The sequence below is a fragment of the Streptomyces sp. NPDC026538 genome, from assembly GCF_055567535.1.
The window spans coordinates 113,535-171,205 of record NZ_JBVHQG010000011.1 but is presented as its reverse complement, the minus strand read 5'-3'; the positions used below and the strand labels follow the sequence as shown (position 1 = coordinate 171,205).

Annotated in this window: 52 protein-coding genes (1 of these 52 only partly in view); 42 read left to right on the top strand and 10 right to left on the bottom strand. The window is 70.8% G+C overall.

The genetic code is table 11. The annotated features are described in order from the left end of the window. Positions 1–844, top strand: partial view of a DAK2 domain-containing protein gene (locus ACZ4N4_RS35910; protein WP_467596767.1) — the 3' portion only. Its footprint begins 830 nt before the window's first position; 844 of the gene's 1,674 nt are visible here — the last part of the coding sequence; its start codon lies beyond the left edge, outside the window; the stop codon is at positions 842–844. 19 nt (positions 845–863) lie between these two features. On the opposite strand, the gene ACZ4N4_RS35905 is transcribed toward ACZ4N4_RS35910, so the two are convergent. After that, positions 864–3,782 (bottom strand): tetratricopeptide repeat protein, encoded by a 2,919-nt coding sequence (locus ACZ4N4_RS35905; protein ID WP_467596765.1) that lies wholly within the window; start codon positions 3,780–3,782, stop codon positions 864–866. Then, positions 3,782–5,608, bottom strand: coding sequence for an HSP90 family protein (locus tag ACZ4N4_RS35900; protein ID WP_467596763.1), 1,827 nt, complete (start codon positions 5,606–5,608; stop codon positions 3,782–3,784). The genes ACZ4N4_RS35905 and ACZ4N4_RS35900 overlap by 1 nt, the downstream gene beginning before the upstream one ends. Before the next feature lie 169 nt (positions 5,609–5,777). Between ACZ4N4_RS35900 and recG the strand changes: the two genes are divergently transcribed. From recG to mutM, 8 genes are all read left to right on the top strand, one after another. After that, positions 5,778–7,982: an ATP-dependent DNA helicase RecG gene (recG, locus tag ACZ4N4_RS35895; RefSeq protein WP_467596760.1), complete on the top strand. Its 2,205-nt coding sequence runs from the start codon at positions 5,778–5,780 to the stop codon at positions 7,980–7,982. Between the two features lie 164 nt (positions 7,983–8,146). Next, on the top strand, positions 8,147–8,734 hold the full coding sequence (rsmD, locus tag ACZ4N4_RS35890) for a 16S rRNA (guanine(966)-N(2))-methyltransferase RsmD (protein ID WP_467596757.1): 588 nt from the start codon (positions 8,147–8,149) through the stop codon (positions 8,732–8,734). Positions 8,735–8,760: 26 nt separating this feature from the next. Further along, a complete protein-coding gene (gene coaD, locus ACZ4N4_RS35885; RefSeq protein WP_450766085.1) occupies positions 8,761–9,240 on the top strand; it encodes a pantetheine-phosphate adenylyltransferase in 480 nt (159 codons plus the stop codon). Positions 9,241–9,298: 58 nt separating this feature from the next. After that, complete coding sequence (locus ACZ4N4_RS35880) at positions 9,299–10,387, top strand: ATP synthase F0 subunit B (RefSeq protein ID WP_453573516.1); 1,089 nt, start codon at positions 9,299–9,301, stop codon at positions 10,385–10,387. A gap of 144 nt (positions 10,388–10,531) precedes the next feature. Next, on the top strand, positions 10,532–11,182 hold the full coding sequence (locus ACZ4N4_RS35875; protein WP_365804029.1) for a YceD family protein: 651 nt from the start codon (positions 10,532–10,534) through the stop codon (positions 11,180–11,182). 2 nt (positions 11,183–11,184) lie between these two features. Continuing rightward, the gene (rpmF, locus tag ACZ4N4_RS35870; RefSeq protein WP_003951102.1) at positions 11,185–11,358 is read left to right on the top strand and encodes a 50S ribosomal protein L32; all 174 of its coding nucleotides are present in this window, start codon (positions 11,185–11,187) and stop codon (positions 11,356–11,358) included. An 8-nt stretch (positions 11,359–11,366) separates the two neighbouring features. Beyond that, positions 11,367–12,224, top strand: coding sequence for a ribonuclease III (gene rnc, locus ACZ4N4_RS35865; RefSeq protein ID WP_453573518.1), 858 nt, complete (start codon positions 11,367–11,369; stop codon positions 12,222–12,224). An 82-nt stretch (positions 12,225–12,306) separates the two neighbouring features. Continuing rightward, entirely contained in the window at positions 12,307–13,167 is an 861-nt protein-coding gene (gene mutM / locus ACZ4N4_RS35860) for a bifunctional DNA-formamidopyrimidine glycosylase/DNA-(apurinic or apyrimidinic site) lyase (protein ID WP_467596751.1), read from the top strand. Here the strand turns inward: mutM and ACZ4N4_RS35855 are convergent. Beyond that, on the bottom strand, positions 13,140–13,544 hold the full coding sequence (locus tag ACZ4N4_RS35855) for a winged helix-turn-helix transcriptional regulator (protein ID WP_467596748.1): 405 nt from the start codon (positions 13,542–13,544) through the stop codon (positions 13,140–13,142). The two genes, mutM and ACZ4N4_RS35855, sit on opposite strands and share 28 nt — an antisense overlap. A gap of 82 nt (positions 13,545–13,626) precedes the next feature. After that, positions 13,627–14,826 (bottom strand): CAP domain-containing protein, encoded by a 1,200-nt coding sequence (locus tag ACZ4N4_RS35850; protein WP_467596745.1) that lies wholly within the window; start codon positions 14,824–14,826, stop codon positions 13,627–13,629. A gap of 190 nt (positions 14,827–15,016) precedes the next feature. Between ACZ4N4_RS35850 and ACZ4N4_RS35845 the strand changes: the two genes are divergently transcribed. The 4 genes from ACZ4N4_RS35845 (at position 15,017) to ACZ4N4_RS35830 (ending at position 21,594) form a co-directional block, all read left to right on the top strand. Next, the gene (locus ACZ4N4_RS35845) at positions 15,017–15,298 is read left to right on the top strand and encodes an acylphosphatase (protein ID WP_089098517.1); all 282 of its coding nucleotides are present in this window, start codon (positions 15,017–15,019) and stop codon (positions 15,296–15,298) included. Between the two features lie 380 nt (positions 15,299–15,678). Continuing rightward, a complete protein-coding gene (locus tag ACZ4N4_RS35840; protein WP_360484835.1) occupies positions 15,679–15,882 on the top strand; it encodes a hypothetical protein in 204 nt (67 codons plus the stop codon). A gap of 270 nt (positions 15,883–16,152) precedes the next feature. Further along, positions 16,153–19,878: an AAA family ATPase gene (locus ACZ4N4_RS35835; protein ID WP_467596742.1), complete on the top strand. Its 3,726-nt coding sequence runs from the start codon at positions 16,153–16,155 to the stop codon at positions 19,876–19,878. A gap of 297 nt (positions 19,879–20,175) precedes the next feature. Further along, positions 20,176–21,594 (top strand): sugar porter family MFS transporter, encoded by a 1,419-nt coding sequence (locus tag ACZ4N4_RS35830; RefSeq protein WP_467596739.1) that lies wholly within the window; start codon positions 20,176–20,178, stop codon positions 21,592–21,594. A gap of 151 nt (positions 21,595–21,745) precedes the next feature. Here ACZ4N4_RS35830 and ACZ4N4_RS35825 read toward each other — a convergent pair whose 3' ends face one another. Together ACZ4N4_RS35825 and ACZ4N4_RS35820 are read right to left on the bottom strand one after the other, a co-directional pair. Then, positions 21,746–22,717: an LLM class flavin-dependent oxidoreductase gene (locus ACZ4N4_RS35825; protein ID WP_467596736.1), complete on the bottom strand. Its 972-nt coding sequence runs from the start codon at positions 22,715–22,717 to the stop codon at positions 21,746–21,748. 57 nt (positions 22,718–22,774) lie between these two features. Beyond that, positions 22,775–24,247 carry a cytosine permease gene (locus ACZ4N4_RS35820; protein ID WP_467596734.1) on the bottom strand — a complete coding sequence of 491 codons (1,473 nt, stop codon included), beginning with the start codon at positions 24,245–24,247 and terminating at the stop codon, positions 22,775–22,777. A gap of 128 nt (positions 24,248–24,375) precedes the next feature. Here ACZ4N4_RS35820 and ftsY point away from each other — a divergent pair, with 128 nt between their 5' ends. Continuing rightward, positions 24,376–25,569, top strand: coding sequence for a signal recognition particle-docking protein FtsY (gene ftsY / locus ACZ4N4_RS35815; protein WP_453573541.1), 1,194 nt, complete (start codon positions 24,376–24,378; stop codon positions 25,567–25,569). A gap of 228 nt (positions 25,570–25,797) precedes the next feature. On the opposite strand, the gene ACZ4N4_RS35810 is transcribed toward ftsY, so the two are convergent. Beyond that, positions 25,798–26,454, bottom strand: a complete 657-nt coding sequence (locus ACZ4N4_RS35810) for a bifunctional DNA primase/polymerase (RefSeq protein WP_453573544.1) — start codon at positions 26,452–26,454, stop codon at positions 25,798–25,800. Between the two features lie 457 nt (positions 26,455–26,911). Between ACZ4N4_RS35810 and nsdA the strand changes: the two genes are divergently transcribed. The 6 genes from nsdA (at position 26,912) to ftsH (ending at position 36,598) form a co-directional block, all read left to right on the top strand. Continuing rightward, on the top strand, positions 26,912–28,396 hold the full coding sequence (nsdA, locus tag ACZ4N4_RS35805) for a transcriptional repressor NsdA (protein WP_453573667.1): 1,485 nt from the start codon (positions 26,912–26,914) through the stop codon (positions 28,394–28,396). 334 nt (positions 28,397–28,730) lie between these two features. Beyond that, the gene (locus ACZ4N4_RS35800) at positions 28,731–30,068 is read left to right on the top strand and encodes an ammonium transporter (RefSeq protein ID WP_450766022.1); all 1,338 of its coding nucleotides are present in this window, start codon (positions 28,731–28,733) and stop codon (positions 30,066–30,068) included. After that, positions 30,065–30,403, top strand: coding sequence for a P-II family nitrogen regulator (locus tag ACZ4N4_RS35795; protein WP_093498850.1), 339 nt, complete (start codon positions 30,065–30,067; stop codon positions 30,401–30,403). Before ACZ4N4_RS35800 ends, ACZ4N4_RS35795 begins: the two co-directional genes overlap by 4 nt. A 35-nt stretch (positions 30,404–30,438) precedes the next feature. Then, positions 30,439–32,892 (top strand): [protein-PII] uridylyltransferase, encoded by a 2,454-nt coding sequence (locus tag ACZ4N4_RS35790; RefSeq protein WP_453573548.1) that lies wholly within the window; start codon positions 30,439–30,441, stop codon positions 32,890–32,892. Between the two features lie 93 nt (positions 32,893–32,985). Beyond that, on the top strand, positions 32,986–34,536 hold the full coding sequence (gene ffh, locus ACZ4N4_RS35785) for a signal recognition particle protein (RefSeq protein WP_467596729.1): 1,551 nt from the start codon (positions 32,986–32,988) through the stop codon (positions 34,534–34,536). A gap of 118 nt (positions 34,537–34,654) precedes the next feature. Continuing rightward, complete coding sequence (ftsH, locus tag ACZ4N4_RS35780; RefSeq protein ID WP_467596726.1) at positions 34,655–36,598, top strand: ATP-dependent zinc metalloprotease FtsH; 1,944 nt, start codon at positions 34,655–34,657, stop codon at positions 36,596–36,598. A 136-nt stretch (positions 36,599–36,734) separates the two neighbouring features. On the opposite strand, the gene ACZ4N4_RS35775 is transcribed toward ftsH, so the two are convergent. Next, entirely contained in the window at positions 36,735–37,595 is an 861-nt protein-coding gene (locus ACZ4N4_RS35775) for an SAM-dependent methyltransferase (protein WP_467596724.1), read from the bottom strand. 587 nt (positions 37,596–38,182) lie between these two features. Between ACZ4N4_RS35775 and ACZ4N4_RS35770 the strand changes: the two genes are divergently transcribed. From ACZ4N4_RS35770 to ACZ4N4_RS35690, 17 genes are all read left to right on the top strand, one after another. Beyond that, on the top strand, positions 38,183–38,785 hold the full coding sequence (locus ACZ4N4_RS35770; protein ID WP_450766032.1) for a hypothetical protein: 603 nt from the start codon (positions 38,183–38,185) through the stop codon (positions 38,783–38,785). 301 nt (positions 38,786–39,086) lie between these two features. Beyond that, complete coding sequence (gene rpsP, locus ACZ4N4_RS35765) at positions 39,087–39,506, top strand: 30S ribosomal protein S16 (protein WP_360484878.1); 420 nt, start codon at positions 39,087–39,089, stop codon at positions 39,504–39,506. 5 nt (positions 39,507–39,511) lie between these two features. Then, positions 39,512–39,751: an RNA-binding protein gene (locus tag ACZ4N4_RS35760; RefSeq protein ID WP_003973401.1), complete on the top strand. Its 240-nt coding sequence runs from the start codon at positions 39,512–39,514 to the stop codon at positions 39,749–39,751. A 104-nt stretch (positions 39,752–39,855) separates the two neighbouring features. Next, positions 39,856–40,419: a ribosome maturation factor RimM gene (gene rimM, locus ACZ4N4_RS35755; protein WP_467596719.1), complete on the top strand. Its 564-nt coding sequence runs from the start codon at positions 39,856–39,858 to the stop codon at positions 40,417–40,419. Continuing rightward, positions 40,419–41,252, top strand: a complete 834-nt coding sequence (gene trmD / locus ACZ4N4_RS35750) for a tRNA (guanosine(37)-N1)-methyltransferase TrmD (protein WP_453573558.1) — start codon at positions 40,419–40,421, stop codon at positions 41,250–41,252. Before rimM ends, trmD begins: the two co-directional genes overlap by 1 nt. 142 nt (positions 41,253–41,394) lie before the next feature. Then, positions 41,395–41,745 carry a 50S ribosomal protein L19 gene (gene rplS / locus ACZ4N4_RS35745; protein WP_351323547.1) on the top strand — a complete coding sequence of 117 codons (351 nt, stop codon included), beginning with the start codon at positions 41,395–41,397 and terminating at the stop codon, positions 41,743–41,745. Positions 41,746–41,828: 83 nt separating this feature from the next. Beyond that, a complete protein-coding gene (lepB, locus tag ACZ4N4_RS35740; RefSeq protein WP_467596716.1) occupies positions 41,829–42,542 on the top strand; it encodes a signal peptidase I in 714 nt (237 codons plus the stop codon). Then, a complete protein-coding gene (gene lepB / locus ACZ4N4_RS35735; RefSeq protein ID WP_467596713.1) occupies positions 42,535–43,623 on the top strand; it encodes a signal peptidase I in 1,089 nt (362 codons plus the stop codon). The genes lepB (ACZ4N4_RS35740) and lepB (ACZ4N4_RS35735) overlap by 8 nt, the downstream gene beginning before the upstream one ends. Next, the gene (lepB, locus tag ACZ4N4_RS35730; RefSeq protein WP_467596711.1) at positions 43,514–44,542 is read left to right on the top strand and encodes a signal peptidase I; all 1,029 of its coding nucleotides are present in this window, start codon (positions 43,514–43,516) and stop codon (positions 44,540–44,542) included. Before lepB (ACZ4N4_RS35735) ends, lepB (ACZ4N4_RS35730) begins: the two co-directional genes overlap by 110 nt. Before the next feature lie 126 nt (positions 44,543–44,668). Beyond that, on the top strand, positions 44,669–45,454 hold the full coding sequence (gene lepB, locus ACZ4N4_RS35725) for a signal peptidase I (RefSeq protein ID WP_467596709.1): 786 nt from the start codon (positions 44,669–44,671) through the stop codon (positions 45,452–45,454). Next, entirely contained in the window at positions 45,444–45,968 is a 525-nt protein-coding gene (locus ACZ4N4_RS35720) for an NUDIX hydrolase (RefSeq protein ID WP_453573572.1), read from the top strand. The genes lepB (ACZ4N4_RS35725) and ACZ4N4_RS35720 overlap by 11 nt, the downstream gene beginning before the upstream one ends. Before the next feature lie 56 nt (positions 45,969–46,024). Then, positions 46,025–46,333, top strand: a complete 309-nt coding sequence (locus ACZ4N4_RS35715; RefSeq protein WP_008745401.1) for a DUF2469 domain-containing protein — start codon at positions 46,025–46,027, stop codon at positions 46,331–46,333. Between the two features lie 128 nt (positions 46,334–46,461). After that, on the top strand, positions 46,462–46,833 hold the full coding sequence (locus ACZ4N4_RS35710) for a YraN family protein (RefSeq protein WP_453573575.1): 372 nt from the start codon (positions 46,462–46,464) through the stop codon (positions 46,831–46,833). A 1-nt stretch (position 46,834) separates the two neighbouring features. Then, positions 46,835–48,445: a YifB family Mg chelatase-like AAA ATPase gene (locus ACZ4N4_RS35705; protein WP_467596705.1), complete on the top strand. Its 1,611-nt coding sequence runs from the start codon at positions 46,835–46,837 to the stop codon at positions 48,443–48,445. After that, entirely contained in the window at positions 48,442–49,590 is a 1,149-nt protein-coding gene (gene dprA, locus ACZ4N4_RS35700; protein ID WP_467596701.1) for a DNA-processing protein DprA, read from the top strand. Before ACZ4N4_RS35705 ends, dprA begins: the two co-directional genes overlap by 4 nt. A gap of 321 nt (positions 49,591–49,911) precedes the next feature. Next, positions 49,912–50,754, top strand: coding sequence for an RNA polymerase sigma factor WhiG (whiG, locus tag ACZ4N4_RS35695; RefSeq protein WP_089098491.1), 843 nt, complete (start codon positions 49,912–49,914; stop codon positions 50,752–50,754). A gap of 137 nt (positions 50,755–50,891) precedes the next feature. Continuing rightward, positions 50,892–51,458 carry a TetR/AcrR family transcriptional regulator gene (locus ACZ4N4_RS35690; RefSeq protein WP_467597056.1) on the top strand — a complete coding sequence of 189 codons (567 nt, stop codon included), beginning with the start codon at positions 50,892–50,894 and terminating at the stop codon, positions 51,456–51,458. 239 nt (positions 51,459–51,697) lie between these two features. Here ACZ4N4_RS35690 and ACZ4N4_RS35685 read toward each other — a convergent pair whose 3' ends face one another. After that, positions 51,698–52,300, bottom strand: a complete 603-nt coding sequence (locus tag ACZ4N4_RS35685; RefSeq protein ID WP_467596698.1) for a murein hydrolase activator EnvC family protein — start codon at positions 52,298–52,300, stop codon at positions 51,698–51,700. A gap of 281 nt (positions 52,301–52,581) precedes the next feature. On the opposite strand from ACZ4N4_RS35685, the gene rpsB reads away from it, so the two are divergent. From rpsB to frr, 4 genes are all read left to right on the top strand, one after another. After that, positions 52,582–53,514, top strand: coding sequence for a 30S ribosomal protein S2 (rpsB, locus tag ACZ4N4_RS35680; protein ID WP_467596695.1), 933 nt, complete (start codon positions 52,582–52,584; stop codon positions 53,512–53,514). Positions 53,515–53,647: 133 nt separating this feature from the next. Beyond that, positions 53,648–54,484, top strand: a complete 837-nt coding sequence (gene tsf / locus ACZ4N4_RS35675) for a translation elongation factor Ts (RefSeq protein ID WP_453029771.1) — start codon at positions 53,648–53,650, stop codon at positions 54,482–54,484. 208 nt (positions 54,485–54,692) lie between these two features. After that, positions 54,693–55,451 (top strand): UMP kinase, encoded by a 759-nt coding sequence (gene pyrH / locus ACZ4N4_RS35670; protein WP_450766862.1) that lies wholly within the window; start codon positions 54,693–54,695, stop codon positions 55,449–55,451. Between the two features lie 145 nt (positions 55,452–55,596). Next, complete coding sequence (frr, locus tag ACZ4N4_RS35665; protein ID WP_351712500.1) at positions 55,597–56,154, top strand: ribosome recycling factor; 558 nt, start codon at positions 55,597–55,599, stop codon at positions 56,152–56,154. A 50-nt stretch (positions 56,155–56,204) separates the two neighbouring features. Here the strand turns inward: frr and ACZ4N4_RS35660 are convergent, their stop codons facing one another. Next, on the bottom strand, positions 56,205–56,477 hold the full coding sequence (locus ACZ4N4_RS35660; protein ID WP_467596691.1) for a hypothetical protein: 273 nt from the start codon (positions 56,475–56,477) through the stop codon (positions 56,205–56,207). 21 nt (positions 56,478–56,498) lie between these two features. Here ACZ4N4_RS35660 and ACZ4N4_RS35655 point away from each other — a divergent pair, with 21 nt between their 5' ends. Beyond that, a complete protein-coding gene (locus ACZ4N4_RS35655; RefSeq protein WP_453573593.1) occupies positions 56,499–57,548 on the top strand; it encodes a phosphatidate cytidylyltransferase in 1,050 nt (349 codons plus the stop codon). Positions 57,549–57,671 lie beyond the last annotated feature (123 nt).

Here is a 57,671-nt window from a genome sequence, read left to right as displayed (position 1 = left end):
CGTCCTCGGCGACTCCCTGGTGGTGGTCGGCGGCGACGGCCTGTGGAACGTCCATGTGCACGTCGACGACGCCGGCGCCGCCGTGGAGGCGGGCGTCGAGGCGGGGCGGCCGTACCGGATCCGGATCACGCACTTCGGCGCGGGGGACGTGCACACCGGCGCGGAGCCGCCGCGCGAGCGGGTGCAGCGGGCCGTGGTGGCCGTCGTGCCGGGGGAGGGGCTGGTCGGGCTGTACAGCGAGTCCGGCGCGACCACCGTGCTCGCCCGCCCCGGGGAGCCGCCCGCCAGCGGGGAGCTGGTGGACGCCGTACGCCGGGCCCACGCGCGCGAGGTGGTGCTGCTGCCCAACGACGCCGACCTGCGGCACACGGCGGCCGCGGCGGCCGAGCAGGTCCGCGCGGAGGGCATCCGGGTCGCCCTCATCCCGACCCGCTCGGCGGTCCAGGGCATCGCCGCGCTCGCGGTGCACCAGCCCGACCGCCGCTTCGACGAGGACGTCGTCCAGATGACCTCGGCGGCCGGCGCCACCCGCTACGCCGAGGTCGTGGTCGCGGAACGACAGTCCTGGACCATGGCCGGCATCTGCCAGGCCGGCGACGTGCTGGGCCTCATCGACGGTGACGTGGCGGTGATCGGCTCGGACGTGACGGCCACCGCCGAGACCGTCCTCGACCGCATGCTCCAGGCCGGCGGCGAGCTGGTCACCCTCGTCCTCGGCGACGAGGCGCCCGAGGGCGTCACCGAACGCCTGGAGGCACGGGTGCGCGAGGCGTACCTCGCCGTCGACACGGTGGTCTACAACGGCGGCCGGCAGGGGGCCCCGCTCCTCATCGGCGTCGAGTGAGCCCCCTGCGCACGCCCCTTCACGCCTCCGTGGGCTCCAGCAGCTGCCGTGCCTCCGCCCGCCGGGCCCGGACCGTCTCGTCGTCCGGGTCGGCGCCCTCGTAGGCGTCCAGCACGGCACGCGCGCGTGCCGCCGCGTCGGCCGGCCGGCTCAGGTCGGCCTCCAGCCAGCCCGCCGCGAGCTCGGCGCCGGTACGGCTGTGCAGCCCGTCCTCGCCCAGCTCGGCGAAGACGGCGATCGCGGCCGTCATCTCGGCCAGCGCCGCCTCGAACGCGTCCTGGATCGTCGCGTCCTCCGCGTCGTCGGGCACGGACCGGGCCAGCAGATCCCCGAACTGCCGGTGGGTGTGGCCGAGTTCGCCGGTGAGCCGCTCCCGGGCGGCCGGGTCGGCGGCCGTGGGGAGCCCGGCCAGCGCCGCCTCGCACTCCGCCACCGCGGCCGCCATCAGCCGCCGCGCGCCCGCCATCCCGGCCTCGGTACGCAGCGCCAGCCACGCGCGGGCCCGCAGCGAGCGGACCAGGAAGTGCACATTGCCCATCGCCCGCCACAACTCGCCCGCGCGCGTGTACGCCCGGTCCGCCTCGGCGGCCAGCCCCGCGTGGCCCAGCGACTCCGCGGCCAGGTGCGCGAGGGTGGCGTGGTCGTGCTGCTCGGGCCAGTGCCGGGCGATCTCGGCCGCCTGGAGCCGCCGTTCGGCCGCCGCGTGGTGCTCGCCGAGCTCGCTCAGACAGTCCCCGAGCCACCACTGGGTCTGGACGACCGCGCCGTCGCCGTGCGTCTCGGCGCTCAGGTCGGCCAGCGCCGACTCCAGCACCTCGGCGGCCTCCGCGAACCGCCCCTGCCGCAGCAGGAAGCCGCCCAGCTGGTGCCGCGCCCAGGCGCCCAGGGTGCCGCTCTCCCCGGCCTCGTCGGCCCAGTGCGCGGCCTCCAGGGCGTGCTCGGCGGCCTCCTCGGCCGCGCCCCGGCCGCCGAGCACCTCGGCCAGCTGGAGATGCAGCTGGGCCCGCCCGACCGGCTCCACATACGGCCCGCCGTGCTCCAGGGCCGCCCGCAGCGCCCGCTCCGCCTCGGCCAGGTCGCCCTGCTCATGGGCGAGCGCGGCCACCCGCACCTCGTACTCCACCGCGAACCACGGCAGCTCCGCGCCGACGAACTGCGCCGACGCCTGCCGGAACAGCTCGCCCGCCCGCTTCTCGTCGCCGGCGTGCTCGGCCAGTTCGGCGAGCATCGCCCGCCCCTCGGCCGCCCGGGACACCAGCCGCACGTCGGACCCACCGCGCCCGCCGACGAGCGCCAGCAGCTCCCGTACGGCCTGCTCGGCGTCGGCGGCGCCCTCCGACCGCTCGTGCACCCACCGCATCAGGATCCGCGCCCGGCTCATCAGCACGGACGCCGTCTGCCGTACGCCGGTGGCGTCGTCGGCGTACAGCGCGAGGATCCGGTCGTACGGCTCGCCGATCGCCGCCGTCGCCTCGTCCAGTTCCCCGGACAGCGCGCGGACGTAGGCCGCACGCGCGCGTGCCGCGATCGCCTCGCCCTCGTCGCCGGCCTCCGCGTACAGCTCGGCCGCCCGCTCGAACAGCTCGACGCCCTCCGGGCCGCGGCCCATCGCCGTGTGGTCGGCGATCTCCGCGCGGACGTAGGTGTCCACCTCGGTGCTCTCGGCGGCCTCCGCGACCGCCGCCCAGGCCTCCAGGGCGTGCGGCTGGAGCGCGTCCGACAGCCGGCGCGCCTCGGCGAGCAGCGCGGGCAGCGACGGCCGCTCCGGCGCGGGCGCCCGCACAACCGGCGCGACCGGCCCGGCGGGCGCCGTCCGCACCGCCCGCACGCCCAGCGGCAGCCGGTCCACCAGCGGCCGCTGGGCCATGCGCTCGCGCAACTGGTCGCCGACATAGGAGGTGCCGTTGCGCGCGTCGAACCGCGCGGCCAGCTCCAGGGCCTCCGCGCGCGCGTGCCCGGCGAGTTCCCCGGCGCTCCACGGCCGCCCGGCGGGGCCCGGCACCCGCTGCTCACCGAGGCCCAGCTCGGTCAGCCGCTCCATCAGCAGCGTCACCACCGACAGGAAGTCCATCCGGCTGCGCGGCTGCCCGCTGTCCGTGAAGTAGGCGGGACGTTCCGCCAGCAGTTCGAGACCGCGCGCCTCGTTCCCGGTCAGCGCGCAGAACTCCACATGGTCCGCGTACGCGCCGCGCATGCTCTCCATGGGGCGGACCAGCCGGAAGCCGCGCAGATGGTGGGCGCGGGCCTCGTCGACCCGGCCGAGCCGCAGCAGCGGGGTCAGGGAGGAGGCGAGGACCGTGTGCGGCTCGTGGGCGCAGCTGTACTCGCCCTCCAGGACCGGCCGCCACAGCTCCAGGGCCTCGGCGTCCCGGCCGTTGCGCAGCTGCCAGGCGCCCTGCCCGTGCAGCTCGCACGCGTGGCAGTCGGCCATCCGGTCCCGGTCCGCCGCCAGCCACGCCGAGTACGCCCGCTCCGCGCGCGTGAAGTCACCGATGTGCCCGGCGACACTGAACTCGGCGCTGCGCACCGCCCGCTCGGAGTGCCCGGCGAGCCGGTAGCGGTGCTCCATCTCGCCCAGCCACTTCTCGATCGAGGCGAGCGGGACGTGCGGCTGGTCGAGCATGCCGGCCGACATCCACTTGAAGACCCAGTGCAGGGAATGCGTCTCGTACTCGTCGAAGTCCCCGGGCCGCTCGTCCCACAGGCGCAGCAGCCGCGCGAAGGGGACGAACATCTTGTCCTTCTCGGAGCTGTAGTTGTAGACCTTCAGCTGGTGCCCGAGCGCCTCGATCACGGCGAGCGGGATGTTCAGCTTCTCGGCCTCAGCCAGCAGCTGCTCCGCGCGCGCGTTGCGGGCGGGACCCTCCGGCTCCTCGGAGTTCTCGGCCATCGCGCGGCGCAGCGAGTCGAAGTCCGCGATCCCGCCGGTTTCGGCCATCAGCGGTCACCCTCCCCATGAGTGGCCCACTCCAGGAGGCCGATGAACGAGCGGTTGATCAGCGCCGAGTCGGCGGGCCGCAGCGGGCGCTGGGCCATCAGCAGCGCCTGCCCGTAGAGCGATTCGCTCGCGGTGCCGATCAGCTCCGGGTCCGTCAGGGAACTGATCCGCCGGATCAGCGGGTTGAGATGGTTGAGCACCAGACGCGCCCGGGGTGCGCTGCCGCGCAGCGAGCCCAGGATGCCCGCCCACAGGTCGTCGGCCTGTTCCTCGGCCTGAGCGCGGGCCTGCTCGTGCCGCGCGGCCCGGTCGTCCAGGTGCAGCGCGGGCACGGAGAGCGGGTGGAAGGCGCGCAGGACGACATCACAGCCCAGCGGGTCCAGCTTCGCCCGCGCGGCCGCGAGGAAGCCCGCCAGCGCCAGCTCCTCCGCCGGATCCACCGCGTCCAGGTGCGCGGTCACGGTGTCCGCGTCCAGCTCCGCGACCACCGTCCCGGGCCGCACCGACGGCAGCGCCTCGACCAGCTCGCTGTCGTACGTGTAACCGCCGTTGATCACCCCGATGCCCTGGGCGGAGGCGATCGGCGCGACCTGCCGGTACTCCTCGACCGTCCGCGTGAAGTGCACCACCGGGTGGCGCTGCGCGAACTCCTCCAGGGACAGCTGCCCGTCGGTGGTCTCGAAGGGGAGCCACGGCAGCATCGTGCGCAGCATCTCCCGGTCGTGCCGGGCCAGCGACTTCACACCCAGGTGGTGCACGGACAGGAACGCCGAAAGCCGTTCCGGATCACCGGCGGCCAGCCCGGTCAGCCAGGACCGAATCCTTTCGCCGAGCGCCTCCCGTACGGCGGCCAGCGTCTCGTCCTCGTACAGCGACTCGCGCGAGGCGGTCGGCCGCAGACTGTCCGTGTCCAGGACACAGCGCACGAAGAACGCCCAGTCCGGCAGCAGCTGTTCGGCCCGCTCGGTGAGCAGCATGCCCTTGAGGTGCACGCGATGGGTCGCCCGCTGGGCGGGACTCACCGCCGACGGCAGCACGTACGCCACCCCCCGGATCCCGGCCACCGGCACGTCGAGGGCGATCGAGTCCAGCGGCGCGAACCCGAACAGCTCCTGACAGTGCCGGGCCAGCGCCACCCGGCGGGTGCCGGGGGAGGGGTACGGCCGGTCCCAGGGCGCGGGCAGGTCGGTGACCGCCTCGTCGCCCACCCGGACGTCGTAGGGCAGCAGCGAACCGAAGTCCCGCGCCAGCGCGAGCACCCGCCGCTCGTCCAGCCACTCCGCCGCCCCCGCCCGCGCCACCAGATGCACGGTGGTGCCGGGTTCGGGCCGCTCCTCGGGCGCCAACGTCCGCACGGTGTACGACCCGTCGTCGCGGGCCGTCCACTCCACGGGCGGCGCGTCCGGCGTGCGGGCACTGCGGCTGACCACCCGGATCCGCTCGGCGACCACGAAGCAGGCCAGCAGTCCGATGCCGAACTGGCCCAGGAAGTCCGAGCGGGCCTCCTGCAGCCCGTCCGCCCGCTTGGAGCTGCGCCCGATGGTCGCGAGCAGGCTGTGCACGTCCGACTCGGTGAGCCCGACGCCGCTGTCCTCCACCCGGAGGGCACTGCCGTCGGCGTACAGCCGCACCCGCGCCGGGGCGTCGGGCTGCTCGGCCCGTCTGGCGGTGATGGCGTCCACCGCGTTCTGCAACAGCTCGCGCAGGTAGACCTTGGGGCTGGAGTAGAGGTGATGGGAGAGCAGGTCCACCAGACCACGCAGGTCGACCTGGAACGTATGTGGTGACTGTGATGCCTGGGATGACTGTGAGGTCTGGGAGTCCATCGTCGCTACGCCGGAGGGGGGAAGACGAGGTCGGCGCGGGGTCGGGCGGTCCCTGGTGGGGTGGTGACCGCGGAAGGATGGCCGGAGCGCGCCATCCTATGACTCAAAACGGCCGTCTGACCAGGGGTTTCCCGAGACATATACGGCATTGTCAGTGGCGTGGTGTGCAATGGATCTCGTGCCCGCACTGGAAGAACCACTGAAGAAGGTGCTCGGCCCAGCCACCGCGAAGGTGATGGCCGAGCATCTCGGCCTGCACACGGTCGGCGATCTCCTGCACCACTACCCCCGCAGATACGAGGAGCGCGGCCAGCTCACCCACCTCGCCGACCTGCCCATGGACGAACACGTGACCGTGGTCGCCATGGTGGCCGACGCCCGCCTGCACACGTTCGCATCCTCCAAGGCACCGCGCGGCAAGGGGCAGCGGCTGGAGGTCACGATCACCGACGGCAGCGGCCGGCTCCAACTGGTCTTCTTCGGCAACGGTGTGCACAAGCCCCACAAGGAACTCCTGCCGGGCACGCGCGCGATGTTCGCCGGCAAGGCCTCGGTCTTCAACCGCCGCCTCCAACTGGCCCACCCGGCCTACGAACTGCTCCGCGGCGACGACCCGGCCGAATCGGTGGAGACCTGGGCCGGAGCCCTGATCCCGCTCTATCCGGCCACCGCCAAGCTGGAGTCCTGGAAGATCGGCAAGGCGATCCAGACGGTGCTGCCGAGCGTCCAGGAGGCCCTGGACCCCCTTCCGCCGGCCCTCCGCGAGGGCCGCGGTCTGGTCTCCCTCCCCGAGGCCCTGCTCAAGATCCACCGCCCGCACACCAAGGCGGACATCGCGCAGGCCCGCGACCGCCTCAAGTGGGACGAGGCCTTCGTCCTCCAGGTCGCCCTGGCCCGTCGCCGCCACACCGACGCCCAACTCCCGGCGGTGGCCCGCAGACCCAGCCCCGACGGCCTCCTCACGGCCTTCGACGACCGTCTCCCGTTCACCCTCACGGACGGCCAGCAGAAGGTCTCGAAGGAGATCTTCGACGACCTGGCCACCGAACACCCGATGCACCGCCTCCTGCAGGGCGAGGTCGGCAGCGGCAAGACACTGGTGGCGCTGCGTGCCATGCTCGCGGTGGTCGACGCGGGCGGCCAGGCGGCCATGCTCGCTCCCACCGAGGTGCTGGCCCAGCAGCACCACCGCTCGATCACCGAGATGATGGGGGAGCTGGCGGAAGGCGGCATGCTGGGCGGCGCCGAGCACGCCACCAAGGTCGTCCTGCTCACCGGCTCGATGGGCACGGCCGCCCGCCGCCAGGCCATGCTCGACCTCGTCACCGGGGACGCCGGTCTGGTGATCGGCACCCATGCGCTGATCGAGGACAAGGTCCAGTTCCACGACCTGGGCCTGGTGGTGGTCGACGAACAGCACCGCTTCGGCGTGGAACAGCGCGACGCCCTGCGCGGCAAGGGCACCCAACCCCCGCACCTCCTGGTCATGACGGCGACCCCCATCCCGCGCACGGTCGCCATGACGGTCTTCGGCGACCTGGAGACCTCGGTCCTGGACCAGCTGCCGGCCGGCCGCTCCCCGATCGCCACGCATGTCGTCCCCGCCGCCGACAAGCCCCACTTCCTGGCCCGCGCCTGGGAACGGGTCCGCGAGGAAGTCGGCAACGGCCACCAGGCGTACGTCGTCTGCCCCCGCATCGGAGACGAGGAGGAGGACCCCAAGAAGGCGAGGAGGACGGCCGAGGACGAAGCCGAGAAGCGCCCTCCGCTGGCCGTCCTGGACGTCGCCGACCACCTCGCCAAGGGCCCGCTCAGCGGCCTGCGGGTGGAGGTCCTGCACGGCAGGATGCACCCGGACGACAAGGACGCGGTGATGCGCCGCTTCGCGGCCGGCGACACGGACGTCCTGGTCGCCACGACGGTCATCGAGGTCGGCGTGAACGTCCCCAACGCCACCGCCATGGTGATCATGGACGCCGACCGTTTCGGCGTCTCCCAGCTGCACCAGCTGCGCGGCCGGGTCGGGCGCGGCTCCGCCGCCGGCCTCTGCCTCCTGGTCACGGAGATGCCCGAGGCGAGCCCGGCCCGCCAGCGGCTGACGGCCGTCGCCTCGACCCTGGACGGCTTCGAGCTCTCCCGCATCGACCTCGAACAGCGCAGAGAGGGCGATGTGCTGGGCCAGGCCCAGTCCGGAGTCCGCTCCAGCCTGAGGGTCCTGGCGGTGATCGAGGACGAGGAGATCATCGCGGAGGCGAGAGAGGAGGCCACGGCCTTGGTGGCGAAGGACCCCGAGCTGACCGGTCTCGCGGGGTTGCGGACGGCTCTGGACGCCCTGTTGGACGAGGAGAGAGAGCAGTTCCTGGAAAAGGGCTAGGAGGCGGCCACCTCAGGGACTCGGGACTGTGGTCGACATGCGGCCCCGCCGCGGGGCGCGACGAGCCACCGTGGACCCGTAGCCGCCGTCGCAGACCAGGCACACACCCCCGTGGGCCTGCCAAACTGAATCCGTAAAGCCGCCCTCGAAGAAGGACCCCCCCCATGACCCGCGTGATCGCCGGCCAGGCAGGCGGACGGCGCCTCTCCGTGCCGCCCGGCACAGGAACCCGGCCCACTTCGGATCGCGCACGCGAAGGCCTCTTCTCCACCTGGCAGTCCCTCCTCGGCGGCCCCCTGGACGGCGAACGCGTCCTGGACCTGTACGCCGGTTCGGGAGCCGTAGGCCTGGAGGCCCTCTCCCGGGGCGCCGGCCACACCCTCCTCGTGGAGGCCGACCCCAGGGCCGCCCGCGTCGTCCGGGAGAACGTGAAGAATTTGGGCCTGCCCGGCGCCGAGGTGCGGGCGGCCAAAGCGGAACAGATCGTCCAGTCACCGGCGCCCGGGCAGCCGTACGACCTCGTCTTCCTGGACCCCCCGTACGCCGTCTCGGACGACGATCTTCGGGAGATTCTCCTCACACTCCACTCGGGGGGCTGGCTAGCGCCGGAGGCGCTCGTCACCGTGGAGCGCAGCACCAGAGGCGGCGACTTCCATTGGCCGACCGGCTTCGAGGCCCTCCGGTCCCGTCGCTACGGCGAGGGAACGTTTTGGTACGGTCGCGCCGCCTCTACGTGCGAAGACGCACGATGACCGGACCGGAGAGCGAGGGATCACAAGTGCGCCGCGCCGTCTGTCCCGGGTCATTCGACCCGATCACCAACGGACACCTCGACATCATTGCCCGTGCGTCCCGTCTCTACGACGAGGTCTACGTCGCAGTGATGATCAACAAGTCCAAGAAGGGCCTGTTCGAGATCGACGAGCGGATCGACCTGATCCGCCAGGTCACCGCCGACTACGGGAACGTCCGCGTCGAGGCGTTCCACGGCCTCCTCGTCGACTTCTGCAAGCAGCGCGAGATCCCCGCCATCGTCAAGGGCCTGCGAGCCGTCAGCGACTTCGACTACGAGCTGCAGATGGCCCAGATGAACATCGGTCTCTCGGGCGTGGAGACGCTCTTCGTGCCGACCAACCCGACCTACAGCTTCCTCTCGTCCTCCCTGGTCAAGGAGGTGGCCCAATGGGGCGGGGACGTGTCGCACCTGGTTCCGGCGGCCGTTATCGAGGCCCTCAACAAGCGTATTCACCGGGACTGATGGGGCTACAGTCGTCCCGTCCGTCTCCAACACGGCTGTAGAGAGTGGCGAGCGCAGGGTGGACGTACAGAACAAGCTCGATGAGATCGTGGCCACGGTCTCCGGCGCCCGGGCCATGCCCATGTCGGCATCGTGCGTGGTCAACCGGGCCGACCTGCTCGCGATGCTCGAGGAGCTGCGCCAGGCGCTGCCCGGCTCCCTCGCCCAGGCCCAGGAGCTGATCGGCGACCGTGAACAGATGGTCGAGCAGGCGCGCATGGAGGCCGAGCGGATCATCGAGACCGCGCACGCCGAGCGTGGCTCGCTGATCTCCGACACCGAGGTGGCCCGCCGCTCCCAGGCGGAGGCCGACCGTATCCTCGGCGAGGCCCGCCGGGAGGCGGAGGAGATCCGCGCCGACGCCGACGACTACGTCGACTCCAAGCTCGCCAACTTCGAGGTCGTCCTCACCAAGACCCTCGGCTCGGTCGGCCGTGGCCGCGAGAAGCTCCTCGGCACCGGACCCGGCCTGGACGAGCAGGGCTACGAGGACGAGGACGCCCCCGAGCGCAGCCACGACCCCGAGACCCTGCGCCGGGACGCGGACGCCTACGTCGACGTCAAGCTCGGCGCCTTCGAGGCGGTCCTCGCCAAGACCCTGGAGGCCGTCGGCAAGGGCCGCGCCAAGCTGCACGGCCGGATCGCCTCCGACGCCCTCGGTGCCCTGGCCGACGACAACACGACCTTCCAGCACTCCAGCGACGCCGACTACCTCGCCGACCTCGCGGCCCTCGCCGACCAGGACGCCCAGGCCGCGCAGGCGGCACAGGCCGAGCAGCCCGCCGCCGCCCAGCAGCAGCCGCAGTACGACCAGCAGCCGGTGCAGCAGCCCGTGGCGCAGGATCCGTACGGCTACCCGCAGCAGCAGGACCCCTACGGCGGCTACCCCCAGCAGCAGCCCGCCTACGCCCAGCAGGACCCCTACGGCTACCAGCAGGCCGACCCCTACGCCTACCAGGGCTACGACACCGGTCAGCAGCCCGTCTACGACCCCCAGCAGCAGCCGGTCCAGCACCAGTCGTACGCTCTGGACGAGACCAGCCTCTTCGACACCGGCATGATCACGCCGGAGCAGCTGAGGGCGTACGAGCAGGGCCGGGGACTGTAGCCAACGGGCCGAAGGCCAGCGGATTGGGCCGACAGCGAAAGGTCCAGTATCCTGGCTCTTCGGTCGCGTCTACGTTCGCGATCACCGCTGCCCGGAGCAGTCTTCCGGACGGCGTTCCTCTGAACTCGAAGATCGAAAGCAGGAATGGCTCCTCACGCACGCCTCGACCACCGCAACCCGTTCGTGTTCGACACACACGAGCTGGGGCGGCGTCCTGGCGCGCTGCAGCGCCTGACCCGCACGATCGACGCCCCCGAGGACTTCGGTATCAAGGGGGTCATCGGAGTGCCGGAAGGCGCCCCGGTGGAGCTCGACCTCCGGCTCGAGTCGGTCATGGAAGGTGTGCTCGTCACAGGCACCGCCCGTGCACAGGCCGAGGGGGAGTGCGTAAGGTGTCTGGAGCCGGTCGAGCAGGAGCTCGAAGCGGACTTCCAGGAACTGTTCTCGTACCCTGACGCCGACGACCGGGGCCGCGTGATCGCGGAACCGGGCGACGACGCCGAGGACGACGAGGACAGGTACTTCATCGAGGACGGCTTGTTCGACCTCGAACCCGTGCTGCGTGATGCGGTGGTGCTCGCACTGCCGATGCAGCCGGTGTGCCAGGACGACTGCGCAGGGCTGTGCTCCGAGTGCGGAGCCCGCCTCGCGGACGACCCGGACCACCACCACGACGCCGTCGACATCCGTTGGGCGGCTTTGCAGGGACTCGCCGGTTCCACGAAGGACGGCGAGAAGGACGAGATGAGCGGCGCTGACGCGGAAGCGGGCGTCGACGAGAAGCAGGAGAAGTAGCCGTGGCTGTTCCGAAGCGGAAGATGTCGCGCAGCAACACGCGCCACCGCCGGTCGCAGTGGAAGGCTGCGGTCCCCACCCTGGTTGCGTGCGAGCGCTGCCACGAGCCCAAGCAGCAGCACATCGCGTGCCCGTCTTGCGGCACCTACAACAAGCGCCAGGTCCTCGAAGTCTGAGCGGCCAGGTGAGAGGCACTGTGTCCAGTCCCAAGAAGGCGGAAGACGCCAAGGCGGACCCAACCGCCAAGAAGAAAACGGACAACACGGCCTCGTCCCACACGCTTCTGGAAGGGCGGCTCGGCTACAAGCTCGAGTCCGCCCTTCTGGTGCGTGCGCTGACCCACCGTTCCTACGCGTACGAGAACGGCGGCCTGCCGACGAACGAGCGGCTGGAGTTCCTCGGTGACTCCGTCCTCGGTCTCGTCGTCACGGACACGCTGTACAAGACCCACCCGGACCTGCCCGAGGGCCAGCTGGCCAAGCTCCGGGCAGCGGTGGTGAACTCGCGTGCGCTCGCGGAAGTGGGTCGCGGTCTCGACCTGGGTTCCTTCATCCGGCTCGGCCGCGGTGAAGAGGGCACGGGCGGCCGGGACAAGGCGTCCATCCTCGCCGACACCCTGGAAGCGGTGATCGGCGCGGTCTATCTCGACCAGGGCCTCGACTCGGCGTCCGAGCTGGTGCACCGGCTCTTCGACCCGCTGATCGACAGGTCCTCGAACCTCGGAGCCGGCCTGGACTGGAAGACCAGTCTCCAGGAGCTCACCGCGACGGAGGGCCTCGGCGTGCCCGAGTACCTGGTCACGGAGACCGGCCCCGATCACGAGAAGACCTTCACTGCTGCCGCCCGCGTCGGAGGCGTCTCGTACGGCACCGGCACCGGCCGCAGCAAGAAGGAGGCGGAACAGCAGGCCGCCGAGTCCGCCTGGCGCGCCATCCGCGCCGCCGCGGACGAGCGGGCCAAGGCAGCCAAGGCGGCAGCGGCCGCCGAGCAGGCCGCCCTGGCCGAGGAGGACGACGACTCGTCGTCCGCCGCCTCCGCCTGAAGAACAGCGCGACGATCCGAGCGCCCGGTCCCTTCCCAGGGCCGGGCGCTCGCATCGTCCAGGGTCCTGCACGGGAGACGCGATGCCCGAATTGCCCGAGGTCGAGGTCGTACGGCGTGGCCTGGAGCGATGGGTCGCCCATCGTGTCGTGGCCGAGACCGAAGTGCTGCATCCGCGTGCCGTACGACGGCACCTGGCCGGCGCCGACGACTTCACGCACCGGCTCAAGGGCCACCGCGTCGGCACCCCCAGCCGGCGGGGCAAGTACCTGTGGCTGCCGCTGGAGGACACCAACCAGTCGATCCTCGCCCACCTCGGCATGAGCGGTCAGTTGCTGGTGCAGCCGCACGAGACCCCGGACGAGAAGCACCTCAGGATCCGCGTGAGGTTCGCCGACGGCCTTGGCACCGAACTCCGGTTCGTCGACCAACGCACCTTCGGTGGCCTGTCGTTGCACGAAAACACCCTCGACGGGCTGCCGGACGTCATCGCGCACATCGCCCGCGACCCCCTCGACCCGCTGTTCGACGACGAAGCCTTCCACCAGGCGCTGCGCCGGAAGCGATCCACCATCAAGAGGGCGCTGCTCGACCAGTCGTTGATCAGCGGGGTCGGCAACATCTACGCGGACGAGGCCCTTTGGCGGGCCCGTCTCCACTACGAGCGCCCCACCGCCGGTTTCACCCGCCCGCGCACCGCCGAACTCCTCGGCCATGTACGGGATGTGATGAACGCGGCCCTGGCCGTCGGCGGCACCAGCTTCGACAGCCTCTATGTCAACGTCAACGGCGAGTCGGGTTACTTCGACCGCTCACTGGACGCGTACGGCAGGGAGGGGCTGCCCTGCCGGCGGTGCGGCACGCCGATGCGCAGGCGCCCCTGGATGAACCGGTCCAGCTACTTCTGCCCGAAGTGTCAGCGGGTGCCGCGCGTCGCGTCGTAGCGTTCGCGGGCGGCCAGCACCTCGTCCATCCGGCTCTCCACGAAGTGGACGACGGACAGCAGGCGCTCGGCGACCTCGCGGCCGAGCGGGGTGAGTTCGTAGTCGACCCGCGGCGGGTTGGTCGGCTGGGCCTCGCGGTGCACCAGGCCGTCGCGCTCCAGCGCCTGGAGGGTCTGGGAGAGCATCTTCTCGCTGACGCCGTCCACGCGCCGGCGCAGCTCGTTGAACCGGAACGACCCCTCGTGCAGCGCGCTCAGCGTCAGCCCGCCCCAGCGGCCCATGACGTGTTCGAGCGTGGTGCGCGAGGGACAGGCCCGGGCGAAGGCGTCGTACGGAGGCCGCGTCTCCCCGGGACGGTCCTGGGTGCTGATGGTCATGCGTCAAGCGTAAGCGAGCACAGCGCTAACCAACAGGGTGCGCTAACTGTCGGTTAGCGCACCCTTCAGCGGTCGGGACGTGTCAGTAGCCGAAGTCCTGCGTCCACCAGGGGCCGCCCGAACCGAAGTGCACGCCGACCCCGAGGGTCTTGAAGTCGCAGTTCAGTATGTTGGCGCGGTGGCCCTCGCTGTTCATCCAGGCGTCCATGACGGCCTGGGCGGTGGCCTGGCCCCGGGCTATGTTCTCGCCGCCCAGGTTGGCTATGCCGGCGGCCGCGGCCCGGTCCCACGGCGTCTTGCCGTCCGGGTCGGTGTGGTCGAAGAAGTCCCGCGCGGCCATGTCCTCGCTGAACGTCTCGGCCAGCTTGGTCAGGGACGAGTTCACGGACAGCGCGCTGCAGCCGACCTTGGCCCGCTCCTCGTTCACCAGTTTGAGTACCTCGGCCTCGGCGGCGGCCGCCTCGGACACGGTGACCGGCGCGGCGGTCTTCACCGGCGCCTTGGTGGCCGACCTGGTGGGCGTGGCCGTCGCCTTCTTGGACGGCGTGGCGCTGGGCGCCGGCTTCTCGGACGCCGTCTTCGTCGGCGCGGGCGACGAGGAGGCGGAGGCCGGGGCCGAGGCGGACGCGGCGGCCGTCTCCGTGGGCGAGCCGGAGCGCTGGGTGTCCCGGCTGGTCGAGGAACCGGTGTCCCGGCTCTCGGCGCTGCCGGAGGTGCCGCCCTGCTCGGCGGCCGTGTTGCTGGGAGCCCCGTCGGCCTGCACCCGGTCGCCGCCGGTGGTGCTGGTGTTGCCGCCGAGCTTGTAGTTCTCCAGGCCCGGTACCACGCCGGTGGCCACCGCGACGGTGCCGATGGCGACGGCGGCCGAGACGCCGAGCAGGCCCGTGCGCATGGGCCGTGCGGCCTTCTTCCTGCGCCGGTGCCCGCTGCCGCCCGCCGGGGAGCCGCCGATGACCGGGGCGAACTCCTCGCTGGAGAAGACGGCCGTGTCGTCGGCCCGGGCGTAGTCCTGTTCGTTCGCGTACAGGTAGGCGGAGCTACGCGCGTTGGCGTCGGCCCGGGTGTAGTCCTCTTCGTTCGCGTACAGGTAGGCGGAGCTACGCGCGTTGGCGTCGGCGTAGGCCTCCTGGTGCAGGTAGGCCGCGGTGCCCGTCCCGAAACGGAGGCCCGCGTACGAGTCCTGCGGCTCGTGGCCGCCTATGTAGGGGCCGTCGTTCTCCGTGACCCCCGTGGCGCGGCCCGTGGCGGCGCGGCCGGCGTCGGAGCGTCGGTGGCGTCCCATGTCCTTGCCTTCTTCCCTCGTCCTCGCGGTCGGCGTCGACCAGGGGCCGGTGTGGCCAATGACTCCTTCTGGTCAACCAGACTCACTCGATCGAGTGAGTTTCAGATGAGATTCATTGGGTGGGGACGGTACCGCATGGCGGGGAGGGCGGAAGTGCTCCGTGTGACATTGGCCGGTTAGGTTGCACTCTATGAGCGAGGATGTACGACTGGTCGCCTGGGTCCGTGGACGGGTGCAGGGGGTGGGATTCCGCTGGTTCACCCGGGCCAAGGCGCTGGAGATCGGCGGCCTGAGTGGTTTTGCTCTCAATTTGGGCGACGGTCGCGTGCAGGTGGTCGCGGAGGGCTCCCGGACGGGCTGCGAAGGCCTGCTCGACTGGCTCCAGGGCGATGACACGCCCGGGCGGGTGGAGGGTGTCACCGAGATCTGGGACACACCCCGCGGCGGTTACGACGGCTTCGCCATCCGCTGACCCGTCGTGCGAAGACCCGCAGGCACAAGCGGAGCGAACTGCCACCGGCATGTGCCCACAGCGGGAATGGCCTGGTGGTTGCCAATAATCGCTTGTCGTGGCAGGCTCCGCGCATAAGGATGATCGCCACACTCCGAGGGCCCCGCTGGAGACGCAGCGCCGCCGGTCCTGAGCCGCGCGCGCCCGGGTTCGCCCGCCAATACAGGCGTGATCGTGTTGACCGTCAAACTTTTTGGTGAGACGCTGAAAGCCCCGCGCACCTTAGCTGTTTGGCATGGAGCAACACGCGAGTAACACTCGGATGTGTCAAGCACCGCGGGTGCGATCCCTCACGACCCACACCGCTACGGTCGGTCACTCAGTGTGGAGGACCATCCATCATGGCAAAGGCGCTTCTCGGTTACGTCGGCGGCTCCGACCCGCGACTCCTCGCCGAGATGCGACGGCTCCAGCAGCGTGTCCAGGACCTCGAATCCGAGCTCGGACGGATTCAGGCCGAGAACGACGCGCTGACGGCTGCCGCTTCTCCCGACAGGATCATGGAGAGCATCGACGCAAACCAGGCGGAGCCTGCGCTCACCTGATCGCTGCATCGCTCCACAACAGCACATGCGGCGGTCGGGCAGCCCTTTCAACCGCTAAGTTCTCAAGATCTGCAAGGGACGCCCCGGCGTCCCTTCTTTTCTTTCCTGTCCCTCTGGCCTGCCCCCGCGCCCCCGTGCCCGGCACCTTCCAGCCCCGCGCATCCTTTCACCTTCTTTAACGTCTGGTGTGCCCTGCATGTTCATGCGCGAAACCGCGCGGTTGCGAGGGGTCGTGGAGTGCGCTAGCGCCGCCGGGTAAAGTCCGACGGCGTGCATCTCAAGGCCCTGACCCTTCGCGGGTTCAAGTCGTTCGCCTCGGCGACCACGCTCCGGTTCGAGCCGGGGATCACGTGTGTCGTCGGTCCGAACGGCTCGGGCAAGTCCAACGTCGTGGACGCGCTCACCTGGGTCATGGGTGAGCACAGTGCCAAGTCGCTGCGCGGCGGCAAGATGGAGGACGTCATCTTCGCCGGCACCACCGGCCGCCCGCCGCTGGGCCGCGCCGAGGTGTCCCTGACCATCGACAACTCCGACGGCGCGCTGCCCATCGAATACGCCGAGGTCACCATCACGCGGATCATGTTCCGCAACGGCGGCAGCGAGTACCAGATCAACGGCGACACGTGTCGCCTCCTCGACATCCAGGAACTGCTCTCCGACTCCGGCATCGGCCGTGAGATGCACGTCATCGTCGGCCAGGGCCAGCTGGACTCCGTCCTGCACGCCGACCCGATGGGCCGCCGGGCCTTCATCGAAGAGGCGGCCGGTGTACTGAAACACCGCAAGCGCAAGGAGAAGGCCCTCCGCAAGCTGGACGCGATGCAGGCCAACCTCGCGCGCGTGCAGGACCTGACCGACGAGTTGCGGCGCCAGCTGAAGCCGCTGGGCCGCCAGGCGGCGGTGGCCCGCCGGGCCGCCGTCATCCAGGCGGACCTGCGCGACGCGCGCCTGCGCCTGCTCGCCGACGACCTCGTACGACTGCGCCAGGCGCTGCAGAGCGAGATCGCCGACGAGGCCGCCCTCAAGGAACGCAAGGAAGCCGCCGAGCAGGAGCTGAAGAAGGCACTCCAGCGCGAGGCGCTCCTGGAGGACGAGGTGCGCCGGCTCACGCCACGCCTGCAGCGCGCCCAGCAGACCTGGTACGAACTGTCCCAGCTCGCCGAACGTGTCCGCGGCACCATCTCGCTGGCCGACGCCCGGGTGAAGAGCGCCACCTCCACGCCCCCCGAGGAGCGGCGCGGCCGCGACCCCGAGGACATGGAGCGCGAGGCCCACCGCATCCGTGAGCAGGAGGCCGAGCTGGAGGCGGCCCTGGAGGCGGCCCAGCACGCCCTCGACGACACCGTCGCGCACCGTGCCGAACTGGAGCGCGAACTGGCCCAGGAGGAACGGCGCCTGAAGGACGTGGCCCGTTCCATCGCCGACCGCCGGGAGAGCCTGGCCCGGCTGAACGGCCAGGTCAACGCGGCCCGTTCACGTGCCGGCTCGGCCCAGGCGGAGATCGACCGGCTGGCCGCCGCCCGTGACGAGGCCCAGGAGCGGGCGGTCTCGGCGCAGGAGGAGTACGAGGCGCTCAAGGCGGAGGTCGACGGCCTCGACGCGGGTGACGAGGAACTGGCCGGCCGGCACGAGCAGGCCAGGCTGCGGCTCGCCGAGGCGGAGGCGGCCCTGACGGCGGCCCGCGAGGCGACCACCGCGGCGGAACGCAGTCGCGCCGCCACCCAGGCCCGCCGCGAGGCGCTGGCGCTTGGCCTGCGCCGCAAGGACGGCACCGGCATACTGCTCGGCGCCCGGGACCGCCTCACCGGAGTCCTGGGCCCGGCGGCGGAACTGCTGACGGTGACCCCGGGCCACGAGGTCGCCCTGGCCGCGGCCTTCGGCACGGCGGCCGACGCCGTCGCGGTGACGACCCCGACCTCGGCGGCCGACGCGATCCGCCTCCTCCGCAAACAGGACGGCGGCCGAGCAGCCCTCCTCCTGTCGGGTGCCCCTGAACCGTCCCTGGCTGGAGCGCCCCAAGGGGGCGCGGGCAACGGCGCGCCCGGCCACGACGGCGCGGCAGCCGACGGACGACCGCACTTCCCCTCGGGGGGGCCTGCCGAGGGAGCATCCCCCAGGGACACGGGGCCGCATCCCTACGCGGCTCCGCCGCAGGGCGTCCGAGACGACCGACGCCCCCTCCCGGCACCCCCGTCAGGGACCCCCGCCGCCGATCTCGTCCGTGGCCCCGCCGACCTGATGCCCGCCGTCCGCCGCCTCCTGCACGGCATCGTCGTGGTCGACACCCTCGAAGCCGCCGAGGAACTCGTCTACCGCAGGCCCCACCTCACCGCCGTCACCGCCGAAGGCGACCTCCTCGGCGCGCACTTCGCGCACGGCGGCTCCGCGGGCGCCCCCAGCCTCCTCGAAGTACAGGCCTCCGTCGACGAGGCCGCCGCCGAACTCGAGGAGCTGGCGGTCCGCTGCGAGGCACTGGCCGAGGCCCAGCAGGCCGCCCAGGAACACCGCAAGGCGTGCACCGCACAGGTCGAGGAGCTGGCCGAACGCCGCCGCGCCGCCGACCGGGAGAAGTCGGCCGTCGCCCAGCAGCTCGGCCGGCTCGCCGGACAGGCGCGCGGCGCGGCCGGTGAGGCGGAACGTTCCACGGCGGCGGCCGCCCGCGCCCAGGAGTCCCTCGACAAGGCCCTGGAAGAGGTCGAGGTACTGGCCGAGCGGCTCGCCGTGGCCGAGGAGATGCCGGTCGAGGAGGAGCCGGACACCTCGGTGCGCGATCGTCTCGCCGCCGACGGCGCCAACGCCCGTCAGACCGAGATGGAGGCCCGCCTCCAGGTCCGTACCCACGAGGAGCGGGTCAAGGGCCTCGCCGGCCGCGCCGACTCCCTCGACCGCGCGGCCCGCGCGGAACGCGAGGCACGCGCGCGTGCGGAACAGCGCCGGGCCCGGCTGCGCCACGAGGCCGCGGTCGCGGAGGCCGTCGCCGCCGGCGCCCGCCAACTGCTCGCGCATGTCGAGGTCTCGGTCGGCCGGGCCGACCGGGAACGGGACGCCGCCGAGGCCGCGAAGGCCCGCCGGGAGCAGGAGCTGACCGCCGCCCGCAGCACCGGCCGTGACCTCAAGGCGGAACTCGACAAACTCACGGATTCAGTTCACCGGGGCGAGGTACTCGGCGCCGAGAAGCGGCTGCGGATCGAGCAGCTGGAGACCAAGGCGCTGGAGGAGCTCGGTGTCGAACCGGCGGGACTCATCGAGGAGTACGGACCGCATCAGCCGGTGCCGCCCTCGCCCCCCGCCGAGGGCGAGGTGCTGCCGGACGACCCCGAGCACCCGCGCAACCAGCCCAAGTCCTTCCACCGGGCCGAACAGGAACGGCGCCTCAAAGCGGCCGAGCGGGCCTACCAGCAGCTCGGCAAGGTCAACCCGCTCGCCCTGGAGGAGTTCGCGGCTCTTGAGGAACGGCACAAGTTCCTCAGCGAGCAGCTGGAGGACCTGAAGAAGACCCGCGCCGACCTGCTTCAAGTGGTGAAGGAGGTCGACGAACGCGTCGAGCAGGTCTTCACGGAGGCGTTCCGGGACACGGCCCGCGAGTTCGAGGGCGTCTTCAGCCGTCTCTTCCCGGGCGGCGAGGGACGGCTGATCCTGACCGACCCCGACAACATGCTCACCACGGGCGTGGACGTCGAGGCCCGGCCGCCGGGCAAGAAGGTCAAGCGGCTCTCCCTGCTGTCGGGTGGCGAGCGTTCGCTGACCGCCGTGGCGATGCTGGTGTCGATCTTCAAGGCGCGGCCCAGCCCGTTCTACGTCATGGACGAGGTGGAGGCGGCCCTGGACGACACCAACCTCCAGCGGCTGATCCGGATCATGCAGGAGCTGCAGGAGTCGTCGCAGCTGATCGTGATCACGCACCAGAAGCGCACGATGGAGGTCGCCGACGCGCTCTACGGCGTCTCCATGCAGGGTGACGGTGTGTCGAAGGTCATCAGCCAGCGGTTGCGCTGACGCCGGGTCTTGGCCGACGGTTCCGGGTGCGGCGCCGTTGTGGCTGGTCGCGCAGTTCCCCGCGCCCCTTCGGGGCACGTCACCTTCGCCTTTTCTTCAAGAAGTGAACGCATCTTCCTTGCGTGGTATCTGCAACTTCACACCGTACCCGGTATTGACTTCGAAACTTGAAGGCATAGTCTCTGCAACGTTGCTTTTACCTTCAGGTGTGAGCGGTGTGAAGTTGTGCGCCACTTGAACCTGAAAGGGCTCACCCCCACCCCCGGCAGCGCTGCCGGGTGGCCCGAGGAGTTTTTTGTGACCAGCACTGCGCAGGCACCCAATTCAGGAGCCGGGACGGCTCACCCCGATCATCTCGGGCATGTCATCTTCATCGCGGCGGCCGCCGCGATGGGCGGGTTCCTCTTCGGCTACGACAGCTCCGTCATCAACGGTGCCGTCGAGGCCATCCGAAGCCGCTATGACATCGGGTCCGCCGCCCTGGCCCAGGTCATCGCCATCGCCCTGATCGGCTGTGCCATCGGTGCCGCGACCGCCGGGCGGATAGCCGACCGGATCGGCCGTATCCGCTGCATGCAGATCGCCGCCGTGCTGTTCACCATCAGTGCCGTCGGTTCGGCGCTGCCCTTCGCCCTGTGGGACCTCGCCTTCTGGCGGATCATCGGCGGCTTCGCCATCGGTATGGCCTCCGTGATCGGCCCCGCCTACATCGCCGAGGTCGCTCCGCCCGCCTACCGAGGCCGCCTCGGTTCCTTCCAGCAGGCCGCGATCGTCGTCGGCATCGCCATCTCGCAGCTGGTCAACTGGGGTCTGCTCAACGCCGCCGGCGGCAACCAGCGCGGCAAGCTGATGGGCCTGGAGGCCTGGCAGGTCATGCTGGGCGTCATGGTGATCCCGGCCGTCCTGTACGGCCTGCTCTCCTTCGCCATCCCCGAGTCCCCGCGCTTCCTGATCTCCGTCGGCAAGCGTGACCGTGCCCGCGAGATCCTCGAAGAGGTCGAGGGCGACAAGATCGACCTGGACGCCCGCGTCGCCGAGATCGAGCACGCGATGAAGAGCGAGCACAAGTCGACGTTCAAGGACCTGCTCGGCGGCTCCTTCTTCTTCAAGCCGATCGTCTGGGTCGGTATCGGTCTCTCGGTCTTCCAGCAGTTCGTCGGCATCAACGTCGCGTTCTACTACTCCTCGACGCTGTGGCAGTCGGTCGGTGTGGACCCGACGGACTCGTTCTTCTACTCCTTCACGACGTCGATCATCAACATCATCGGCACCGTGATCGCGATGATCTTCGTGGACCGGATCGGCCGCAAGCCGCTGGCCCTCATCGGCTCGGTCGGCATGGTCGTCGGCCTCGCCCTGGAGGCCTGGGCCTTCTCCTACCACCTGGTCGACGGCAAGCTCCCGGCCACGCAGGGCTGGACCGCGCTGGTCGCCGCGCACATCTTCGTCCTCTTCTTCGCCCTGTCCTGGGGCGTGGTCGTGTGGGTCTTCCTCGGCGAGATGTTCCCGAACCGGATCCGCGCCGCCGCGCTGGGCGTGGCCGCCTCCGCACAGTGGATCGCCAACTGGGCCATCACCGCGAGCTTCCCGTCGCTGGCCGACTGGAACCTCTCCGCGACCTACGTGATCTACACGGTCTTCGCGGCCCTCTCCATCCCGTTCGTCCTCAAGTACGTCAAGGAGACGAAGGGCAAGTCCCTGGAGGAGATGGGCTGACCCTCGTCACGAGGCCCCCGACTCGAGGAGAAGGGCCAAGTCCCCGCTGCCCCTCTCCTCGTACCCTCCGTCGCCCCGCCCGGTCACTGCCCGGGCGGGGCGGCGGTTCATGGTTCGCCTGTCACTCGATCCGCCGCACCCCTGTCTTCCGCTACGAGGTCAGCGCGGGAAGCACGGCCTCTCCGAAGAGGCGCAGGCTGCGCCAGCCCTCTTCCACCGGCATGCCGCCCGCCAGGGGGTGCAGGACGAGGTTGTCCAGGCCGGCCGCCACGCACTCCTCCGGCGTGAGGATGCGGTAGACGCCCTCCGCGCGGAGTTCCTCCACCGTCGTGGCCGACGAACGCACCGCCGAGTGGATGTCCCCCGACTGCCAGGACGCGTACGTCCGGGCCTCGTGCAGGAAGTGCTGCCCGTACCGCGCCCATGCCCGGTCCGGGTCCTCGGCGATGTGCAGCAGCGGCGTCTGGGCCGTCGGCATCATCGTCCAGCCCTCCGTGCCGTACTCGGTGAGCTTCTCCTTGTAGTACGCCTCCAGCTCCGGCAGATGCGCGCTGGGGAAGAACGGCAGGCCGAGCCGGGCGGCACGGCGGGCGGCGGCCTTGGAGGAGCCGCCGACCAGCAGCAGCGGGTGCGGATCGGTGAAGGGACGCGGTGTGACCCGTACCGTACGGCCCCGGTACGCGAACTCCTCCCCGGTCCACGCCTTGAGCACCGTCTCCAGCACCTCGTCCTGCAGCCGCCCCCGCCGCTTCCACTCCACGTCGAACAGGGCGTACTCCTCCGGCCGGTAGCCGATCCCGGCCACCGTCACCAGCCGCCCCCCGCTGAGCAGGTCGAGGACCGCGATGTCCTCCGCCAGCCGCAGTGGGTCGTGCAGCGGGCCGATCACCGCCGAGACGGTCACCGCGATGTTCCGCGTCGCCCCGAACACCGCGCCCGCGAAGGTGAACGGCGACGGCAGCCAGTTGTTGTCGACCCCGTGGTGTTCCTCGGTCTGGACCGTGGTGACCCCGTGCTCGTCGGCGTACCCGGTCATCTCCACGGCGGCCCGGTAACGGGCGCCCAGGGAGGCGGAGTCGGCCCCGGGCTCGACGAGGTTGAAGCGAACGACCGAGACGGGCATGGGAGTTCCCCTTCACCTTGGCCGGGCGGGTGTGCGGGGACAGTAGCTGACGGTACGTCAGACAGCCAGAGGCGTGCGCTCGCCGGCCCCGGCCGCCACCACCGCCGGCTTCGGCAGCACCGCGTACAGCAGACCCGAGACGACGATCGTCGCGATCCAGCCCAGCCCGTATCGGCCGACCGGGTTGTCCGCGGCGAACGGGCCGGTGAACCAGTCGGACCTGGTGAACAGGAGCCCGGCCAGCAGGCCGAGCGCCCAGGCCGTGACGGCGGCGGGGGAGAAGCCCGCCCGGTACCAGTAGGCACTGGTGCGGCTGGTGTCGAGGAGCGCCGTGGCGTCGTACTCCCGGCGCCGGAGCATGTCGATCCCGAACACGCCCACCCATGCCGAGAACGCCACCGCCAGCAGGGACAGGAAGGCGATGAACGAGCCCATGAACGAGGTCGCCGCCAGCATCAGCACCCCGCCGAGGACCAGCGAGATCACCGCGTTGACGGAGACCGCCCAGTGGCGGGGGAGCCGGAAGCCGAGCGTCTGCGCGGTGAAGCCCGCCGAGTACATCGACATCGCGTTGATCAGGAGCATGCCGACCAGGGCGATGAGCAGATAGGGGACCGCGAGCCACAGCGGGAGGATCTCGCCGAGGAAGGAGACCGGGTCGCTCGCCCTGGCGAGGTCCGGCGTGCCGGACGCCATCACCGCACCCATCAGGACCATGGGGAGGACGACGATCGCGGCGCCGCCGACCGTGTTGCGTACGATCGCCGCCGAGGGCGCCGTGCCCGGCAGGTACCGCGTGAAGTCCGGCGAGGCCGGCGCCCAGCTCATCCCGCCCGCCGCGATCAGCCCGACTCCGGTGACCATCGCCGCCGTGGGACCGGCGGGCTGCCCGAGCACCCTGCTCCAGTCCGTCACCGCGATCAGACGGCCGAGGACCAGCAGGGTGAAGGCGCCGAACAGCCAGGTCGCCCAGCGGTTGCACCGCCGCACCGCCCTGATGCCCATGCCCGAGATCACGAACGTGGTGATCACGAAGAGCAGCAGGGTGGCGATGATCAGGACGGTGTTGCTCCTGATCCCGAAGAGGACGTCCAGGACCGTCAGCAGCGCATAGGCGCCGGTCACCGCGTTGATCGTCTCCCAGCCCCAGCGTGCCACCCAGATCAGCGCGCCGGGCAGCAGATTGCCGCGCTGTCCGAAGACCGCGCGGGACAGGGCCATGCCCGGTGCGCCGCCCCGTTTGCCCGCGATGCCGACCAGCCCGACCAGGCCGTACGACACGATCGGCGCGGTGGCGCCGACCGTCAGGGCCTGCCAGAAATTCAGTCCGAACGAGACCGCCAGGCTCGCGCCCACGGTGAGCAGCAGGACGCTGATGTTGGCGGCGATCCAGGTGGGGAGCAGCCCGCGGGGTGTCGCGGTGCGCTCGGAGTCGGGGACCGGTTCGAGGCCCCGGGTTTCGAGGCCGTGCTGCTCCAGCGACTCTTCCAGATGTTCGAGGGCGCCATCGTGGTGGGCGGTGGTGCTCATGAGCAGTCATCGTACTTTAGTCCGACGAATACCCCCAAAGAGGGCACCGCGATTCGGAGGATCGTCCGGAAACTCCCTCGCGAGGGAACAAAGTCGTGCCCGGGGGAGGGATGGATACTGGACGGGTTATGGAAACCGTCATCCTTGCTGTAGTCATCGCCGTGGTCGTGCTCGGCGCGCTCGGCGGGCTGGTCATCGGCAGCCGGCGCAAGAAGTCGCTGCCCCCGCCGCCCCCCTCCGCGCCCGACATCACCGCCCCCCCGGCCGAGCCGCACGTCGGCGACGAGGCCGAGACGCCGCGCGACGAACCGCGCCGGACGATAGAGGAGGTCGACCTTCCCGACGGCTCGGCTCCCGTCGTCGTCGAAGAGCCCCCGGCTCCCGAGATCGAGATCCCCGAGCCCACGGCCGGCCGTCTGGTCCGGCTGCGCACCCGGCTCTCCCGATCCCAGAACGCGCTCGGCAAGGGGCTGCTCACGCTGCTCTCGCGCGAGCACCTCGACGACGACACCTGGGAGGAGATCGAGGACATCCTGCTCACCGCCGACGTCGGTGTGCAGCCCACCACCGAGCTGGTCGAACAACTGCGCGAGCGCGTCAAGGTGCTCGGTACCCGCACCCCCGAGGAGCTGCGCGGGCTGCTGCGCGAGGAGCTGCTCAAGCTGGTCGGCACCGATGCCGACCGCGTGGTGAAGACCGAGCCCGCCGACCGCAAGCCCGGCATCGTGATGGTCGTCGGCGTGAACGGCACCGGCAAGACCACCACCACCGGCAAGCTCGCGCGCGTGCTCGTCGCCGACGGCCGTACGGTCGTCCTCGGCGCCGCCGACACCTTCCGGGCCGCCGCCGCCGACCAGCTCCAGACCTGGGGCGAGCGGGTGGGCGCCTACACCGTGCGCGGGCCGGAGGGCGGGGACCCCGCCTCCGTCGCCTTCGACGCGGTGAAGGAGGGCAAGGAGATGGGGGTGGATGTCGTACTGATCGACACCGCCGGGCGTCTTCATACCAAGACCGGGCTCATGGACGAGCTCGGCAAGGTCAAGCGGGTCGTCGAGAAGCACGCCCCGCTGGACGAGGTGCTGCTCGTCCTGGACGCCACCACCGGACAGAACGGCCTGGTCCAGGCCCGGGTGTTCGCCGAGGTCGTCGACATCACCGGCATCGTGCTCACCAAGCTGGACGGCACCGCCAAGGGCGGCATCGTGATCGCGGTCCAGCGCGAACTGGGCGTACCCGTCAAGCTCATCGGCCTCGGCGAGGGCGCGGACGACCTGGCACCGTTCGAGCCGGAGGCGTTCGTTGACGCCCTTATCGGGGAGTAGCGGGCGGGTAGCGAATTCACCGGCCTGCGTGAGAGGCGCCCGTTCCCGACGTGTGGTCGGGGACGGGCGCTTCCGCACGGTGGGCCCGAGCCGCCGCTCGCGCGGACCTGGCCGCCCACCGTCGTGGCTCCCGGACGGAGGGCCGCGGTGGCCGGGCGGCGAGAAGAAGAGCCCCGCCGCATGGTGCAGATGCGACGGGGCTCTCCGCTGTCGGCCCGGCGAAGCCGGCTATGCCCGCGACCGGTGCGCCACGTACGCCAGTGTCCCCAGCAGCAGCCTCGCCGTCGGTGGCTTCGTCGCCGAGTCCAGGGCCGGCGGCCGCAGCCAGCGCACCGGGCCCAGGCCGCCCCGGTCGGACGGCGGCGCGGTGATGTGCGTCCCCGCGCCTAGACCGCGCAGGTCCAGGGAGGTCGGGTCGTCCCAGCCCATGCGGTAGAGCACTTCGGGGAGTTCGGCGGCGGCGCCGGGGGCGACGAAGAAGTGCGCGCGGCCCTCGGGGGTGGCGCTCACCGGGCCGAGCGGCAGCCCCATGCGCTCCAGGCGGACCAGGGCGCGGCGCCCGGCGGGTTCGGCGACCTCGATCACGTCGAACGCGCGGCCGACCGGCAGCATCACCGCCGCGCCCGGGAACTCGCCCCAGGCCTTGGTGACTTCGTCGAGCGTGGCCCCGGCGGACACCTGGGGCGCGAAGTCCAGCGGATGCGCTCCCGGCGCGGGACAGTCGGTGTGCCCGCACGAGCACGCGCCGGCCGCGGCCCGGGCCCCCGGGACCACGTCCCAGCCCCATAGGCCGGTGAACTCGGCGACGGTGGTGCAATCCGATGAACGACCGCGCCGACGTGTACCGGAGCGGATCTCGCGAATGCCGCCGATCGTGAAGCCCATGCCCCCTCCAACGGGTCCGGCGCGCCGGTGGTTACGACACGGAACGAGACGGAAACGGAACGTGACGCCAGAACTCCGCCTTCCCTCGTGCCCGCGAGGTCAAGGCGGCGCCTGGAAGTGCTACCGGTGGTGCACCTGGGACTGTGCGCCCCCGAGTGCACCGCTCCGCCTACTCCCGGCCGTCCTATGTCAAGTGAATCGCGCCGAGGCCATCGTGAGTTCATTCGATGGGGTGGCGAATGGTGGCGTTTCCGGGATCGCCATGGTTGGAGCAGTGATCGTAGGATTACTTTGAGTGCACGAGGCCTGGGGGCACATGCACTCGTGGGTATGCCGGAGGCAACTCGGTATCCCGTTCGAAGGGTGAGAACTGCGGGCGGACGGCCGTATTTACCGGCATTCTGATAGGGCTTGGCGCATCCGGCAACAAGTGGTCTCAGGGATGGGGGCGTTCCAAGTGGGCGGCAACGGCGGAAGCGGGACGACCGCGGCCAGTACGGACAAGCGCCCCAATGAGCTGCTCAACTCGTGGTTCGTGCGCAGCGGCTGGTCCAAGGGCGAGCTGGCGCGGCAAGTGAACCGCAGGGCACGCCAGTTGGGGGCCAACCACATCTCGACCGACACGTCGAGGGTGCGCCGCTGGCTCGACGGGGAGAACCCGCGCGAGCCGATCCCGAGGATCCTCTCCGAGCTGTTCTCCGAGCGCTTCGGCTGTGTCGTCTCGGTCGAGGACCTCGGTCTGCGGGCCGCCCGCCAGTCACCCTCGGCGACCGGCGTCGACCTGCCCTGGACGGGCCCGCAGGCGGTGGCCCTGCTCAGCGAGTTCTCGCGCAGCGACCTGATGCTGGCGCGGCGCGGCTTCCTCGGAACCTCGCTGATCCTGTCGGCGGGCCCGTCCCTCATCGAGCCCATGCAGCGCTGGCTCGTCCCCTCACCCACCGCCTTGTCGCAGGCCTCCGAGCCGGCGGCCGACTCCCGGCGCCAGGGCCGCCTCTCCCGGCCCGAGCTGGAGCTCCTGGAGTCCACCACGGTGATGTTCCGTCAGTGGGACGCCCAGTGCGGCGGCGGCCTGCGCCGCAAGGCGGTCGTCGGCCAGCTGCACGAGGTCACCGACCTGCTCCAGGAACCCCAGCCCGAGGCCACCACCCGCAAGCTCTTCCAAGTCGCCGCCGAACTGGCCGAACTGGCCGGCTGGATGTCGTACGACGTCGGGCTCCAGCCCACCGCCCAGAAGTACTTCGTGCTCGCCCTGCACGCGGCCAAGGAGGCCGGCGACAAGCCGCTGGGCTCGTACATCCTCTCCAGCATGAGCCGCCAGATGATCCACCTCGGCCGGCCCGACGACGCCCTGGAGCTGATCCACCTCGCCCAGTACGGCAGCCGGGACTGCGCGAGCCCGCGCACCCAGTCGATGCTGTATGCGATGGAGGCCCGCGCCTACGCCAACATGGGCCAGCCCGGTAAGTGCAAGCGCGCGGTCCGGATGGCCGAGGACACCTTCGCCGAGGCCGACGAGTGGGACGAGCCGGACCCGGACTGGATCCGCTTCTTCTCCGAGGCCGAGCTCTACGGCGAGAACAGCCACTCCTTCCGCGACCTGGCCTACGTCGCCGGCCGCAGTCCCACCTACGCCTCCTTGGCCGAGCCCCTGATGCAGCGGGCCGTGGAGCTGTTCGCCAAGGACTCCGAGCACCAGCGGTCGTACGCACTGAACCTCATCGGCATGGCCACCGTGCACCTGCTGCGGGGCGAGCCGGAGCAGAGCACGGTTCTGGCCTCCGAGGCCATGGGCATCGCCAGGAAGGTGCGCTCGGAGCGCGTGAACACTCGTATTCGAAAGACGGTGGACGCGGCCGTCCGTGACCACGGCGATCTCGCCGCGGTCGTCGACCTCACCGAACAGCTCGCCGTCGACCTGCCGGAGACCGCCGAGGCGGTCTGAACCCCGGCCCACCCCAGACCCCGGCCGCGGCCGGCCCTCCCGAACTGCCCGACTCGGCTCCCCCATGCCAGGTCATCGGAAGGCCGCCGCGGCCGGTTCTCTCCGTCCGGGAGAAGGTTGCGCCACGATAACGATCCCGCAGCCCGGCATCTCGCAGTTCATCGACGCGTAACACGCAGGGCGTCTTCGTCACTCCGGCGAAACAACGAGGGGCAACGACCGAAACGGCGCTGCGCCAATCTCATGGCGCATAACCGGCCCACCCCCCGCTTGACCGGACCGCTCTCAGGCATCGCCCGCACCCAGGGCCGTACCAATCGACGAGGAGACGCCGATGGCACCAGCCATCATGCTTGCCGCGGAGGCACCCAAGCTGTCCTCCGCGAACACAGGCTTCATGCTCATCTGTTCCGCCCTGGTGCTGCTCATGACGCCGGGACTCGCCTTCTTCTACGGAGGCATGGTCCGCGTCAAGAGCACGCTGAACATGCTGATGATGAGCTTCGTCAGCATCGGGATCGTCACCATCCTGTGGGTCCTCTACGGCTTCTCCCTTGCCTTCGGCTCCAGCAACGGCTTCATCGGCTTCAACTCCGACTGGCTGGGGATGAGCAACGTCGGCCTGACGGAGCTCTGGGACGGCTACACGATCCCGATCTTCGTCTTCATGGTCTTCCAGATGATGTTCGCGGTCATCACACCGGCCCTGATAAGCGGCGCCATCGCGGACCGCGTCAAGTTCTCGGCCTGGGCGCTCTTCGTCGCCCTGTGGCTCACGATCGTCTACGTCCCGGTCGCCCACTGGGTCTGGGGTGCCGACGGCTGGGCCTACAAGCTCGGTGTGATCGACTTCGCCGGTGGTACCGCGGTCCACATCAACGCCGGTGCCGGCGCCCTCGGCGTGATCCTGGTCATCGGTAAGCGGGTCGGCTTCAAGAAGGACCCGATGCGCCCGCACAGCCTTCCGCTGGTCATGCTCGGCGCCGGTCTGCTGTGGTTCGGCTGGTTCGGCTTCAACGCGGGCTCGTGGCTCGGCAACGACGACGGCGTCGGCGCGCTGATGTTCGTCAACACGCAGGTCGCCACCGCCGCCGCCATGCTGGCCTGGCTCGCCTACGAGAAGATCCGCCACGGCGCGTTCACCACGCTGGGCGCCGCCTCCGGCGCGGTCGCGGGTCTGGTCGCGATCACCCCGTCCGGTGGTGCGGTCTCCCCGCTCGGCGCGATCGCCGTCGGCGCCATCGCCGGTGTCGCCTGTGCAGCGGCCGTCGGACTGAAGTTCAAGTTCGGCTACGACGACTCCCTGGACGTCGTCGGCGTCCACATGGTCGGCGGCATCATCGGCTCCCTGCTCATCGGCTTCTTCGCCACCGGCAAGGGCCAGTCCGCCGCGACCGGCGTCTTCTACGGCGACCACTCCTTCACCCAGCTGTGGAAGCAGTTCGCCGGTGTCGGCGCGGTCCTCGCCTACTCCCTGGTGGCCTCCGCGGTCCTCGCCTTCCTCCTCGACAAGACCATCGGCATGCGGGTCTCCGAGGACGACGAGGTCTCCGGCATCGACCAGGCGGAGCACGCCGAGACTGCATACGACTTCAGCGGGGCGGGCGGCGGTGTCGTCGGCACCGTCTCCGCCGCGGCCCTGGCCGGCTCGAGCAAGAAGGTGGACGCATGAAGCTCATCACCGCCGTCGTGAAGCCCCACCGGCTCGACGAGATCAAGGAGGCCCTGCAGGCCTTCGGCGTCCACGGCCTCACGGTCACCGAGGCCAGCGGCTACGGTCGGCAGCGCGGACACACCGAGGTCTACCGTGGTGCCGAGTACACGGTCGACCTGGTGCCCAAGATCCGCATCGAGGTGCTGGCCGAGGACGAGGACGCCGAACAGCTGATCGACGTCATCGTCAAGGCCGCCCGCACCGGCAAGATCGGTGACGGCAAGGTCTGGTCCCTCCCGGTCGAGACCGCCGTTCGGGTCCGCACGGGTGAGCGCGGACCGGACGCACTGTAGAACAGAACCATCTGAATACAGGCAGGAGTCGCTGGGTGACGGGCACGGACGTTCGGAACGACGCAGAGAACACGGGACCCAGCGGCTACGCGGCGGCCCGGCTGCGCCTCCTCACCGAGGGGGCGCGGTCCGGGCCGTCGCGCCGTACCGCCCTCGCCGAACTCACGGACGGCTGGCTGACCGGCCTGTTCGCGGCGGCCACCGAGGGCATCAAGGGTGGCGTCTCCCTGGTCGCCGTCGGTGGCTACGGCCGCGGCGAGCTCTCGCCACGCAGCGACCTGGACCTCCTGCTGCTGCACGACGGCGCCGACTCCGGCGCGGTGGCCGCCGTCGCCGACCGGCTCTGGTACCCCGTCTGGGACCTGGGCCTGGCCCTCGACCACTCCGTACGCACGCCCGCCGAGGCCCGCAAGACCGCCGGTGAGGACCTCAAGGTCCAGCTGGGCCTGCTCGACGCCCGCCACATCGCCGGTGACCTGGGCCTGACCTCCGGACTGCGCACCGCGATCCTCGCCGACTGGCGCAACCAGGCGCCCAAGCGCCTTCCCGAACTCCAGGAGCTCTGCCTCGAGCGCGCCGAACGCCAGGGCGAGCTGCAGTACCTCCTGGAGCCGGACCTGAAGGAGGCCCGCGGCGGGCTGCGGGACGCCACCACCCTGCGGGCCGTCGCCGCCTCCTGGCTGGCGGACGCCCCGCGCGAGGGCCTCGCCGAAGCCCGCCGGCGCCTGCTCGACGTCCGTGACGCCCTGCACCTCGCGACGGGGCGTGCGACCGACCGCCTCGCGCTTCAGGAGCAGGACCAGGTGGCGGCCGAGCTGGACCTCCTCGACGCCGACACCCTGCTGCGCCAGGTCTACGAGTCCGCGCGGGTCATCTCGTACGCCAGTGATGTCACCTGGCGTGAAGTGGGGCGCGTGCTGCGTTCGCGCGCCGTCCGGCCACGGCTGCGCGCCATGCTGGGCGGCGGCAAGCCGGTCGCCGAGCGCTCCCCGCTCGCGGAAGGGGTGGTGGAACAGGACGGCGAGGTGGTGCTCGCCCGCGCCGCGCGCCCCGAACGCGACCCCGTGCTCCCGTTGCGCGCCGCGGCCGCCGCCGCGCAGGCCGGCCTCCCACTCTCCCTGCACGCCGTCCGGCGCATGGCGGCCACCGCGCGCCCCCTGCCCACGCCCTGGCCCGCCGAGGCGCGTGAGCAGCTGGTCACGCTCCTCGGCTCCGGCCGCCCGACCGTTGACGTCTGGGAGGCGCTGGAGGCGGAGGGCCTGATCACCCGGCTGCTGCCCGACTGGGAGCGGGTCCGCTGCCGGCCGCAGCGCAACGCCGTGCACATCTGGACCGTCGACCGGCACCTCATCGAGACCGCCGTCCGCGCCTCCGAGTTCGCCCGCCGTGTCCACCGCCCCGACCTGCTCCTGGTCGCCGCGCTGCTGCACGACATCGGCAAGGGCTGGCCGGGGGACCACTCGGTGGCCGGCGAGATCATCGCCAAGGACGTGGCGGCCAGGATCGGCTTCGACCGCACGGACGTGGCGGTCCTGTCGACGCTCGTACGACACCACCTGCTGCTCATCGAGACCGCCACCCGGCGCGACCTGGAGGACCCGGCCACGGTCCGGCTGGTCGCCGAGGCGGTCGGCAGCCAGGGCACCCTGGAGCTGCTGCACGCCCTCACCGAGGCCGACGCGCTGGCCACCGGCCCGGCCGCCTGGTCGTCCTGGCGGGGCTCGCTCGTCGCCGACCTGGTCAAGCGGGTCTCGGCGGTCCTCGCCGGGGACAGCGCCGACGAGCCCGAGCCCGGCGCGCCCACGGCCGAACAGGAGCGGCTGGCCATCGAGGCCTTCCGCACCGGCGGCCCGGTGCTGTCGCTGCGGGCCCAGACCGAACCGGCGGCCGAGGACGAGCCGTCCGGCGACCCCGAGCCGCTCGGTGTGGAACTGATCATCGCCGTACCGGACCAGCCCGGCGTCCTCCCGGCCGTGGCCGGCGTCCTGGCCATGCACCGCCTCGCCGTCCGCACCGCCGAGCTGCGCTCCCTCGAGCTGCCCGACGACGTCGACGACGGCACCGTCCTGCTCCTGGACTGGCGCGTCGCCGCCGAGTACGGCTCCCTGCCCCAGGCAGCCCGCCTCCGCGCCGACCTGGTCCGTGCCCTGGACGGCTCCCTGGACATCGCCGGACGCCTCGCGGAGCGGGACGCGGCCTACCCGAGGCGCCGGGGCTGGGTGGCCCCGCCACCGCGCGTGACGGTGGCCTCGGCGGCCTCCCGGCACGCCACGGTGATCGAGGCACGGGCCCAGGACGCACCCGGGCTGCTGTTCCGGATCGGGCGGGCGCTGGAGGACGCCGGGGTACGGGTGCGCAGCGCGCATGTCAGTACGCTCGGCTCGAACGTCGTCGACGCCTTCTACGTGACCGGCACCGACCACGCGCCGCTGCCCGCGGAGGAGGCGAGCTCGGTGGCGCGAAAGCTGGAGGAGACGCTGAGGGCCTGAGCGGACGGTTGTGCAGGGCGGGGACCACTTCCTTGCGCGGCCGGATACCCTGGAAGACGCTCACCGCCCCCGACTCCGAGGACCGACGCCGCCGTGTTCGACACTCTCTCCGATCGCCTTTCAGCGACCTTCAAGAATCTGCGCGGCAAAGGGCGTCTGAGCGAAGCGGACATCGACGCCACGGCCCGCGAGATCCGCATCGCGCTTCTCGAAGCCGACGTGGCCCTCCCGGTCGTCCGCACGTTCATCAAGAACGTCAAGGAGCGGGCGCTCGGCTCCGAGGTCTCCAAGGCCCTGAACCCGGCCCAGCAGGTCCTGAAGATCGTCAACGACGAGCTGGTCACGATCCTCGGCGGCGAGACCCGGCGGCTGCGCTTCGCCAAGCAGCCGCCCACCGTGATCATGCTCGCCGGTCTCCAGGGTGCCGGTAAGACCACCCTCGCGGGCAAGCTCGGCCACTGGCTCAAGGGGCAGGGCCACTCCCCGCTCCTGGTCGCCGCCGACCTGCAGCGCCCCAACGCCGTCAACCAGCTCAGCGTCGTCGCCGAGCGCGCCGGGGTCGCCGTCTACGCGCCCGAGCCGGGCAACGGCGTCGGCGACCCGGTCAAGGTCGCCAAGGACTCCATCGAGTTCGCCAAGCAGAAGGTCCACGACATCGTGATCGTGGACACCGCCGGCCGCCTCGGCATCGACCAGGAGCTGATGCGGCAGGCCGCCGACATCAGGGACGCGGTCAGCCCCGACGAGATCCTCTTCGTCGTCGACGCGATGATCGGCCAGGACGCCGTCACCACCGCCGAGGCCTTCCGCGACGGTGTCGGCTTCGACGGGGTCGTCCTCTCCAAGCTCGACGGTGACGCCCGCGGTGGTGCCGCGCTCTCCATCCGCCAGGTCACCGGCAAGCCGATCATGTTCGCCTCGAACGGCGAGAAGCTCGACGACTTCGACGCCTTCCACCCGGACCGGATGGCTTCCCGCATCCTCGACATGGGTGACCTGCTCACCCTGATCGAGCAGGCGGAGAAGACGTTCAGCCAGGAAGAGGCCGAGAAGATGGCCTCGAAGCTGGCGTCCAAGAAGGGCCAGGACTTCACCCTGGACGACTTCCTGGCCCAGATGGAGCAGGTCAGGAAGATGGGCAGCATCAGCAAGCTGCTCGGCCTGCTGCCCGGCATGGGCCAGATCAAGGACCAGATCAACAACCTGGACGAGCGGGACGTCGACCGCACCGCCGCGATCATCAAGTCGATGACCCCGGGCGAGCGCCAGGACCCCACGATCATCAACGGCTCCCGCCGCGCCCGTATCGCCAAGGGCTCCGGTGTCGAGGTCAGCGCGGTCAAGGGGCTCGTCGAGCGGTTCTTCGAGGCCCGCAAGATGATGTCCCGCATGGCCCAGGGCGGCGGCATGCCGGGCATGCCGGGGATCCCGGGCATGGGCGGCGGCCCCGGCCGGGCCAAGAAGCAGCCGAAGAAGGCCAAGGGCAAGCAGCGCTCCGGCAACCCGATGAAGCGCAAGCAGCAGGAGCTGGAGGAGGCCCAGCGCCGCGAGGCGGCCGCCCAGGGCGGCAACGCGCTCGGGGTGCCGCAGCAGGGCGCCCAGGACTTCGAGCTGCCGGACGAGTTCAAGAAGTTCATGGGCTGAAGTTCCATGGGCTGAAGTTCCATGGGCTGAAGTTCCATGGGCTGAAGTTCATGGGAGTTCAAGGACCGAGTTCACCTGTGCGCGTGCCAGGGGTTGGTCGGTGTCGTACCTTCCGCATATGACCAACCCCGCGCCGCCGCGCAAGTCGCCCGACCAGCCCTGGCGTACCGAGGGTGCCCCCGAGGAGCCGCCGAAGCCGCCGTCCGGCGGGCCGAGGATGCGCGGCGGCTGGTGGCGGTTGATCATGACCGCTCTGGTGGTCTACCTGCTTGCCAACCTGGTGCTGTCGTACTTCGACCAGGCCAACGAGCCGACGATCTCGTACACCGAGTTCAGCAAGCAGGTCAACGACGGCAACGTCGACAAGATCTACGCCAAGGGCGACTCGATCCAGGGGCAGCTCAAGAAGGAGCAGAAGAACCCCGAGGGCGGTGGGAACTACACCAAGTTCAACACCGAGCGGCCGTCCTTCGCCGACGACGCCCTGTGGGCGAACCTGACCAAGCACAACGTCACGGTCACCGCCGCTCCGGTGGTCCAGCACCGCAGTTTCCTCGCCAACCTGCTGATCTCGCTGGCGCCGATCATCATCCTGGTCGCGGTGTGGGTCTTCATCGCCCGCCGGATGAGCGCGGGCCTCGGCGGCGCGGGCGGCATGCTGGGCCGCAAGGCGCCGCCCAAGCCGGTCGAACTGGAGCCCGGACAGCAGCGGACCACCTTCGAGGACGTGGCCGGCATCGACGAGGTCGAGGGCGAGCTCAACGACGTCGTCGACTTCCTGAAGAACCCCGACGCCTACCGCAGGATGGGCGCCAAGATGCCGCGCGGTGTGCTGCTGGCCGGCCCGCCCGGCACCGGCAAGACCCTGCTCGCGCGGGCCGTGGCCGGCGAGGCGGGGGTGCCGTTCTTCTCGGCCTCCGCCTCCGAGTTCATCGAGATGATCGTGGGCGTCGGCGCGTCACGCGTGCGCGAACTGTTCGCGGAGGCCCGCAAGGTCGCTCCCTCCATCATCTTCATCGACGAGATCGACACCATCGGCCGGGCCCGCGGCGGCGGTGCCTCCATGGGCGGACACGACGAGCGCGAGCAGACCCTCAACCAGATCCTCACCGAGATGGACGGCTTCTCCGGCTCCGAGGGCGTCATCGTCATCGCGGCCACCAACCGCGCCGACATCCTCGACCCCGCGCTCACCCGGCCCGGCCGCTTCGACCGGGTGGTCCAGGTCTCGCCCCCGGACCGCACCGGCCGCGAGGCCATCCTGGAGATCCACACCCGCGAGATCCCGCTCGCCCCGGACGTCGACCTCGCCCAGGTCGCCCGTACCACCCCGGGCATGACCGGTGCCGAACTGGCCAACCTCGCCAACGAGGCAGCTCTGCTCGCCGTCAAGCGCCAGCAGGACAGCGTGACCCAGTCGGACCTCTCGGAGGCCTTGGAAAAAGTCCAGCTCGGCGCCGAACGGCCGCTGGTGATGCCCGAGGAGGAGCGCAGGCGCACCGCCTACCACGAGAGCGGGCACGCCCTGCTCGGCATGCTGCAGCCCGGCGCCGACCCGGTCCGCAAGATCACCATCGTGCCGCGCGGCCGCGCCCTCGGCGTCACCCTGTCCACGCCGGACGCGGACAAGTACGCGTACACCGAGGAGTACCTGCGCGGCCGGATCATCGGCGCGCTCGGCGGAATGGCCGCCGAGCAGGTCGTCTACGACGTGATCACCACCGGTTCGGAGAGCGACCTGGAGCAGGTCACCAACATCGCGCGCGGGATGGTCTCCCGCTGGGGCATGAGCGAGGAGGTCGGTCGCCTCTCCGCGCTCCCGAACGACGCCCAGCAGGCCTACGGACTCGCCGCCGCGCCCCAGACCCTGGACGCGATCGACACCGAGATGCGCCGGATCGTCGACGAGTGCTACGACGAGGCCCGCCGCAAACTCCGCGAGCACCGCGACCAGCTGGACGCACTGGCCCAGGCCCTGCTGGAACGCGAAACACTGGAGGAGGCGGACGCCTACCGGATCGCGGGGATCACCCGCCTGACCAAGGACCTCGACGAGACCTGACCGCCCCGATTCCGACCGCGCCGTTTCCGAGCGCCCCGAAGGGGCGCGGGGCGGTACCGATATGCGGCTCCGCCGCGCGGACGCGACCAGCCACGACGCGACCGCGGACGAAAGCGTCGGCCCTCCCGGCGGAGCGTCAGCGCACGCGGGCGATCAGGTACCGGAAGACGTTCGGCATCCACACCGTGCCGTCGGGGCGCTGGTGCGGGTGGAGCGCCTCGGTCAGCTCCTTGCCGACCTGCTCCTGGTCGGTCGCCGCGATCGCCGCGTCGAACAGCCCGGTCGACAGCAGTCCGCGTACGGCGCTGTCGGCGTCGGCGTAGCCGAAGGGGCAGGAGACCCGACCGGACCCGTCCATCCGCAGCCCGGCCCGCTGGGCGACCTCCTCCAGGTCGTCGCGGCACGCCGGCCGCCAACTGCCCGCGCTGCGCAAAGGATCGGCCAATTTCGCGGCCACCCGCAGGACGGACGAGGTCGCACAGCGCTCCGGCGGACCCCAGCCGACCAGCACCACGGCCGCCCCGCGCTCCGCCGACGGCACCGCCTCGGCGAGCAGTCCACCGAGCCCTTCGGCGTCGCCGGCCAGGCAGCCGATCGGGTCGAAGGCGGTGATCAGGTTGTACGCCGGTGCCTGCGCGTCCACCGCGTCCGCCGGCCCGCCCTCGACCACCCGGGCGGCACGGCCACGCGCGCGTGCCCCGAGGGCCGGCTCGGGCTGCAGGCGCGCACGGGCGAGGGCGAGGCGTTCGGGGGAGGAGTCGACACCGGTCACCACGGCCCCTCTGGCCGCCGCCATCAACAGGGCGAGACCGGAACCGCAGCGCAGGCCGAGCAGCCGGGTGGCGGGGCCCACTTCTAGTCGCTCGTGGACGGTCTCGTAGAGCGGGACCAGCATCCGCTCCTGGATCTCTGACCAGTCACGCGCGCGTGCGCCCAGGTTCACGCGGGGTGCGGAGTCCGCGTGAGACGGGTGATGCCGCACGAGCGTAGGTGTCATAGGTAAGCGCCCCAATCCGCCGAGAGTTACGCACTGACCGATTCCGTGGTCCCCGTGTCGTGCGCTCGCACTTCCCACGTATGCCAGGTAACTCCGGGCTCGCGGTGGCGTCCAGAGGTCGCGGGTACCGGCTTGTAGGTGGAATGTGACTGTGGCGAGATTTCACATCCCCGCAACTTGTGGCTCTACCATCGGACCCACGACACGGCGGTTCTGGCCATGGTCGGCCGGCCCGGTGACCGTCCGGGGTCCGGTCGCCGGAGGCGGGTCGGCGCCGGATGACGACGGGGTCCGAGTAACGCCGGGGCCGTCGCGGGCGCTGACCGGTAGGGCGTCCCAAGCCACGAGAGCGACCGAAAGGCCTCTTGCGCATCCGCCGACCACAGCCGCCCCGGTCCCTACGTCGGGGGTACGCGTCGGGGCGTACGTCAGACTACGCACCGGCTTGGTACGAGCTGTGAGGCTTCTCCGCAGATCAGCGCACCCGTACTCGTCTCCACGCATCAGTGCCAACTGACGGGTACGTGCAAATTATTTGGGATGCCCCGGAATAGGAACACAGCGGCACCCCCGCTCGTTCTCATTACGTGAGCACGACACAGACACCACCTGTTCTCGCCGCAGAGCTGGCAGAGGCGTGGGCCGACATTCAGCGGTACCACCCCGAACTGCCCGACCTTGCCGCGCCAGAGTCCCTGATCGGAGAGTCGTCGTCCGCGTGCGGACACGAGCTCTCCTTCGAACGGCTGCTCCATGAGGCAGTCCACGGCATCGCCGCCGCCCGTGGAGTGCGCGACACCTCCCGGGCCGGCCGCTACCACAACCGCAGATTCCTCGCGATCGCCGAGGAGCTGGGCCTGGACCACCCCGACGAGCCGCACCCCAGCAGCGGCTTCTCGCTGGTCGCGCTCAACCCCGAGGCCAAGCGCCGCTACCGGCCGACCATCGAGAGACTGCAGCGCGCTCTCAAGGCCCACACGGTGGCGACCTCCGCCGACACCTCCCGTACCTTCCGCGGCCCGGCCGCCCGCCACGGCTCGTCCGGCGGCGGCGTCCGGGTCAAGGCGGTGTGCGACTGCGGCCGCAACGTCCGGGTGGTGCCGTCGGTCCTGGCCCAGGCGCCCATCGTGTGCGGCGGCTGCGGCAAGCCGTTCCGCATCCCGGAGGCCGTGGGAGCGGCGGCGAGCTGAGCAGACGGCTGCTCGTGGCAGCCGTAGCCATGGCTCATCGCCACACCCCGGTCTCCCCGCGGCAGCGCACCCGACGTACCTCACCTCCGCGCCGGGTGCGCCTGCGGCATGCCCAGGGCCCCGCACCTCGCCGTCGGCCAAAGCGACCCGCAGGGTGTGGCACAATGGCTAGCTGTACTCGACAGCCGCACAGGACCCCTCTCTCCTCCGGCTGACGCGTCCATCGGGCACTCGGGTACCGCAACCCCACGCGGCAGACTCGCCGTGCCCAAACACGTCAAATCCAGGAGAACCCACTCCCGTGGCAGTCAAGATCAAGCTGAAGCGTCTGGGCAAGATCCGTTCGCCTCACTACCGCATCGTCGTCGCCGACTCCCGCACGCGCCGTGACGGCCGTGCGATCGAGGAGATCGGCAAGTACCACCCGACCTACAACCCGTCGGTCATGGAGGTGGACGCCGACCGCGTCGCCTACTGGCTCGGCGTCGGCGCCCAGCCGACCGAGCCCGTGCTCGCCATCCTGAAGAAGACCGGCGACTGGCAGAAGTTCAAGGGCGAGCCCGCCCCGGCGCCGCTGCTCGTGGCCGCGCCGAAGGCCGCGCGCCCGACGTTCGAGGCGCTCGGCGGTGACGACGAGGGCAAGGGTGAGGCGATCACCCAGAAGAAGAAGGCTGAGAAGAAGGACGAGGCCGCGGCTGAGTCCGAGTCGACCGAGGCCTGAGCAGCATGCTCGAAGAGGCGCTTGAGCACCTCGTGAAGGGCATCGTCGACAACCCCGACGATGTGCAGGTCGCCTCGCGCAACCTGCGCCGCGGGCGCGTGCTGGAGGTCCGGGTGCACCCCGACGACCTCGGCAAGGTGATCGGCCGCAACGGTCGTACCGCTCGCGCCCTGCGTACCGTCGTGGGCGCCATCGGCGGTCGCGGAGTCCGCGTCGACCTCGTCGACGTGGATCACGTCCGCTGACGCTTCATCGCAACCGGCTCGGGCCGGGGAGGGCCCACTGGGCCGTCCCCGGCCCGTAGTCGTATGGCTGGTCGTATGAGTCCTATGACAGGAGAACAAGCACAGTGCAGCTGGTAGTCGCACGGATCGGCCGCGCCCACGGCATCAAGGGCGAGGTCACCGTCGAGGTACGCACCGACGAGCCGGAGCTCAGGCTCGCGCCCGGCGCCGTACTCGCCACCGATCCCGCCTCGACGGGGCCGCTGACCATCGAGACGGGCCGGGTGCACAGCGGCCGTCTGCTTCTGCGCTTCGAGGGTGTCAAGGACCGCACCGGGGCCGAGGCCCTGCGCAACACCCTCCTGATCGCCGAGGTCGATCCGGAGGAGCTGCCCGAGGACGAGGACGAGTACTACGACCACCAGCTGATCGACCTGGACGTGGTCACCGCGGACGGCACCGAGGTCGGCCGGATCACCGAGATCTCGCACCTGCCCTCCCAGGACCTGTTCATCGTCGAGCGCCCCGACGGCAGCGAGGTGATGATCCCGTTCGTCGAGGCGATCGTCACCGAGATCGACCTGGAGGAGCAGAAGGCCGTCATCGCGCCCCCGCCGGGCCTGATCGACGACCACGCGGCCGACGCGGTCGCTGATGGACGCAGCGCCTCCTCCCCGGACGAGTCCTGATGCGCCTCGACGTCGTCACGATCTTCCCCGAGTACCTGGAACCGCTGAACGTCTCGCTCGTCGGCAAGGCACGCGCGCGTGGGCAGCTCGACGTGCGGGTGCACGATCTGCGGACCTGGACGTACGACCGGCACAACACGGTCGACGACACCCCGTACGGCGGCGGGCCCGGCATGGTCATGAAGACCGACCCCTGGGGTGACGCCCTCGACACCGTCCTCGCCGACGGCTACGAGACCGGCGCGCACGCCCCCGCGCTGATCGTGCCCACCCCCAGCGGCCGCCCCTTCACCCAGGAACTCGCGGTCGAACTCTCCGAGCGGCCCTGGCTGATCTTCACACCGGCCCGCTACGAGGGCATCGACCGGCGGGTCATCGACGAGTACGCCACCCGGATGCCGGTCCACGAGGTGTCCATCGGCGACTATGTGCTGGCCGGCGGCGAGGCGGCCGTACTCGTCGTCACCGAGGCCGTGGCCAGGCTGCTGCCCGGCGTCCTCGGCAACGCCGAGTCGCACCGGGACGACTCCTTCGCGCCCGGAGCGATGGCCAACCTCCTGGAAGGGCCCGTCTACACCAAGCCGCCGCAGTGGCGGGGCCGCGACATCCCGGAGGTGCTGCTCAGCGGCCACCACGGGAAGATCGCCCGCTGGCGCCGTGACGAGGCCCTGAAGCGTACGACCACGCACCGGCCCGACCTGATCGAGCGCTGCGACCCCAAGGCGTTCGACAAGAAGGACCGCGAGATGCTCTCCATCCTGGGCTGGGCACCGGACCCGGAGGGGGAGCCCCACGGCCGATTTTGGCGCCGGGCCCCCGGCGTGGAAGAATAGGCGGCTGTTGTGCTGTGAACCGTCCGGTGTGCGCCCCTGCCACAGGGGGAGACGACGCCCACCCCGACGGCACGGCCCACTTCCGAAGAACCTCTAGTTCCCGTTGATGACCTGTGGCATCAGCGAAGAAAGCAGACGAAAAATGTCTCACCTGCTCGACACCGTCGACTCCGCGTCGCTGCGCAGCGACGTCCCGGCCTTCCGCCCGGGTGACACCGTCAACGTCCACGTCCGCGTCATCGAGGGCAACCGCTCCCGTGTGCAGCAGTTCAAGGGCGTTGTGATCCGCCGCCAGGGCAGCGGTGTCCGCGAGACCTTCACGGTCCGCAAGGTCTCCTTCTCCGTCGGCGTCGAGCGCACCTTCCCGGTGCACACCCCGATCGTCGAGAAGATCGAGCTCGTCACCCGCGGTGACGTGCGTCGCGCCAAGCTCTACTACCTGCGCGACCTGCGCGGCAAGGCCGCGAAGATCAAGGAGAAGCGCGACAACTGATCGCGTGCGACCAGGCTCGTGAGCCGTAGGCGAGCGAGCCGATAAGAAGGTGCCTTACCGAGGCCGGATAACATCTGGCCCCGATGGACACCGAAGCACAGCCGACGGAGCGCGACCGCTCCTCCAGCCCCGAACCGGAGGCCACGGAGGACCGGTCGCGTTTCGCGTTCCTGACGCGGGTCACCGACTGGCTGCCGGGCGGCTGGATCACCCTGACCCTCTTCGCCTGCCTGGCGTTTTTGCTCGTCCTCAACACTCTCGTGGCGCAACCATTCCAGATTCCCAGCGGATCCATGGAACAGGGATTGAGGATCGGGGACCGAGTTCTCGTAAATAAGTTGGCGTACCGTTTCGGTGCCGAGCCGCGCCGGGGCGATGTCGTCGTGTTCGACGGCACCGGGTACTTCGGGGACGCCGACTACATCAAACGCGTTGTCGGTGTGGGAGGAGACCGTGTGGTCTGCTGCGACAAGGAGGGGAGGATCGAAGTGAACGGCCGGTCGGTCGACGAGACCGCGTTCCTCTATCCCGGTGACACCCCGTCCACCGTGCCCTTCTACGTCGAGGTCCCCGACGGCACGCTCTTCGTCCTCGGTGACCACCGCAGCGACTCCAGCGACTCCCGCGACCATCTGGGCTCGCCCGGTGGCGGCATGATCCCCGTCAAGGACGTGATCGGCCGGGCCGACTGGATCGTCTGGCCGCACGCCCACTGGACCCATCTCACCCGTCCCGCCGCCTACGCGCGCGTGCCGGCGGCACAGCCGTCGAAGGGGGCGGGAGCGGCCCATGGGTAACCGCGGCAAACCGCGCGGCGTGCCCAGCGACGCCACCGCCAATCTGCTGCCCACCGGGGTCCGGCGCTCCTCCGGACCGTCCGGCGGCCGGTCCCGCGCGGAGCGGCGCAAGCTGCAGCGCAAGGTCAAGCGCAAGCGCCGGCGCGGCGCGATGCGGGAGATACCGCTGCTGATCGGTGTGGCCGTCCTGATAGCTCTCGTACTGAAGACGTTCCTCGTCCAGGCGTTCGTGATCCCCTCGGGTTCCATGGAGCAGACGATCCGGATCGGCGACCGTGTCCTGGTCGACAAGTTCACCCCGTGGTTCGGCTCCAAGCCGCACCGCGGGGACGTCGTCGTCTTCCACGACCCGGGCGGCTGGCTGAACGACGAGCAGACCACCCAGGCGAACGACCCGATCGTCGTCAAGCAGGTCAAGGAAGGCCTCACCTTCATCGGTCTGCTGCCCTCCGCCAGCGAGAAGGACCTCATCAAGCGGGTCATCGGTGTCGGCGGCGACCACGTCAAGTGCTGCGACGCGCAGGGCCGGGTCACCGTCAACGGCGTACCGCTGACCGAGGGCGACTACCTCTATCCGGGGAACGTCCCGTCCGCCACCGAGTTCGACATCACCGTCCCGCAGGGGCGGCTGTGGGTGATGGGCGACCACCGCGGCAACTCGGCCGACTCCCGGGCGCACCAGGACACCGACTACGGCGGCACCGTCCCGGTGAGCCTGGTGGTGGGCCGGGCCAAGTGGATCGGCTGGCCGTTCGGGCACTGGACCTCGCTGAACGAACCTAAAACCTTCGCAAGCGTTTCGAACTCCGTGTCGGGGTCGACCGCGGCTCCCCACCTGTCGCATAGGGTTGCCTCCGACGATCCGAATGGAAACATCCAACTCCCGAGCCCTGCGGAACTCCCGCTCGTTATGGGAGTGGTGGGTCTGCGCCGGGGATGGCGCGGGCGGCGGCACGGAGTAAGGAGTTGGCGTGGGGGATGTGGCGGTTGGCGCACGGTCGGGACACGACGGCGAGGAGCACAGCGGGCGCCCCGTGGAGAATGTCCCCCCCGTCGACGGTGGTACCACCTCCGGGAATGACGGTGGTCCGGCCGGGGACGGCGGTCCGGCGGACGGCCCGTACCCCGGCGGTGGCGGCGGGGACACGGACAGGGGTGCGGGCGACTCGGCGGCGCCCGCACCGAAGAAGCCCCGCTCCTTCTGGAAGGAGCTGCCGATCCTGATCGGTATCGCGCTGGTGCTGGCACTGCTGATCAAGACGTTTCTGGTGCAGGCGTTCTCGATCCCGTCGGACTCGATGCAGAACACCCTCCAGCAGGGTGACCGGGTCCTGGTCGACAAGCTCACCCCGTGGTTCGGCTCCAAGCCGGACCGCGGCGAGGTCGTCGTCTTCCACGACCCGGACGACTGGCTGGCCGGCGAGCCCACGGCCCAGCCGAACGCGATCCAGACGTTCCTCAGCTGGATCGGCCTGATGCCGTCCGCCGAGGAGAAGGACCTCATCAAGCGGGTCATCGGCGTCGGCGGCGACACCGTCTCCTGTAAGAACAGCGGCCCGGTCATGGTCAACGGCCATGCGCTGAACGAGCCGTATGTGTATCCGGGCAACACCCCGTGCAGCGTCGACGACCAGGGCGGCCAGTTCACGGTGAAGGTGCCCAAGGGCTACATCTGGGTGATGGGCGACCACCGCCAGAACTCCCGCGACTCGCGCTACAACCAGTCCGACAAGCACCACGGCATGGTCCCGGTCAAGGACGTCGTCGGCCGCGCCATCGTCAAGGCCTGGCCGATCAACCGCTGGGGCACCCTGCCCGTCCCGGACACCTTCGACCAGAGCGGCATCAACACGCAGTCGTCCGCCGCGGCCTCCCTCTCGGTGGCCCCGGAGGGCGTGGCCGTCGCGGCCGTCCTGCCGATCGCGGTGTGGCGCCGCCGGCGGGGCGAGCGGATCGAGTCGAAGTTCGAGAAGCGGCCGGCGGCCGCCGGCAAGCGCTGACCGGAGCGAGCCCGGCCGCTGCCGGCCGGTGCTGACCGGCCCATGTGAAACCCTTGGGGAGCTTGTGACCAGGGGCGGGGAAGAAGGGCTGCCCCTGCCCGGTACCGCCGGGTAGGGTGCGGCCTCATGGGTGGCGAGAGCACGATACGTACGGCCCCGCGCAGCGGAGGCACCAGCACCGGCACGGCGCGGGCCGGCGGCACGCTCGGAAATCGCTTGTCCGGGATCGCCGTCGCGCTGGGCATCGTGCTGTTCCTCGGCGGGTTCGCCTGGGGAGCGGTGGTCTACCGGCCGTACACCGTGCCCACCGGTTCGATGACCCCGACGATCGACGCCGGGGACCGGGTCCTCGGCCAGCGCATCGACGGCGGCGAGGTGCGCCGGGGTGACGTGGTGGTCTTCCACGACACGAGCTGGGTCACCAACGCGGACGTCGTCAAGCGCGTGGTCGCGATCGGCGGTGACACCGTCGCCTGCTGCACGAACGGCAAGCTGACCGTCAACGGCAAGCAGATCGACGAGCCGTATCTGCCGGCGGGCAGTCTGGCCGAGCTCCAGGGCTTCCCGACCGTCACCGTCCCCAAGGGCCGGCTCTTCCTCCTCGGCGACGAGCGCCAGGGGTCCCTGGACTCCACCGCCCACCTCACGGACGCGGCGAAGGGCACGGTGGCGCGCAGCGCCGTGAGCGCCCGGGTGGACTCCGTCATCTGGCCCATGAAGGGCCTGCTCAAGCGTCCGACCGGATTCGAGACGCTCGGCGCCCTCTCCCAGCCGGGTCCGCTGCGTATCATCGAGTTCATGATCGTGGGCGGTGCCGTGCTGGTCCTCGCCGGCGGCGCGTACGGCCCGATCGCCGGCCTGCTGGGCCGCTCCCGCGGCCGCGGCCGTACGGAGCCCGCCGGTGCCCGCTGAGGCGCTGCCGGAGGGCACCCCCGGCGCCCCGCGCAAGGTGGCCAGGGTGGTTCTCCTGAACCCCGACGACCGCATCCTGCTCCTGCACGGCCATGAACCGGACGACCCGGCCGACGACTGGTGGTTCACGCCCGGCGGCGGACTGGAGGGCGACGAGACCCGTGAGCAGGCCGCGCTGCGGGAACTCGCCGAGGAGACGGGCATCACGGACGTCGAACTCGGCCCGCTGCTGTGGCGGCGGATGTGCTCCTTCCCGTTCGCCGGCCGCCGCTGGGACCAGGACGAGTGGTACTACCTGGCCCGGACGCCGCATACCTTTGAGGTGATGCCCGAGGCCAGAGCCCTGACCGAGCTGGAGCGGCGCAGTGTCGGGGGAGCACGTTGGTGGACGTGCCGGGAACTGACCCGGGCACATGAGACGGTGTATCCGACCAGACTCGCCGAGCTGTTCCGTAGGCTGCTCGACGAAGGTCCCCCCGTCAGGCCCGTCACCCTGGACACGGAAATCGTCTAGGGGCGCGCGGGACTGGCGCACAATGGTGGGATCGCACGGCTGAAGGGGAACATGCCATGAGCGCCGAGGACCTCGAAAAGTACGAGACCGAGATGGAGCTGAAGCTCTACCGGGAGTACCGCGATGTCGTCGGTCTGTTCAAATACGTGATCGAGACCGAGCGGCGCTTCTACCTCACCAACGACTACGAGATGCAGGTGCACTCGGTCCAGGGTGAGGTGTTCTTCGAGGTGTCCATGGCGGACGCCTGGGTCTGGGACATGTACCGGCCCGCCCGCTTCGTGAAGCAGGTCCGCGTGCTCACGTTCAAGGACGTGAATATCGAGGAGCTGAACAAGACCGATCTGGAGCTTCCGGGCGGGTGACCCGGGCTTCGGGGCGACGTGGGGTCACTCGTGTGAGTGACGGAGTTGTCCACAATCGCTGAGGAACCCACCAAGATCCACTTCTGGGTGGGAGATGCGTGACGGTTGGCGCCGGAGGTGGTGCCGACATGGACACGAATCGGGCACGCAGCGCACTGGGCAGGTACGGCGAGACGCTGGCCGCGCGGCGGCTGACGGAAGCCGGTCTCACGATCCTGGAGCGCAACTGGCGCTGCGGCAGGTCGGGCGAGATCGACATCGTGGCGCGGGACGGGGACGTCCTGGTGGTCTGCGAGGTCAAGACCCGGCGCGCGGGGTTCTTCGAACACCCCATGGCCGGGGTGACCCGCGAGAAGGCGGAGCGCCTGCGCGGCCTCGCCGAACACTGGATCCACGTCCACGGAGGGGCGCCGCCGGGCGGGGTCCGCATCGACGTGGTCGGCGTGCTGCTGCCGCAGCGCGGGGCGCCCGTGGTCGAGCACGCGCGGGGGGTGGCGTGAGATGGGGTTCGCGCGGACGTGCTCGGTGGCGCTGGTGGGCGTCGAGGGTGTGGTGGTCGAGGTCCAGGCCGACCTGGAGCCCGGCGTGGCGGCGTTCACGCTGGTGGGGCTGCCGGACAAGAGCCTGACGGAGAGCAAGGACCGGGTACGGGCGGCGGTGGTGAACTCGGGGGCGGCCTGGCCCTCGAAGAAGCTCACGGTGGGGCTGAGTCCGGCGTCGGTGCCGAAGAGCGGCAGCGGCTTCGATCTGGCGGTCGCCGCGGCGGTGCTCGGCGCGGCCGAACGTATCGATCCCCGGGTGCTCGCCGAGATCGTGATGATCGGCGAGCTGGGCCTGGACGGGCGGGTGCGGCCGGTCCGGGGCATCCTGCCGGCCGTGCTGGCCGCCGCCGACGCCGGATACGAGCAGGTGGTCGTACCCGAGAGCGCGGCGCCGGAGGCCTCGCTGGTGCCGGGCGTGTCGGTGCTCGGCGTACGGAGCCTGCGCCAGCTGATCGCGGTCCTCACCGACGAACCGGTGCCCGACGAGGAGCCCGTCCCCGGCGAGATCCGCTCCGACCCCTTCCTCGCGGGGCTGGCCCTCCCCGGCATGGGGCTCGGCACCGGCATGACGACCGGGCCCCACGCACCCGACCTGGCCGACGTCGCCGGGCAGCCGGTGGCCCGGGCCGCCCTGGAGGTGGCGGCGGCCGGACGCCATCACGTCTTCTTCAAGGGCCCGCCCGGAGCCGGCAAGACCATGCTGGCCGAGCGGCTGCCGGGGCTGCTGCCCGAGCTGAGCCGCCAGGAGTCCCTGGAGGTCACCGCCGTCCACTCGGTCGCCGGGATACTGCCGCCGGGCCATCCACTCGTCGACCGGGCACCCTACTGCGCTCCGCACCACTCGGCCACCATGGCCTCGCTGGTCGGCGGCGGAACCGGCCTGCCACGCCCCGGAGCGGTATCCCTGGCCCACCACGGCGTGCTCTTCCTGGACGAGGCCGCCGAGTTCCACAGCAGCGTCCTGGACGCCCTGCGCCAGCCTCTGGAGTCCGGGCACGTCGTGGTCGCCCGGGCCGCCGGGATACTGCGGATGCCGGCGAAGTTCCTCATGGTCCTGGCCGCCAACCCGTGCCCCTGCGGCCGGCACGGCACCCCCGGTGACACCTGCGAGTGCCGGCCCTCCTCGATCAGGCGGTACCGGGCCCGGCTCTCCGGCCCCCTGCTGGACCGCGTGGACCTCAGGGTGACCGTCGAGCCGGTCGCCCGGGAGGAACTGCTGCGGCTCCACACCAGCGCCGAACCCTCCGCGGCCGTGGCCGACCGGGTGCGCACGGCCCGGGAGCGAGCCGCCCGCCGCTACGAGGGGCTGCCCTGGCACACCAACAGCGAGGTGCCCGGCCATGAGCTGCGCACCCGCTGGCACGTACAGCCCGGCGCGCTCGCCAAGGCCGAACTTGATCTCGACCAGGGCCTGCTCACCGCCCGTGGCCTGGACCGGGTGCTTCGCGTGGCCTGGACCCTTGCCGACCTCGCGGGCCACGACCGGCCTTCGGGGAACGACGTCAACCTGGCACTGGAGCTGCGCACCGGCGTCCGGCGCGGTGCGGTCCTGGAACGGACCGGGCCATGAGCGGCGGCGGACCGCTCGACCGGATCCTTCTCACCCGGGTCATCGAGCCCGGCGACGAGACCGGCGGGCGGTGGCTGCGGGAGTACGGGGTGCACGAGGTGGCCAGGCGGCTGCGCGCGAGCGGGGCGACGGCACTGCCCGGGGTGAGCGAGACGCGCTGGGAGGGCCTCCGCGCCAGGGCCGGGCACGCCGACCCGGCGCGGGACCTCGCGATGGCGCGGCAGGCCGGCGTGCGTTTCGTCGCCCCCGGCGACCCCGAGTGGCCCACCCAGCTCGACGACCTCGGGGACGCCCGTCCCCTCGGGCTGTGGGTGCGGGGGCGGCCCAGTCTGCGGATGTGGGCGCTGCGGGCCGTCGCCGTCGTCGGGGCGCGGGCCTGCACCGAGTACGGGGCGCACATGGCGGCCACCCTCGCCGCGGGGCTCGCCGAGCGCGGCTGGGTGGTGGTGTCCGGCGGCGCCTACGGCGTGGACGGCGCCGCCCACCGCGGTGCGCTCGGCGCCGGCGGCGCCACCGTCGCGGTGCTGGCCTGCGGGGTCGACCGGCCCTACCCGCGCGGGCACACCGAGTTGATCGGAAGGATCGCGGAACAGGGCCTGGTGGTGGGGGAGTTGCCGCCCGGTGAGCATCCGACGCAGAGCAGGTTCGTGCTCCGCAACCGGGTGATCGCGGCGCTGACCAGGGGGACCGTCGTCGTGGAGGCCGCCCACCGCAGCGGCTCGCTGGTCACCGCGCGGGCGGCGCAGCGGCTCGGCCGGTTCACCATGGGCGTGCCCGGCCCCGCCACCAGCGGCCTCTCGGCGGGGGTGCACGAACTGCTGAGAGGGGAGGCCGCCCTCGTCACGGACGCCGCGGAAGTCGTCGAACTCGTGGGCGACATGGGTGACCTGGCACCGGCCAGACGCGGCCCCGTCCTCCCGCGTGACCTGCTGGAACCCGGCGCCCGGCGGGTCCTGGCCGCGCTGCCGGGGAACCGGCCGGCGTCACCCGAAGAGGTGGCACGGGGCGCCCAGACGTCCGAGGACGAGGCCGTCGCGAGGCTGTACGAACTCCGAGCACTTGGTTACGTCGAACGACACGGCGACGGCTGGAAGTTGACACGCCAGGCGATGATCTCGGTCCGAGAGGGTCGGAGTCGGCGCTGACCGAGCGTGTTCGGCCGTCCGGGGGAACCCCCGATGGCCTTGGGAATTCCCGGAGTTGACACCTCTGTCCGATCACGCAGAGCGACACGCCGAGCGCGGCCGGACGTGCCGTGCAGGGGGTTCGCGCAGGGGTGGAGCCTCGGTGTTCGCGCACCGCGACTCCTCAGTCACGCTACGCTCACGAAAGCCCTGACGCAGACCGCGCCAACCGGCACCAGACCGACACCCTGCCCAACCAGCACCCTTCACCCCTGCTCACCCCCTTCACGGCACATCACAGCACTTCCTGGCACTTCACGGCAGAACGGCACAAGGCGACGAATGCCCCAGCACACCTCCGGGTCCGACCGGGCGGCGATCCCCCCAGCCGCCCGCGACGGTGGCAGCGTGCGGCCGCCGGCTCCCTCGACGCTCGACGAGCTGTGGCGGTCGTACAAGGCGACGGGGGACGACCGGCTGCGGGAACAGCTGATCCTGCACTACTCGCCGCTGGTGAAGTACGTGGCGGGGCGGGTGAGCGTCGGTCTGCCGCCCAATGTGGAGCAGGCCGACTTCGTCTCCTCCGGGGTGTTCGGGCTCATCGACGCGATCGAGAAGTTCGACGTCGACCGGGAGATCAAGTTCGAGACGTACGCGATCACCCGGATCCGGGGCGCGATGATCGACGAGCTGCGGGCGCTGGACTGGATCCCCCGGTCCGTACGGCAGAAGGCGCGCAACGTCGAGCGGGCGTACGCCACGCTGGAGGCCCGGCTGCGCAGGACGCCCTCGGAGGGCGAGGTGGCCGCCGAGCTGGGCATCGAGGTCGACGAACTCCATGCCGTCTTCAGCCAGTTGTCGCTGGCCAACGTGGTGGCGCTGGAGGAGCTGCTGCACGTCGGGGGTGAGGGTGGCGACGGGCTGAGCGTCATGGACACGCTGGAGGACACCGCCGCGGACAACCCCGTGGAGGTGGCCGAGGACCGGGAGCTGCGGCGGTTCCTGGCGCGGGCCATCAACACGCTGCCGGAACGGGAGAAGACCGTGGTGACCCTCTACTACTACGAGGGGCTCACGCTCGCCGAGATCGGCAACGTACTCGGGGTCACCGAGAGCCGGGTCAGCCAGATCCACACGAAGTCCGTGCTGCAGCTGCGCGCGAAGTTGGCGAGTTTCGGTCGCTGATCGGCGGCTCTCGGCCGCTGAGCTGGAGATTTCAGGGTGTGCCGGTCGGGAGTGACCGGTGTCCCGGTGGCGCTGTCTCCCGTCCGGCGCGGCGCGTCCGTAGAGTGGTTGACGTGCCAAGGATTCGAGCGGCCTCCGTGGCCGAGCACCGGTCGATGCAGCGAGCCGCCCTGCTGGACGCGGCGCGGTCCCTCCTGTCGGAGGGCGGGACGGAGGCGCTGACGTTCCCCGCGCTCGCCGAGCGGACGGGACTCGCACGCTCGTCCGTGTACGAGTACTTCCGTTCCCGGGCCGCGGTGGTCGAGGAGCTGTGCGCGGTCGACTTCCCGGTGTGGGCGGCGGAGGTCGAGGCGGCGATGGAGCGGGCGGCATCCGGCGAGGGCAAGGTCGAGGCCTATGTGCGGCAGCAGCTGGCTCTGGTCGGGGACCGGCGGCACCGGGCGGTGGTCGCGATCTCGGCGAGCGAGCTGGACGTCGGGGCGCGGGAGAAGATCCGGGCCGCGCACGGCGGGCTGGTCGCGATGATCGTGGAGGCGCTGGGGGAGCTGGGGCATGAGCAGCCCAGGCTGGCGGCGATGCTGGTGCAGGGCGTCGTGGACGCGGCGGTACGGCGCATCGAGCTGGGCGCGGCGGAGGATCCGACGGTCATCACGGACGCGGCCGTCGCCATGGCCCTGCGGGGTGTGCGGGGTGTGCGGGGCTGAGACCGGGGGGCCTTCCGGGTGGTCGACGCGAGTGGAAGGTCCCTTCAGGCGCGCGGGAGAGCGCGTGATCAGCCCCCACGCCCTTTCCGGGGCGCGGGGAATCGCGTGACCAGCCCCCACGCCCTTTGAGGCGCGCGGGGAATCGCGTGACCAGCCCCCCACGCCGCTTCAGGAGCGAGGGAAACCGCGTGACCAGCCTCCACCCACCCGCACGCACACCACCGTCCTCCGCCTCCGGATCACCCCTCCGGGAGCGGCACCCCCAGTACCGGCAGCAGTCTTGACGGACCCCCGTTCAGCAACCACGGCGGCAACAGCAGCAAGGGGTTCACGTACACGTCCCCCCTGAGCAGACCCCAGTGCACGCACGCACCTGCATCACAGTGCGCACCCGCCGGCTCCACCGTCCCCACCACCTGCCCCGCCGCCACCTCCTCTCCCTTCTCGACCTGCGCCGTCACCGGTTCGTACGTGGTGCGCAGGTCCGTCCCGGCGAGTCGCACCGACACCACGCCCCGCCCGGCCACCCGCCCCGCGAAAGAGACCCGGCCCGCCGCCACCGCCCGGACCTCCGCGCCGGGCGCGGCGCCCAGATCGACCCCGCGGTGCCCGGGGCCGTACACCGTCGCCGGCGGCTCCCAGCCCCGCAGGACCGGCGGTCGTACCCCCACCGGCCAGGCGCGGCCGATCGCCGGAACCGTCCCTGGAAGAGGCGGGGCATCCTCCGCCCGGGCCAGAGCCCAGGGCCGGCCCCAGGCCCCGGTCGCCGTCAGGGTCCCGGTCACCGCCAGGAGCAGCGGCAGCACCGCCGCCGCGCCCACCCACCGCATCGTTCGTCGCATCGCCCACATGACCGGACCATCCCGTAAACCGCCGATCATGGCCGGTACCTGTGGATTACTCACCCGTTGTGGACAGCGGCGTCACCCGGTGCCTCGCGGGTCCCGTACACTTCCTTTGGCGATCCGGGTCACCGGGTCGACTTCGCACGCCCCGACATCAGGTCAGCACAACGATCTGAGTCAGCGCTTCTCGGTCCTTCGTGGCACAGCGCAAACGGGCGTCAGGCGCGGGAGCCGTCCGGTACCCGCGGCACAACCGAGAAATTCAAGGAGATACGGCCATGGCCGTCGTCACGATGCGGGAGCTGCTGGAGAGCGGCGTCCACTTCGGTCACCAGACCCGTCGTTGGAACCCGAAGATGAAGCGCTTCATCTTCACGGAGCGCAACGGCATCTACATCATCGACCTGCTCCAGTCGCTGTCGTACATCGACCGCGCCTACGAGTTCGTCAAGGAGACCGTCGCCCACGGCGGCACGGTCATGTTCGTCGGCACGAAGAAGCAGGCGCAGGAGGCCATCGCGGAGCAGGCCACCCGCGTCGGCATGCCCTACGTCAACCAGCGCTGGCTGGGCGGCATGCTCACCAACTTCTCGACCGTCTACAAGCGTCTGCAGCGCCTCAAGGAGCTCGAGCAGATCGACTTCGAGGACGTCGCCGCGTCCGGTCTGACCAAGAAGGAGCTTCTCGTGCTGTCGCGCGAGAAGGCCAAGCTGGAGAAGACCCTCGGCGGTATCCGCGAGATGCAGAAGGTGCCCAGCGCCGTCTGGATCGTGGACACCAAGAAGGAGCACATCGCGGTCGGTGAGGCCCGGAAGCTCAACATCCCGGTCGTCGCGATCCTCGACACCAACTGCGACCCCGACGAGGTCGACTACAAGATCCCGGGCAACGACGACGCGATCCGCTCCGTCACCCTGCTCACCCGCGTGATCGCCGACGCCGTGGCCGAGGGCCTCATCTCCCGCTCCGGTGTCGCCACCGAGGGCAAGGGCGACAAGGCCGCGGGCGAGCCGCTGGCGGCCTGGGAGCGCGACCTGCTCGAGGGCGAGAAGAAGGCCGACGAGCCCGAGGTCCAGACCTCCGCCGAGACCGAGAAGGTCGCCGACGCCGAGCAGGCCGAGGCTCCGGCTGCCGCCGAGGCCGCTGTCGAGGCCCCCGCGGCCGAGGCGCCCGCGACCGAGGCGCCCGCCGCGGACGCCGAGCAGGCCTGACCCGTCAGCGTTGTCGGCGGGGGCGGCGACATCCCGAACGCCCCCGCCGTTCACCCATAGATTCGCGGTCTACATCTACGTGTGGATCGTGGATCGGGCAGATCTCCCGACTTCGAGAAAGACTTAACGACTCATGGCGAACTACACCGCCGCTGACGTCAAGAAGCTCCGCGAGCTCACCGGCGCCGGCATGATGGACTGCAAGAAGGCCCTGGACGAGGCCGAGGGCGATGTCGACAAGGCTGTCGAGGCGCTCCGCATCAAGGGCCAGAAGGGCGTCGCCAAGCGCGAGGGCCGCTCCGCCGAGAACGGCGCCGTGGTCTCGATCATCGCCGACGACAACTCCTCCGGCGTCCTCGTCGAGCTGAAGTGCGAGACGGACTTCGTCGCCAAGGGCGAGAAGTTCCAGGCCGCCGCCAACGCCATCGCCGAGCACGTCGCCAAGTCCACCTACGCGGACCTGGACGCCCTGCTCGCCTCCGAGATCGAGCCCGGCAAGACCGTCCAGGCGTTCGTGGACGAGGCCAACGCCAACCTCGGCGAGAAGATCGTCCTGGACCGCTTCGCGCAGTACGCCGACGGTTTCGTGCTCGCGTACATGCACCGCACGATGCCCGACCTGCCCCCGCAGATCGGTGTCCTCGTCGAGCTCGACAAGCCGAACGCCGAGATCGCCAAGGGCGTCGCCCAGCACATCGCCGCCTTCGCGCCCAAGTACCTCTCCAAGGAGGACGTGCCGGCCGACGTCGTCGAGTCGGAGCGTCGTATCGCCGAGGAGACCACCCGCGCCGAAGGCAAGCCCGAGGCCGCCCTGCCGAAGATCGTCGAGGGTCGCCTCAACGGCTTCTTCAAGGACGCCACGCTGCTCGGCCAGCCGTACGCGCTCGACAACAAGAAGTCGGTCCAGAAGGTTCTGGACGAGGCCGGTGTCACCCTGAAGCGCTTCACGCGCATCAAGGTCGGCATCTGAGTCCGTACCGCGATCGACACGCGACCCGTGGGGAAATCCCGATAGGGTCGGTCGACAGCAGTCGTCCGGGTACCCGGCCAGACCCAGGGTCGTGACGGACGGCAGCAGATCTGACGAGGAGGCCATTGCCGCGCATGGGCAGCGAAAAGCGACCCCACCGGCAATGGCCTTCTTCGTATGTGCACCACGTGAAAGAGGCGGGATCTCCATGACCACCAAGGCTCAGAAGAGCGACGACGGCAAAGTACGCGGCCGGTTTCTGCTGAAGCTGTCCGGAGAGGCGTTCGCCGGTGGCGGCGGCCTGGGCGTGGACCCGGACGTGGTGCACAAGATCGCCCGTGAGATCGCGGCCGTCGTCCGCGACGGCGCCGAGGTCGCCGTCGTCATCGGCGGCGGCAACTTCTTCCGCGGCGCCGAGCTCCAGCAGCGCGGCATGGACCGGGCCCGCTCGGACTACATGGGCATGCTCGGCACGGTGATGAACTGCCTGGCCCTCCAGGACTTCCTGGAGAAGGAGGGCATCGACAGCCGGGTGCAGACCGCGATCACCATGGGCCAGGTCGCCGAGCCGTACATCCCGCTGCGCGCCGTGCGCCACCTGGAGAAGGGCCGCGTGGTCATCTTCGGCGCCGGTATGGGCATGCCGTACTTCTCCACCGACACCACCGCCGCCCAGCGCGCCTTGGAGATCGACGCCGAGGCACTGCTCATGGGCAAGAACGGCGTGGACGGCGTCTACGACTCCGACCCGAAGAAGAACCCGGACGCCGTCAAGTTCGACTCCCTCGGCTACGGCGAGGTCATCACCCGCGAGCTCAAGGTCGCCGACGCCACGGCGATCACGCTCTGCCGCGACAACAGGCTGCCGATCCTGGTGTTCGAGCTGCTCGTGGAAGGCAATATCGCGCGGGCCGTCAAGGGTGAGAAGATCGGCACGCTGGTGGGTGACCAGGGCGGCCGGGCCTGACCGGCACCGCCTGACGCACCCTGACCGGGGGATGGACAATGTCCTGCCGGTCGGGAACCGTGCAGGAAAGAAGACGCGACGCAGCCGGCCGCCGCCCGCACAGGAACCGCAGCCGGGCCTTACTCAAGACACGCAGGAGCAAGTGGTGATCGAAGAGACCCTCCTCGAGGCCGAGGAGAAGATGGAGAAGGCCGTCGTGGTCGCCAAGGAGGACTTCGCCGCGATCCGCACCGGACGTGCGCACCCGGCGATGTTCAACAAGATCGTGGCCGACTACTACGGCGCGCCGACGCCGATCAACCAGCTGGCCTCGTTCTCCGTGCCGGAACCGCGCATGGCGGTCGTGACCCCGTTCGACAAGAGCGCGCTGCGCAACATCGAGCAGGCGATCCGCGACTCGGACCTGGGCGTCAACCCCAGCAACGACGGCAACATCATCCGGGTGGTGTTCCCGGAGCTCACCGAGGAGCGCCGCCGCGACTACATCAAGGTCGCCAAGAGCAAGGCGGAGGACTCCCGGGTGTCCATCCGTTCCGTCCGCCGCAAGGCCAAGGACGCCATCGACAAGCTGATCAAGGACGGCGAGGTCGGCGAGGACGAGGGCCGTCGCGCCGAGAAGGAGCTCGACGACACCACCGCGAAGTACGTCGCGCAGGTGGACGAGCTCCTCAAGCACAAGGAAGCGGAGCTTCTCGAAGTCTGATGAACGACTCATCCTGGGGAGCGCCGCCACACGCCGGTCCGCAGGCCGGATCACCGGCCGGGTACTGGGGGCCGACCGATCAGGGCACCGGCCAGGGGTACGACCAGGGTCCTGCCGAGGGCCGGGGGTACGACGACCAGGGTCCCGTCCCAGGCCAGGGGTATGACCAGGGCCCTGTCCAGGGCCATGGTCACGCCAACGGTGCCGGCCACGGTCAGGGGTACCAGGTTCCCGGCCAGGGGTACGACCAGGGCTACGCCCATGGCTATGGACAGGGGCATGTCCAGGGAGCCGCCCCGGCGGGTCCCGCGTACGATGCGCATGACGCGCAGCAGACTCGCCCCATGCCGATCGTGCCCGACGACGTACCCGCGTACGGCGGAGACCAGGACGACGACCGGGGGGCCTCTCGGCTGAGCGGCCCCCTGTTCCGAGACGAGACGTTCCAGGACGGTACGTCTCGCGACGGGACGTACCGCAACGACACCCCGTCGGCGCAGCCTCTGCCGCATGCGGCGGCGCCGCAGAATCCGGAGCCCATGCCCGACGCCCCGCAGCCGGCGCCCGCGCCGCAGAAGAAGAGCGCGGGTCGGGACCTGGGTGCGGCGATAGGGGTCGGCGTCGGACTGGGCGTCGTGATCGTGGCATCCCTGTTCGTCGTCAAGGCCGTCTTCGTCGGCGTGGTCGCGGTCGCGGTCGTGGTGGGCCTGTGGGAGCTGACCAGCCGGCTCCAGGAGCGCAAGAACATCAAGGCGCCCCTGGTCCCGCTGGCACTGGGCGGCGCGGCGATGGTGGTCGCCGGCTACGCCCGCGGTGCCGAGGGTGCCTGGGTCGCCCTGGCGCTCACCGGGCTCGCGGTTCTGGTCTGGCGGATGACGGAACCGCCGGAGGGCTATCTCCGGGACGTCACGGCGGGTCTCTTCGCGGCGTTCTACGTGCCGTTCCTGGCGACCTTCGTCTCGATGATGCTCACCGCCGACGACGGCCCGCGCCGGGTGATCACCTTCCTCCTCCTCACGGTGGTCAGCGACACCGGGGCCTACGCGGTCGGCTGGCGGTTCGGCACCCACAAGCTCGCCCCGCGCATCAGCCCCGGCAAGACCCGCGAGGGCCTGGTCGGCGCGGTGCTGTTCGCCATGGTGGCGGGCGCGCTGTGCATGCAGTTCCTGATCGACGACGGCACCTGGTGGCAGGGCCTGCTGCTGGGCCTCGCGGTCGCGGCCAGCGCCACCCTCGGCGACCTCGGCGAGTCCATGATCAAGCGGGACCTGGGCATCAAGGACATGGGCACCTTGCTCCCGGGGCATGGCGGCATCATGGACCGGCTGGACTCCCTGCTGCCCACGGCTCCGGTGGTGTGGTTGCTGATGGTGCTGTTCGTCGGCAGCGGCTGACGTACACCTGTCGTAGTCGAGCCCCCGCCCTTCGCAGGGCGGGGGCTCGACGGCTTGTAGGCCCCGGATGACGCAGCAGAAATCGCAGGGTCAGTCCGGTGGGAGGCAGACTCCCTGTGAGGA

Coding starts and splice junctions, on each gene's coding strand:
- ftsY (WP_453573541.1), top strand. CDS start 24,376: ATGGAAACCGTCATCCTTGCTGTAGTCATCGCCGTGGTCGTGCTCGGC.
- lepB (WP_467596709.1), top strand. CDS start 44,669: ATGGGTGGCGAGAGCACGATACGTACGGCCCCGCGCAGCGGAGGCACC.
- ACZ4N4_RS35660 (WP_467596691.1), bottom strand. CDS start 56,477: ATGCGCATCGTACGCGGGACCCGCCGGGGCGGCTCCCTGGACATGCCC.
- dprA (WP_467596701.1), top strand. CDS start 48,442: ATGAGCGGCGGCGGACCGCTCGACCGGATCCTTCTCACCCGGGTCATC.
- ACZ4N4_RS35775 (WP_467596724.1), bottom strand. CDS start 37,595: ATGACACCTACGCTCGTGCGGCATCACCCGTCTCACGCGGACTCCGCA.
- ACZ4N4_RS35705 (WP_467596705.1), top strand. CDS start 46,835: ATGGGGTTCGCGCGGACGTGCTCGGTGGCGCTGGTGGGCGTCGAGGGT.
- ACZ4N4_RS35715 (WP_008745401.1), top strand. CDS start 46,025: ATGAGCGCCGAGGACCTCGAAAAGTACGAGACCGAGATGGAGCTGAAG.
- rsmD (WP_467596757.1), top strand. CDS start 8,147: ATGACCCGCGTGATCGCCGGCCAGGCAGGCGGACGGCGCCTCTCCGTG.
- ACZ4N4_RS35760 (WP_003973401.1), top strand. CDS start 39,512: ATGCTCGAAGAGGCGCTTGAGCACCTCGTGAAGGGCATCGTCGACAAC.
- ftsH (WP_467596726.1), top strand. CDS start 34,655: ATGACCAACCCCGCGCCGCCGCGCAAGTCGCCCGACCAGCCCTGGCGT.
- rpsB (WP_467596695.1), top strand. CDS start 52,582: ATGGCCGTCGTCACGATGCGGGAGCTGCTGGAGAGCGGCGTCCACTTC.
- lepB (WP_467596713.1), top strand. CDS start 42,535: ATGGGTAACCGCGGCAAACCGCGCGGCGTGCCCAGCGACGCCACCGCC.
- ACZ4N4_RS35795 (WP_093498850.1), top strand. CDS start 30,065: ATGAAGCTCATCACCGCCGTCGTGAAGCCCCACCGGCTCGACGAGATC.
- ACZ4N4_RS35850 (WP_467596745.1), bottom strand. CDS start 14,826: ATGGGACGCCACCGACGCTCCGACGCCGGCCGCGCCGCCACGGGCCGC.
- tsf (WP_453029771.1), top strand. CDS start 53,648: ATGGCGAACTACACCGCCGCTGACGTCAAGAAGCTCCGCGAGCTCACC.
- ACZ4N4_RS35810 (WP_453573544.1), bottom strand. CDS start 26,454: ATGGGCTTCACGATCGGCGGCATTCGCGAGATCCGCTCCGGTACACGT.
- ACZ4N4_RS35685 (WP_467596698.1), bottom strand. CDS start 52,300: ATGCGACGAACGATGCGGTGGGTGGGCGCGGCGGCGGTGCTGCCGCTG.
- trmD (WP_453573558.1), top strand. CDS start 40,419: ATGCGCCTCGACGTCGTCACGATCTTCCCCGAGTACCTGGAACCGCTG.
- ACZ4N4_RS35800 (WP_450766022.1), top strand. CDS start 28,731: ATGGCACCAGCCATCATGCTTGCCGCGGAGGCACCCAAGCTGTCCTCC.
- lepB (WP_467596716.1), top strand. CDS start 41,829: ATGGACACCGAAGCACAGCCGACGGAGCGCGACCGCTCCTCCAGCCCC.
- recG (WP_467596760.1), top strand. CDS start 5,778: ATGGATCTCGTGCCCGCACTGGAAGAACCACTGAAGAAGGTGCTCGGC.
- whiG (WP_089098491.1), top strand. CDS start 49,912: ATGCCCCAGCACACCTCCGGGTCCGACCGGGCGGCGATCCCCCCAGCC.
- ACZ4N4_RS35655 (WP_453573593.1), top strand. CDS start 56,499: ATGCCGATCGTGCCCGACGACGTACCCGCGTACGGCGGAGACCAGGAC.
- ACZ4N4_RS35875 (WP_365804029.1), top strand. CDS start 10,532: ATGGCTCCTCACGCACGCCTCGACCACCGCAACCCGTTCGTGTTCGAC.
- ACZ4N4_RS35855 (WP_467596748.1), bottom strand. CDS start 13,544: ATGACCATCAGCACCCAGGACCGTCCCGGGGAGACGCGGCCTCCGTAC.
- ACZ4N4_RS35840 (WP_360484835.1), top strand. CDS start 15,679: ATGGCAAAGGCGCTTCTCGGTTACGTCGGCGGCTCCGACCCGCGACTC.
- ACZ4N4_RS35905 (WP_467596765.1), bottom strand. CDS start 3,782: ATGGCCGAAACCGGCGGGATCGCGGACTTCGACTCGCTGCGCCGCGCG.
- mutM (WP_467596751.1), top strand. CDS start 12,307: ATGCCCGAATTGCCCGAGGTCGAGGTCGTACGGCGTGGCCTGGAGCGA.
- pyrH (WP_450766862.1), top strand. CDS start 54,693: ATGACCACCAAGGCTCAGAAGAGCGACGACGGCAAAGTACGCGGCCGG.
- ACZ4N4_RS35820 (WP_467596734.1), bottom strand. CDS start 24,247: ATGAGCACCACCGCCCACCACGATGGCGCCCTCGAACATCTGGAAGAG.
- ACZ4N4_RS35845 (WP_089098517.1), top strand. CDS start 15,017: ATGAGCGAGGATGTACGACTGGTCGCCTGGGTCCGTGGACGGGTGCAG.
- ACZ4N4_RS35710 (WP_453573575.1), top strand. CDS start 46,462: ATGGACACGAATCGGGCACGCAGCGCACTGGGCAGGTACGGCGAGACG.
- ACZ4N4_RS35900 (WP_467596763.1), bottom strand. CDS start 5,608: ATGGACTCCCAGACCTCACAGTCATCCCAGGCATCACAGTCACCACAT.
- rplS (WP_351323547.1), top strand. CDS start 41,395: ATGTCTCACCTGCTCGACACCGTCGACTCCGCGTCGCTGCGCAGCGAC.
- ACZ4N4_RS35825 (WP_467596736.1), bottom strand. CDS start 22,717: ATGCCCGTCTCGGTCGTTCGCTTCAACCTCGTCGAGCCCGGGGCCGAC.